This is a genomic window from Aeromonas sp. FDAARGOS 1407 (genome assembly GCF_019048725.1).
Lineage (GTDB): Bacteria > Pseudomonadota > Gammaproteobacteria > Enterobacterales > Aeromonadaceae > Aeromonas > Aeromonas enteropelogenes.
Genome location: NZ_CP077399.1, coordinates 678,523 through 735,857, shown reverse-complemented (window position 1 = coordinate 735,857; position 57,335 = coordinate 678,523). Strand labels below are relative to the sequence as shown.

The following is a 57,335-nucleotide window of genomic DNA, read 5'->3' as shown; positions in this document are numbered from 1 at the left end:
CTTCATTCAAGGGTGATTCATATCTTGTTGTTTTATAACGATATAGTTCATTCCCTTGATTTTCATATCAACATCCATGCCATTCGGATGGACTAGTTCATCCTTTCTCCGCCACATCTGATCTCGCTCACAAAACAGACTCTTCTGTGTGATCGGGTTAAAACTTTACCGATCTCAAACTGATATTTAGTAAATGTTTATCTAAAGTTTACCCAGTCTATGTTGTCTTGTTCCGGGAGGACATGTGAATAACTGGGAAAACGTTCACTTCGTTGGTGAAAACAGGCTGGCCCCGCGCGCCTACTTCTTCTCTTATGCCGACCGCTCTCTTGCGGCGACCATGCAGCGCGAGCTGAGCCGCCGCTTCCTCTCCTTGAGCGGCCAGTGGCAGTTCCACTATTTCGACCATCCCCTGCAGGTGCCGGAGGCCTTCTATCACAGCCCCATGAGCGATTGGGGCCAGATCACCGTGCCCAACATGTGGCAGATGGAAGGGCATGGCCAGCTGCAGTACACCGACGAAGGTTTTCCCTTCCCCATCGATGTGCCCTTCGTGCCGACCAACAACCCCACCGGCGCCTATCAGCGCAGCTTCGTGCTGAGCCCGGCCTGGGACGGCGAGCAGGTGATCATCAAGTTTGACGGGGTGGAGACCTACTTCGAGGTCTATGTAAACGGCCACTACGTTGGCTTCAGCAAGGGGAGCCGCCTCACCGCCGAATTCGACATCAGCGCCTATGCCAAAACCGGCGAGAACCTGCTCTCGGTGCGGGTGATGCAGTGGGCCGACTCCACCTACATCGAAGATCAGGACATGTGGTGGATGGCGGGGATCTTCCGCGACGTCTACCTGGTGGGCAAACCGGCGGTCCATGTGCAGGACTTCTTCATTCAGACCGCGCTGGCTGACGACAACCAGAGCGCCACCCTGAGCTGTGATATCCAGCTCGAAAACCTGGGCGAGTCGGCCAAGGATCACCGTCTGGTCTGGTCCCTGCTGGATCAGGGTCGCGAGATCGCCAGCGGCTCGCTCGACCATCTCGTCATCGACGGCAAGTGTGATTGCCGTTTCACGCTGGATCTGGCCAATCCCCATCTGTGGAGCGCCGAAGATCCCTATCTCTATCGGCTGATGCTCTCCCTCTACAACGCTCAGGGCGAGCTGCTGGAGGTGATCCCGCAGCGGGTCGGGGTGCGCGAGATCAAGGTCAAGGACGGCCTCTTCCATGTCAACGGTCGCTATCTCAAGCTGCACGGGGTGAACCGTCACGACAACGACCACCTCAAGAGCCGCGCGGTCGGCATGGACCGGGTGGAGCGCGATATCGTGCTGATGAAGCAGCACAACCTCAACTCGGTGCGCACCGCCCACTACCCGAACGACCCGCGCTTCTACGAGCTGTGCGACCAGTACGGTCTGTTCGTGATGGCGGAGACTGACGTGGAGACTCACGGCTTTGCCAACGTCGGCGATCTCAGCCGCATCACCGACGATCCTTTCTGGGAGCCGGTGTTCGTGGATCGCATCGAACGCCACGTTCACGCCCAGAAGAACCACCCCTCCATCATCATCTGGTCGCTCGGCAACGAGTCCGGCTACGGCTGCAACATCAGGGCCATGTACCAGCGCTGCAAGGCGATCGACCCGACCCGTCTGGTTCACTACGAAGAGGATCGCGACGCCGAGGTGGTGGACGTGGTGAGCACCATGTACTCCCGCGTCTCCCAGATGAACTGCTTCGGCGAGTTCCCTATGACCAAGCCACGCATCCTCTGCGAATACGCCCACGCCATGGGCAATGGCCCGGGTGGCCTGAGCGAATACCAGCAGGTGTTCGACCGCCATCCCCATATCCAGGGGCACTACATCTGGGAGTGGTGCGATCACGGCATTCTGGATCAGGACGAGCAGGGCCGTTCCGTCTACAAGTACGGCGGCGACTACGGCGACTATCCCAACAACTACAACTTCTGCATGGATGGCCTCATCTATCCGGATCAGACTCCGGGGCCGGGCCTGCGCGAATACAAGCAGGTGCTCTGTCCGGTCAAGGTGCGGGCGCTGGATCTGGCGAGCGGCAAGCTTGAGCTGGAAAACCGCTACTGGTTCTCCAACCTGGACGACATCCGCCTGCTGGTCGAGGTGAAGGCGGAAGGCGAACTGCTGGCGAGCCAGCAACTGCGGGTGGAGGGTATTGCCCCCGGCGCCACCACAGAGTTGCAACTGGCGCTGCCGACCCTCGACGAGCGGGAGACGTTCGTCCAGCTGCGGGTCATCAAGGCCAGCGCGACCCGCTACAGTGCGGCGGAGCACGAGCTGGGCCAGTACCAGTTCCAGCTGAAAGAGTCGACTCGCCAACTGCAGCCTTTTGCCAACCCCAACGCCACCCCGTTGCACATTGCCGACGAGCGGCTCGCGCTGACCCTGAGCGGCAGCGGCTTTGCCCTGCGCTTCTCGCGCCTCGACGGCAAGCTGGTGAGCTGGCAGCAGGATGGCATCGAGCTCATCGAGCGGGCGCCGCGCCTCACCTTCTTCAAGCCGATGATCGACAACCACAAGCAGGAGTACGAGAGCCTGTGGCATCCGAACCACCTGCAGATCATGCAGGAGCACTTCCGTGGCTTGAGCTGGCGTCAGCTGGGTGACGCGGTCGAGGTGACGGTAGAGAGCCTGATCGCCCCGCCGGTGTTCGACTTCGGTATGCGTTGCCGCTACGTCTACACCCTTAGCCAGAACGGTCAGCTGCACGTGGCCCTTTCCGGTCAGCCCTACGGCAGCTATGACGACATCATTCCCAAGATCGGTTTCGAGCTGGGTATTCGCCAGGATCTCGATCGGGTGCACTACTACGGTATGGGCCCGGGCGAGAACTATCAGGACAGCCGCCAGAGCAACTGGATCGACTGCTTCCAGAGCACTGTGGGCGAGATGTGGGAGCACTACCCCTTCCCGCAGGACAACGGCAACCGTCAGCAGGTGCGCTGGGCAACCCTGACCAACCGTCACGGTGTCGGTCTCTACGTGCGGCCCGATGCCCCCATCAACCTGAGCGTCTGGCCCTACAGCTGGGAGCACATCCACGCGGCGCAGCACATCAACGAGCTGGAACCGAGTGGCTATCTCACCCTCAATCTGGATCACAAGGTGCTGGGGCTGGGTTCCAATTCCTGGGGCTCCGAGGTGCTGGACTCCTGGCGGGTACGCTTCGAGCCGTTCAGCTTCGGCCTGACCCTGCTGCCCATCGCCCGTGGCAACCTCCATCCGGCTGCGCTGGCCGGGCTCGATCTCACCATCAACGGCGGGAGGAACCTCGCATGATCACCCTGGACAACCTGACCCTGTTCAAAAACATCTATCGGGAGGGCAAGAAGTGGGGCCGCTGCGTGGAGGCCATCAACAACGTTGGCAACCTCAAGCCGGGGATCTGCCACTCCATCGGTGACTCCCTCACCTACCGCTTGCAGGAGGGGGCCAGCCCGGCCACCTCATTGTTCGAGGGGCAACGTCGTTACTTCGACGTCCACTACTACCTGGAAGGGGAGGAAACGGTGGAGTGGGCTGCCAAGAATGAGCTGCGGGTCGAACAGGCTTACGACGACACCACAGACCGCGAGTGGCTGGCCGGCGAGGTGCGCGAGCGCCAGAAGGTGGGCAACGGCCAGGTGGTGATCTTCGAGAACGATGAGGCCTATCGCTTCGCAGGCGACGCGCCGGTGCGCAAGGTGATCATCAAGGTCACCGTCGAAGGCGGCTACTTCAAAAACAAATAACAAGCCGCTGATTTTGTACTGATAAAAAGCCGGAAGGCGCGGGGCTCACCCTACAGCTCAGGCCCCGCCCTTTCGCAGACAACTACTACAGGTCTGGAGATGCACCATGTCTGATTCCAAACGGAATACGATAGGCAAGTTCGGTTTGCTGTCGCTCACCTTTGCGGCGGTATTCAGTTTCAACAACGTCATCAACAACAACATCGAGATCGGTCTGGCGTCAGCCCCGATGTTCTTTCTGGCCACCATTTTTTACTTCATTCCGTTTTGCCTGATCATTGCGGAATTTGTGTCATTGAATAAGAACTCCGAAGCGGGGGTTTATGCCTGGGTGAAGAGCTCCCTTGGCGGTCGCTGGGCCTTCATCTCCGCCTACACCTACTGGTTCGTGAACCTCTTCTTCTTCACATCCTTGCTGCCGCGGGTCATCGCCTACGCCTCCTATGCCTTCCTGGGTTACGAGTACATCCTCACCCCGCTGGCCACCACTTTCTTAAGCATGATCCTGTTCGCCTTTGCCACCTACGTCTCCACCAACGGCGCCAAGATGCTGGGCCCCATCACCTCGGTGACCTCGTCTCTGATGCTGCTGCTGACTCTCTCTTACATTTTGCTGGCGGGCGCAGCCCTGATCGGCGGCGTGCAGCCGGCCGACCCCATCACGGTGGAAGCCATGGTTCCCGATTTCAGCTGGGCCTTCTTGGGGATTACTACCTGGATCTTTATGGCGGCCGGTGGCGCCGAGTCGGTGGCGGTCTACGTCAACGACGTCAAGGGCGGCTCCAAATCCTTTGTGAAGGTGATCATCGTCGCCGGCATCTTCATCGGCGTGCTCTACTCCATCGCCTCCCTGCTGATCAACGTGTTTGTCCCGAGCGATACCCTGAAATACACCGGCGGCTCGGTGCAGGTGTTCGAGGGGCTGGCCTCCTACTTCGGTCTGCCTGAAATCCTGGTGAACCGTTTCGTGGGTCTGGTCTCCTTCACCGCCATGTTCGGCTCCCTGCTGATGTGGACCGCTACGCCGGTGAAGATCTTCTTCTCCGAGATCCCGGCCGGCATCTTCGGCAAGAAGACGGTCGAGCTGAACGAGAACGGCGTGCCGGCTCGTGCGGCCTGGATCCAGTACCTCATCGTGCTGCCGTTGATGGTGGTGCCGACCCTGGGCTCCAACACCGCGCAAGATCTGATGAATACCGTGATCAACATGACCGCCGCCGCCTCCATGCTGCCGCCGCTGTTCATCATGCTGGCCTACCTGAATCTGCGCCTGAAGCTGGATCACCTGCCGCGGGACTTCAAGATGGGCTCACGCAATACCGGGATCGCCGTGGTCTCCGTGCTGATCGCCATCTTTGCGGTGGGTTTCCTGGCCTCCACCTTCCCGACCGGCGCCGACATCATGACCATCATCTTCTACAACGTGGGCGGGATTGTGATTTTCCTGGGCTTCGCCTGGTGGAAATACAACAAATACGAAGCCTCCCTGAGCGATGAAGCGCGAGCCAAAGAGGCCCAGCCGGCCGCGCAGGTGTCGCTCCAGGCGTCATGAGCCGCATCCCTGAACACACGGCCCGAGTGGCCAACACAAGCAAAACGGGTGGCCGATGGCCACCCGTACCCCGTTAAACCCAACCAGAAAAGGAAGAACACAATGAGCGAGGTGATCGAGTTTGCCGAATTCAAGCGAGTCGAGATGAAGGTGGGCAAGGTGCTGGAGGTGGTGCGCCACCCGGGTGCCGACAAGCTCTATATCGTCCAGATCGATGTGGGTGGCGAGCGTTCCCTGCAGACCGTCACCAGCCTGGTGCCCTACTACAGCGAGGCGGAACTGCTGGGCAGCCAGGTGGTGGTGCTGACCAATCTCAAACCTACCAAGATGCGCGGAGAGCGTTCCGAATGCATGTTGCTCTGCGCCGAGACGCCGGACGAGAGCCAGAGCGTGCTGCTGCAGCCTCGGGTGCCGATGGCGCCGGGTACCCCGATTGTGTGAGTGATTGACGGCGCCAGCGCGACCACTGCGCGCTGGCTTGCCGCAAGGCCGCCACAGACGGCCAGTTTGACCATAACAAGAGAGTAAAGGGCGGGGCCGACAGACCCTTACCGAACACATTCAGAGTCATCAGCGCCTCAGAGAGGAGGCGCGATTTCATTGGAGGACATCATGTCTGAATCCGTACGCGGCACCATAGGCAAGTTTGCCCTGTTGTCGATGACCTTTGCCGCTGTGTTCAACGTGCGCAACATCGTCAACAACAACATCGAGCTGGGGCTGAGCTCCGCCCCCATCTTCCTGCTGGCGACCATCGTCTACTTCATCCCGTTCGTCTTCATCATCGCCGAGTTCGTCTCGGCCAACAAAAACTCCGAGTCGGGGATGTATGACTGGTTGAAAAAGCCGCTCGGCACCCGGATGGCCTATCTGGGCTCGTTTCTCTACTGGTTCGTGAACCTGTTCTGGTTCGTCTCCCTGTTGCCCAACGTCATCGCCTACGCCTCCTACGCCATGCTGGGGTATGAGTACAGCTTCTCCCCCATGGTCACTTCGATCATCTCCATCGCCCTGTTCGCAGCGGCGACCCATATCTCCACCAAGGGGGCGAGCTGGCTTGGCAAGATTGCCGAGCTGGTGGCCTACGGCGTGTTCGCCCTGTTCGCCATCTATGTGCTGGGGGCGCTGATGGCGCTCGGCGGTGACCATGTGCCGGCCCAGCCCATCACCCTGGAGGCGATGACCCCCACCGTCAATTGGGCGACCCTCGGTATCATGTGCTGGATCTTCCAGGCGGCCGGTGGCGCCGAGACGGCGGCGGCCTACCTCAATGACGTGAAAGGGGGGCAGAAGTCTTTCATCAAGGTGATCATCAGTGCGGGTATCGTTATCGGTGCCATGTATGCCCTCGGTTCCCTTTTGGTGAACGTGTTCGTGCCGCGCGAGAGCCTCACTTATGCCGGCGGCATGGTGGAGATCTTCACCGGCATGGCCCAGTACTTCCAGATCTCCGAGACCCTGGTGGGGCGCTTCGTCGGCGTGGTGCTGTTCATCGCCATGTTCGGTTCCATGATGATGTGGACCTCGGCCCCGGTGAAGATCCACTTCTCCGAGATCCCCAAGGGGGTCTATGGCGAGAAGACCACCGAGCTCAACCAGCACGGGGTGCCGGTGCGCGCCGCCTGGTGGCAGTTCGTCTTCGTGTTCGCGATGCTGGTGGTCAACGGCTTTGGCTCCGAATCGGTGCAGCAGATGATGAACACCGCCATCAATCTCACTGCAGGGACTGCCATGTTGCCGCCGATTTTCATCATGGTGGCCTACTTCGTGTTCCGCTGGAAACATGACGACACTCCCCGCGAGTTCCGCATGGGATCGCGCAAGTTCGGCATGGGCGTGGTGTCGGTGCTGATCGCCATCTTCGTGGTGAGCATGAGTGCCTCGGCCTTCCCGACCGGGGTGGATCTGGTGCGCGCTTTCTTCATCAACGTCTTCATGACGGCTGTCTTCTCGGCGCTGGCCTACTGGTGGATCTCCCGCTTCGAGAAGCGCCAGGCGAGCAAACTGGCGGCCGGCAAGTCGGCTGACGGCGTCAATCTGGCCCGCCAGCCTTGAACCATGCCCGTGCGAGGGGATAACCCCTGACAAGGCCGGTCACGGTGCGGCTTTGCGCCGGCAGGTGATCGGGGTAAGCTGGGGACTCGTTGCAGCAGGAGGTGTCAAACACCTCCTGCTGTGTTTTTTGCCACCCTGGCGCCCGCTCACCCCATGATGACGGTTTGCCTCTTTGCCGGAGACGGTTCGTGCGTCTGGATCCCTTTACCTCTGTGTTGATCCTGGTGGTCGCCCTGGCCTCCTTCTTCCCCTGCGAGGGGCCGGTGGCCGTCTGGTTTGGCTGGCTGACCAAGCTGGCGGTGGCGTTGCTCTTCTTCATGCATGGCGCCAAGCTGTCGCGCCAGAATCTGCTGGCGGGGCTGGGCCACTGGCGGCTGCACCTGGTAGTGATGCTCAGCACCTTCCTGCTGTTCCCGCTGCTGGGGCTGCTGCTCACCCCGCTGGTACCCCAATGGCTGAGTCCGGCCATCTACCTCGGTTTCCTCTACCTTTGCGCCCTGCCCGCGACTGTGCAGTCGGCCATCGCCTTCACCTCCATGGCGGGGGGCAATGTGGCAGCGGCGGTGTGCAGCGCCTCGGCCTCCAGCATCCTTGGCATCTTCCTCTCCCCCGTGCTGGTGGGGCTGATGATCCAGGTACAGGGGGAGGGGATCGACACCTGGCACTCGATCCAGGCCATCATGGTGCAGTTGATGCTGCCGTTCGTGGTGGGCCACCTGTCGCGCCCGCTCATCGGTCGCTGGGTCGACAGCCACCGGCCGCTCATCGGCAAGCTGGATCAGAGCTCCATCCTGCTGGTAGTTTATGTGGCCTTCAGCGAGGCGGTGGTGCAGGGGATTTGGCATCAAGTAGGTTGGTACGATCTCGCCAGTATCGTGCTGCTGAGCTGTGTGCTGCTGGCGTTGGTGCTGGGCTGGAACGTCTGGATCAGCCGCCGCCTCGGCTTCAACAGGGCGGACGAGATCACCATCGTCTTCTGCGGTTCCAAGAAGAGCCTGGCTAACGGGGTGCCGATGGCCAACGTCATGTTCCCGGCTGCCAGCGTCGGGATCATGGTGCTGCCGCTGATGATTTTCCACCAGATCCAGCTGATGGTCTGTGCCGTGCTGGCCCGTCGCTACCACGAGCAGGGCGCCGAGTCCCGGGTCTCACATCAGGTGGGATAAGCCGTCCGGACAGCACAAAAGAGAGGGAGGCCAGTTGGCCTCCCTTTTCGTTTGCTGCCGCGTCAGCGTTTGCGCCACACGGTGAGCTGGGCCACCGTGTGCTGATGCTTGCGAGCGGTCTCGCGGATGACGAAGGGCACCTCCCGCGGCGGAATATGCTCCTCGAACTCCGCCGCCAGCAGCCGCTGCAGCGCCTGATAGGTGGTGAGCGCCTCGCCGTTTTCGCGGATGCCGCCGAGCCAGTTGGCCTTGGGGGTGTACTCCGTCAACCAGGTGTAGGGGCTGGTGAGCACCAGCAGGCCGCCACTGCGCAGGCGCGGGGCAATGTCCCGCAGGAAGCGGGCGGGTTCCCGCAGTCGGTCGATGAGGTTGGAGGCGAGCACCAGATCGTAGTGGTCATATTTGGGCTTGAGGTTGCAGGCATCCCCCTGGCTGAAGTGGATGCGTTCTACCTGCTCGCGGCCCAGATCGTGGCTGGAGAGCCGCGCCTCGCAATACTCCACCAGATCCCCCTCCAGCGGCATGGCGTAGCGGAAGCTGTCCTGGCTCGCCAGCGCCAGTGCCACGTCGATGAAGCGGGCCGAGTAGTCCACCCCGTCTACATGCTGGAAGTGGCGGGCCAGCTCGAAGCTGGCGCGGCCGGTGGCGCAGCCGATATCCAGTGCCCGCTGGTGGTTGTTGCATAGGTCACTGGCCAGATCGGCCAGAGTCTTGGCGTAGTTGGCCACCCCGAAGCGGGTCGGCCCGTACTGGAAGTCGAGGTATTGCGCGACGAGGGTGTCGGTTTCGTAAGGGTTCACAATGACGGGTTCCTGATAACGGGAGACCAGATAGCGGAAGCCCGCATGCTGGAAGAAGTGGCGACGAAAGGCGTAGCGGGATGACTTGAGTGCCTCGTTGCCGGTGCTAATCCAGCTGCCGCCCTTGATCAGGGTGTGCTTGCCATCGAAGGTGGGGGTGGAGAAGTCGTCGTAGAGTGGGTGCACCTTGAACCCCTCGAATCCATCGATGGCGGTGCCGGTCCACTGCCAGACGTTGCCCACCAGATCGAAGAAGTTGCCCTGGGGGCAGGCATCCACCGGGCAGGAGGAGGCGAAGCGGGCGAGATTGATATTGCCGGGGGCCTCCACCCAGTCCGGCTGATCCCCAGGCACCCGCTCACGCAGCAGCATCCACTCCGCCTCGCTCGGCAGCTGGATGGGCAGCCCGGTCTGAGCCGCTTTCCAGCGGCAGAAGGCGGCGGCCTCCAGCTGGTTGACCTCCACTGGCCAGTCCCAGGGCATGGCGACCTGTTCCGCCATCAGCCGCAGCTGCAGTTGGCCGGGGTTGGCCGGGTCGCCGACCCAGAAGGTGGGCATCCGGGCCCTGGCATACTGGCGCCAGCCCCAACCCTCTTCATCCCACCAGGTTTGCGTGTCATAGCCCCCCGCCTGCACGAAGTCGAAATATTCGGCGTTGCTCACCAGCATGCGGCTGGCCTGGAAGGGGGCCAGCTCGATGTGGCGCTCGCCATATTCGTTGTCCCAGCCGTAGGTGGCGTCCTGTTTGCCGAGTTTCACCCGGCCGCCGGCCACCGGCAGCAGGCTGTTGGCGGGCACTTCGTTACGGCGATGGCGCGCCTCGGCGCAGACCGGCCACTGGGGCTGGCTGCGCACCCTGGCTAGCGGCAGCTGGCGGATCAGTACGCTGGAGGTCTCGAGGTGGATGCGCTCGTGCTCTATCCCCATCAGGATGACCCAGGCCGGGCTCTGCCAGTCGATGGGCAGTTCGAGCGGCATCTTCTCGATAAAGTCGATCACCAGGGCCCGCACGCGGGCGCGATAGGTGCGCAGCTCGCCGATAGCAGGCCAGTCGTAGTGGGTCTCGTCGAGATCGTCCCAGCTCATCTCGTCCACCCCGATGGCGACCATGGCCTCGATGCGGGGGTCGAGCCGGCTCTCGATGAGGCGGGCCGCCAGCAGCTTGTTGATGAAGAAGGCGGCGGTGTGGCCGTAGTAGAAGATGAGCGGGTGGCGCAGGGGGATCGCCTTGTTGAACCAGGCGCGTTCGTCGGCCAGGCAGTCGAACAGGGAGTCGTAGAGATCGAAGGTCTGGCAGAAGTAGGCGAGCAGCTCGCGGCGCTTGTGCTCGGGATCGCTGCCGGTCAGCAGCGGGGTACGGGTTGGCGCGGGCAGACCGACATCGGTGGAAAACAGGGGGCTGGCTTGGGTCACGCTTTGACTCCTTGTTGGCAGTGAAGACTGACAAGGCGGTGGTAAATCCATTACCGCGCTGGCGAGCTCTGTGGGCACAAAGTATCACTATTGGCTCAACAGACCGGCGCAGCAACCAAAAACTTGCACGGGTCGTCAGCCTCGTGGGTTCCGGCGCCGTGAGTCGGCAGGGCAGTTGCCCGGCGTGATGACAGATGACAAAAGGCCCCGCAGGGGCCTTTTGTCATGTCGGGCTGTCGGGGTCTGCAGCCTCAGGCGAGCGGGATCGCGAGACGCAGATCCGCATTCAGCCGCATCAACAGCCACTGCATGCCGGCGAGATGCTGGAGGTCGTGGCTGACGAGCAGGCGAACCAGACCATCCAGGGTTATCTCGCCATAGCCGCCATAGCGGGCGCGCCGCTGCCAGGCCGAGGCGGGCTGCGCCTTCAGCCAGTCGACCGTCTCGCTGCGGGCGGCGCGAAAGCGTGCCAGTTGCACGGCGGGATCCTGCTGCCGGTACTGGTTGTCCTGCGCCAGTTGATAACCATCCAGGGAAGCCAGCTCGGGCAGGCTCTCCTCCAAAGTGCGGCGAAAGCGCACCTGATAGCCCAGGGTTTCGATGTCCAGCAGGTGGCAGAGGTGCCCCCGGGCGCTGAAGCGCTCGGAGGGGATGCCGGCCCAGTTGGCCGGCTCCCAGTCCAGATGGTCGGCTGGAACTTGTGCCAGCAGTTGCTCAAATTGATCCGGCATGGCTAGCAGGGTAGTGAAGAGAGGCATCCTTGTTTCTCGTTCCTTGTATATCAGGGCCGCCGAATCACGGCGGCCACCGGGTATGTGTCTAATGGCGAGTCGTCACTCCTGGGCCGGCTCACCCAGATGGCGGGCATGGAAGCGCAGGTGCGCCTCGATAAAGCTCGCCACGAAGTAGTAGCTGTGGTCGTAGCCGGGGTGGCGGTTGAGCTCCAGCGGCCACCCCTTGCCGGCGGCGGCATCGGCCAGGGCATCGACATGCAGCTGCTCGGCCAGGAAGGGATCGTCCAGCCCGACATCGACCCGGGTCGGCAGTGGCTTGACCGGCTCATTGCGCAGCAGCAGGCAGGTATCCCACTCCTGCCACAGCAGGGGGTTGTTGCCGAGGTAGGCGCCGAGTGCCTTCTGGCCCCAGGGGCAGCGGCTCGGATGACTGATGGGGCTGAAGGCCGATACAGAGCGGTAGCGGCCAGGCTCGCGCAGGGCGGCGATAAGCGCCCCGTGGCCCCCCATGGAGTGACCGCTGATGGCGCGTTTCGTCGAGACCGGGAAGTGGGTCTCGATGAGCTCGGGCAGCTCGCGGGTGACGTAGTCGTACATCTGGTAGTGATCGCGCCAGGGGGTCTGGCTGGCGTTGACGTAGAAACCGGCACCCATGCCAAGGTCATAACCGGGATCGTCCGCTACCCCTTCGCCGCGAGGACTGGTGTCCGGCGCCACCAGGGCGATGCCGAGCTCGGCGGCGATGCGCTGGGCGCCCGCCTTCTGCATGAAGTTTTCATCGGTGCAGGTGAGGCCGGAGAGCCAGTAGAGCACGGGCACCTTCTGGCCGGTGAGGGCCTGGGGTGGCAGGTAGATGGCAAACTGCATGTCGCAGCCGAGCACGGTGGAGCTGTGGCGGTAGCGCTTGTGCCAGCCATCGAAGCTCTTGTTGCTGCTGATAATGTCCAGATTCATCAAGGAACTCCTGCACCCCGCCCGCAGTGGCGGGCGGGGTGATCATGCTCAGTAGTGGATGACGGTGCGGATGCTCTTGCCTTCGTGCATCAGATCGAACGCCTCGTTGATCTGCTCAAGCCCCATGGTGTGGGTGATGAAGTCGTCCAGCTTGAATTCACCCTGCATGTAGCGCTGCACGTAGCTCGGCAGCTCGCTGCGACCGCGCACGCCGCCGAAGGCGCTGCCGCGCCAGACCCGGCCGGTGACCAGCTGGAACGGGCGGGTGCTGATCTCCTGGCCCGCGCCGGCCACCCCGATGATGACAGACTCGCCCCAGCCCTTGTGGCAGCACTCCAGCGCCGCGCGCATCACCTTGACGTTGCCGATGCACTCGAAGGAGAAGTCGACGCCGCCGTCGGTCATCTCGACGATCACTTCCTGAATCGGCTTGTCGAAGTCATTCGGGTTGATGCAGTCGGTGGCCCCCAGCTTGCGGGCCAGCTCGAACTTGCTCTCGTTGATGTCGATGGCGATGATGCGGCCGGCCTTGGCCAGGCGGGCGCCGATCACGGCGGAGAGGCCGATGCCGCCCAGCCCGAAGATGGCGACGCTCTCACCTTCCTTGACCTTGGCGGTGTTCATCACGGCGCCGATGCCGGTGGTGACGCCGCAGCCGAGCAGGCAGACCTCTTCCAGCGGGGCGGCCGGGTCCACCTTGGCGATGGAGATCTCGGGCAGCACAGTGTACTCGCTGAAGGTGGAGGTGCCCATGTAGTGATAGATGGGTTGGCCATCCTTGGAGAAGCGGGTGGTGCCGTCCGGCATCAGCCCCTTGCCCTGGGTGGCGCGGATCTTCTGGCACAGGTTGGTCTTGCCGGATTTGCAGAACTTGCACTCGCCGCACTCCGGGGTGTAAAGCGGGATCACGTGATCCCCCACCTTGACGCTGGTGACGCCCTCGCCGACCGACTCGACGATACCGCCCCCCTCGTGACCGAGAATGCAGGGGAAGACCCCTTCCGGATCCTCACCGGAAAGGGTGAAGGCGTCGGTGTGGCAGACGCCGGTGGCGACAATGCGCACCCGTACCTCGCCAGCCTGGGGCGGCATGACCTCGACTTCTTCGATGGAGAGGGGCTGGCCCGGGCCCCAGGCGATGGCGGCCTTACACTTGATGCTTTGAACCTGTGCCATGAATGATGTCCTTATGGTTGAGCAGGGTGAACGGAATTGGGTTCGGACATCCAGTGTAGTTTCCCGTCGATTTAGTGATAATAAGGCGAAATCTCAAATCACTTTTACACATAGGTAATAATGTTCGGCTGGGAAGGGATCTGTGAATTTGTCAGCGTGGCGGAGCAGGGGGGCTTTACCCCGGCGGCGCGCAAGCTGGGGGTGTCGGTGGCTCAGGTCAGCCGTCAGGTGGCGCAGCTGGAGGATCGGCTGCAGGCCAAGCTGCTGCTGCGCACCACCCGTCAGGTGCGGCTCACCGAGCTCGGCGAGATCTATTACCGCCACTGTCGCCAGCTGCTGGACAACCTCTACGAGGCGGAGCTGGCGGTGGGGCGCCATCAGGCGGTGCCGCAGGGCACCCTGCGCATCACGGCCCCCGTCTCCTACGGCGAGAGCCGGGTCGCGCCCCTGGTGAACGACTTCATGGTGCGCTACCCCCAGCTGGAGGTGACCCTCAACCTCACCAACCAGCTGCTGGATCTGGTGCACGAGGGTTACGATCTGGCACTGCGGCTCGGCCACCTCAAGGACTCCAGCCTGGTGGCGCGCAAGCTGGCGCAGCGGGTGCCCTATGTCTGTGCCTCGCCGGCCTACACCGCCCGCCACGGCATGCCCAACAGTCTCTCGGAGCTTGCCCGTCACACCTGTCTGGTGGGCAACAGCGACGAGTGGTACTTCACTCTGGATGGCCGCTCCCACAGTGTGCGGGTGCACGGCCTGCTGCAGTGCAACAGCGGGCACGCCCTGCTCGATGCCGCGCTCAAGGGGATCGGCATCATTCAGCTGCCGGACTACTACGTCAGCGACCATCTGGCCAGCGGCGAGCTTATCGAGCTGCTGCCCGAGCTGCGGGCGCCGGCGGAGGGGATCTGGGCCCTCTATCCCCACAACCGCCACCTCTCGCCCAAGGTGCGGCTGCTGGTGGACTATCTGGCCGAGCGGCTCGGCGCCCCCCAGCAACCGGCCCTGACCCGGCCGATAGGCTAGAGGAGTGCTCCAGGAGCTTGTTCCTGGGCTGCGCTGGCCGGACAAATAAAAAGCCCTTGAAATTCAAGGGCTCTTTCAATCGGTTACTGCGGCGACAGGCTCGCCTTGCGAGGCATCACTCGATGTTCTGGATCTGCTCGCGCATCTGCTCGATGAGGACCTTCAGCTCGACGGCGGACTGGGTCACTTCGGCGTTGATGGACTTGGAGCCGAGGGTGTTCGATTCGCGGTTGAACTCCTGCATCATGAAGTCGAGACGACGGCCACAGGCGCCACCCTTCTTCATGATCTTGTTGGTCTCGCTGATGTGCATCTCCAGACGATCCAGCTCTTCGGCCACGTCGATCTTCTGGGCCAGCAGCACGATCTCCTGCTCGATGCGGGTCGGATCCAGCTCGACTTTGGCTTCGGCCAGACGGTCGGTGAGCTTCTGGCGCTGCCACTCGATGATCTGCGGCAGGTGGGCGCGCACCTTGGTCACTTCCACCTGGATGCCAGCCAGACGCTGCTCGATCAGCGCCTTGAGGTTGGCCCCTTCACTGGCGCGGGAGGCGAGGAAGTCGTCCAGGGTCAGGTCGAAACCGCCCATCAGTTCGGTGGCGACCGCATCCATGTCCTGCTCGGCGGCGGCCATCACGCCCGGCCAGCGCAGTACGTCGACCGGGTTGAGCTGGCCCTGGCCTGCTTCTTTCATTACCCAGCTGGCGCTGTCGATGATGAGCCTGGCCAGCTCTTCATTGATATGAAGCTGGCTGGCGGCGGCCTGAGCGGCCTCGAAACGCAGGTTGCACTCCACCTTGCCACGCTGCAGTTTGGCGCGGAAACGCTCACGCAGTACCGGCTCCAGGCTGCGCAGTTGTTCCGGCAGGCGAATGTAGGTTTCCAGATAGCGCTGGTTGACCGAACGAATTTCCCAAACGGCTGTGCCCCAGTCGCCCTTGAATTCCTTGCGGGCGTAGGCGGTCATGCTGTGAATCATTGATTGTTCCGGGCTTGATGAAGTGTGGGGGCAGTATACCCAGCCAGGCTGGTGCCGTCAGCCGCTGCCTTGGTTTTAGCGGCTGATATTTGGGGCAGGATCACTTATACTCCTGCGCCAATTCAGCCAGCCCAGAGGTCCGTCCCATGCCACGTCCCAGCGATCGCACCGCCGCGCAAGTTCGCCCGGTTACCATCACCCGTCATTTCACCAAGCATGCGGAAGGCTCGGTGCTGGTGGAGTTCGGTAATACCCGCGTGCTTTGCACCGCCAGCGTCGACACCAGCGTGCCGCGCTTCCTGAAGGGCAAGGGCCAGGGCTGGGTGACCGCCGAGTACGGTATGCTGCCGCGCTCCACCCATTCCCGGATGAACCGCGAGGCAGCCTCCGGCAAGCAGAGTGGCCGCACCCTGGAGATCTCCCGTCTGATCGCCCGCTCCCTGCGCGCCGCCGTGGATCTGACCGCGCTCGGTGAGCACACCATCACCGTGGACTGCGACGTGCTGCAGGCCGATGGCGGCACCCGTACCGCGGCCATCACAGGGGCCTGCGTCGCCCTGGTGGATGCCCTGAACTGGATGCTGGAGAAGGGTCTGATCAAACAGAGCCCGCTCAAGCAGATGATCGCCGCCGTCTCCGTCGGCATGTTCCAGGGCGAAGCCATCTGCGATCTGGAGTACGTGGAAGACTCCGCCGCCGAGACCGACATGAACGTGGTGATGACCGAAGACGGTCGCATCATCGAGGTGCAGGGCACCGCGGAGGCCGAGCCATTCACCCATGAGGAGTTGCTGGCCATGCTGGCGCTCGCCAAGGGCTGCATCGAAGAGATTATCGCGCTGCAGAAGCAGTCGCTCTCCTGATTTCTGTTTTGAAAAACGCGGCATTGGCCGCGTTTTTTATACCCGAGACTTACCCCCACATACGCAAGCCAAGCAAGGAGCCAGAATGAAAGCCTACCAGCGTCAATTTATCGAGTTCGCCCTGGAGAAGCAGGTCCTCAAATTCGGTGAATTTACCCTGAAATCCGGTCGCAAGAGCCCCTACTTCTTCAACGCAGGCCTGTTCAACAGTGGCCGCGATCTGGCCCGCCTCGGCCGCTTCTACGCCGCCGCCCTGATGGATGCGGGCATCGAGTTCGATGTACTGTTTGGCCCGGCCTACAAGGGGATCCCCATCGCCTCCGCCACTGCGGTGCAACTGGTGGAGCAGCACGACGTGGACGTGCCCTGGTGCTTCAACCGCAAGGAGGCCAAGGATCACGGCGAGGGCGGCAACCTGGTGGGCAGCCCGCTCAAGGGGCGCATCATGCTGGTGGATGACGTCATCACCGCCGGTACCGCCATTCGCGAATCCATGGACCTGATCCAGGCCAACGGCGCTTCCCTGGCTGGCGTGCTGATCGCGCTGGACCGCCAGGAGAAGGGCAAGGGCGAGCTCTCCGCCATTCAGGAGGTGGAGCGTGACTACGGTGCCCACATCATCGCCATCATCCAGATGAGCGATCTCATCGCCTATCTGGAAGAGAAGCAGGCAGAGCAGCCGGAACTGGCTACGCAACTGACTGCCATGAAAGCCTATCGCGCCCAGTACGGCATCTGAGCTGTCGTTCATCCCGCGCAATAGCTGAATGTGGCGCCCGTTTGCTCCTGGGTAGCAAACGGGCGCCGTTTTTTCATCTGCAAAAAGTGGATCATGTGGCTTGAGTTTACCCTTACAGTAAAGGTTAGGGTTTGGTCATCGGCGCTATTTTGGCCGATTGGTTCCGGGGAGGAACAAGATGACCACTCATATTCAATTACCCATCCATCTGCAGCTGCCAATCACAGGCATGAGTTGTGCCAATTGCGCCAGCCGCATCTCCGCCGCCCTTAATCAGCTTGAAGGGGTGACGGCTTCCATCAACTTTGCGCTGGAACAGGCCGCCATCGAGCTGGACGATCCGGGCCGGCTGCCTGCGGTGCTGGAGAGCATCAAGGGGCAGGGCTACGACTACGGCAGCGAATCCTTTACCTTCCAGATCAGCGGCATGACCTGCGCAGGCTGCTCGGCCCGCCTCGAACGGATGCTGACAGCCCTGCCCGGCGTGCTCTCGGCCGAGGTCAATTTCTCCATCGAACAGGCCCGCATCACCCAGGTGCCCGGTATCCTGACCCCCGCCTCCCTGCGCGAGCAGATCGAGGCGCTCGGGTTTGGTGCCCAGCTGGCGCAAGGATCGGCCAGCGCCCGCCGCCAGCAGTTGCTGGAGCGAGAGGCGCAGGAGTCTGCCGCCGCCCACCAGGCTCTGATCCAGGTTATCGTCTCGGCGCTGCTGACTCTGCCGCTGCTGGTGGGCATGCTCGCCATGGCTGGCCTGCTGCCCTGGCATCTGCCCGCCTGGCTGGAGCTGGTGCTCGCCACGCCGGTGCAGTTCTGGGTAGGCAGACGCTTCTATCGTGGCGCCTGGCTCGCCATCAAGAATCGCTCCGCCAATATGGACGTGCTGGTGGCGACCGGTACCAGCGCCGCCTATTTCTACAGCCTCTATCTGTTGCTGACGCTGGGGATGGCCGCCAGTGGCAAGCTCTATTTCGAGGCAAGCGCCATCATCATCACCCTGATCTCCCTCGGCAAATTGCTGGAAGCCAGGGCCAAGCGCAGCACCCGCTCCGCCATTCGCGAGCTGATGGCGCTGCGCCCGGATACTGCCACCGTCTGGCGCGGCGAGAGCTGGCAGAGCGTGGCCATCGATGATGTGCTGCGCGGCGATCGGCTGCGGGTGCTGGTGGGCGAGCGGGTACCGGTGGACGGCAGGATCCTGCGCGGCGAGAGCGAGCTGGATGAGTCGATCCTCACCGGTGAGAGCCTGCCGGTGCCGCGGGGACTGGGGGAGAGCGTGCTGGGCGGGGCCATCAACCGCTCAGGGGTGCTGGAGATCGAAGCCACGACCGTGGGGGAGGACTCCAGCCTCAGCAAGATCATTGCCCTGGTGGAAAATGCCCAGATGGGCAAGGCGCCGCTGCAACAACTGGTGGACAAGGTTTCCGCCGTGTTCGTGCCAGTGGTGATGGCCATTGCCCTGTTCACCCTGCTGGCCTGGTATGCCTATAGCGGTGACTTCGGTCAGGCGCTGCTGGCCGCGGTGGCCGTGCTGGTGATTGCCTGCCCCTGCGCCCTGGGCCTGGCCACGCCGGCGGCCATAGTGACCGGCACCGGGGTGGCAGCGCGCCACGGTATTCTGATAAAAGATGTGGACACCCTGCAGAAGGCTCACGCCATCAAGGCGCTTATCTTCGACAAGACCGGTACGCTTACTCAGGGTCGGCCTGTGTTGGCGAGCTGGAGCGGCAGCGATGAGCAGCTGCGCCTGGCCGCGGCCCTGCAGCAGGCGAGCGAGCACCCGCTGGCGCAAGCCATGCGCGAGGCGGTCGGTCAGGACGCCGTATTGCCCCAACCGGAAGCGGTGGAGGTGCGGGTTGGCGCTGGCATCATGGGTCAGGTGGCGGGCCATACGGTCGCCATTGGCAACACCAGCCTGTTGACCCAGCTTGGCATTGCACAGCCGCAGCAGGATGAACAGCCCGCTGACGGGGCAACCCGGGTCTGGGTCGCCATCGATGGAGTGGCGGTGGGCATAGCGGCCCTGGCCGATACCCTGCGACCGGAGAGCCCGGCCGCCATCGCCACCTTGCGCCAGCGCGGCATCGCCAGCTGGTTGGTGAGCGGCGATGCGCCGGCGCCGGTGGCCCATATCGCCGCCAAGCTGGGGCTGGACGGGGCGTTTGACTCAGTGCTGCCGGCCGGCAAGGTGGAGAAAGTCGAGGCGCTGCGGGCGCGTACCCAGGGGTTGGTAGCCATGGTGGGGGACGGGGTGAACGATGCCCCAGCGCTGGCCGCGGCGGACGTGGGGATCGCCATGGGCTCCGGCTCCGACGTGGCGATGGAGACTGCCTCCATCACGCTTATGCGAGCTGATCCGCGGCTGGTGGCCGATGCCATCGATATCTCGGCGGCCACCTGGCGCACCATACAGCAAAATCTGTTCTGGGCTTTCGTATTCAACATCATCGGTATTCCGCTGGCGGCGCTGGGCTACCTCAGCCCCGAGCTGGCGGGGGCGGCCATGGCCCTGAGCAGCATCACGGTATTGAGCAATTCCCTGTTATTGAAACGCTGGCAGCCCAAGGCGGGCAACCATGCTGGCACCCGAACAGACATGTAAGGAGTCATCCATGAACATCAGCAAGGTAGCCAAAGCCACTGGGCTGACCGCCAAGACCATCCGTTACTACGAGAGCATCGGCCTGATTTCGGCGCCGATCCGCAGCGACAACGGCTATCGCAGCTATACCGAGGGATCGCTGCGGGAGCTGCGTTTCGTCAAGCGGGCACGGGAGACCGGGTTCAATCTGGAGGAGTGTCAGGAGCTGCTGGCGCTCTATCGGGATGAGCACAGATCCAGTGCCCAGGTGAAGAAGCTGGCCCAGGAGAAGATCGTCGATCTGCGTGCCCGCATTGCCGGTCTGCAGGCCATGCTCAGCTCCCTCGAGGGGCTGGTCGGTTGCTGTCACGGGGATGAAAATCCTGAATGCCCGATCCTCGACGAGCTGGAAAAAGGCTGAAATCCGGCCCGGCAGACGCCGGCGTCATGATGGAAAAAAGAGGGAGGCAGGTCGTTTGTGAACGGCTTGCCTCCCTCTTTTTGGTCGGCATCCGGCTGCGGCAAAGTTGACTAACTTCTTAATAAAAGGCGCTTTATTGTTGCTCACTGGGGGGGATGGTAGACTGTTCGGCTCTTGTACAGGAGTACTCAGTTGACCCAGAGTGTGACACACCAGGTGAAGCAGGCCATCATGGTTCAGCTTTATACTCACGCCTTGTTCAGTCTTCCCTGTCTGGGCCTGCTGGCGTTTGGCTGGAGTCTGCTGTTTCATGACTATCTGCCCGTCAGCGAGGCGCTGGGCTGGTTGGCCGCTGTGTTCCTGTTGCTGCTGTTCCGCTATTGGCATCTGCGCTGGCGCCAGCCCGCGTTGCAGCGAACAGCTGTGCCTGTCCTGGAGCGGGAGATGTTCATCGGGGTGACCGTCACCTCCATCATCTGGGCCCTTGGCGTGCTGCTCTACATGGACAAGCTGCCGGATACCTATCGTGCCGCCATGATGATGCTGACCAGCCTGATCCTCACCGGCAGCGCCATCATGCTGTTTGGCTCTCGCCGCATCGTCTATGGCGCCGTGCTGCCGCTGGGGCTTGCCATGCTGTTCGAGCTCGGAGTGGGCAACGAGCAGGAGCGGATCGTTTCCACCATGCTGGCTGGCTACCTGTTCGTCTTTTTGCCGACCCTGCTGCGCCGCCTGCGCCGGGATCAGGTTGCCTCCCTCTATCACCGTTTCTCCAACGCCGATCTGGTGGCCGAATTGAAGGCGGTGTCGGAGCATCTGCGCCTCACCTCCCGTCTAGACGGGCTGACCGGTATTGCCAATCGTGCCCATCTCGATGACTGTCTCGAGCGGGCGTGGCGCCGCTGTCATCGTGCCAGGGCGCCGCTCTCTCTGGTCCTGCTGGATGTGGATTATTTCAAACAGTTCAATGACTTCTATGGTCACCAGCTGGGCGATGACTGCCTGCAACAGGTAGGCAGACTGCTGGCCGGGGTCGAGCGGCGGGAAGATGATCTGGCGGCCCGTTATGGGGGCGAAGAGTTTGCCTTGCTGCTGCCCTGTACCGGCATGCAGGGGGCGCTGCAGGTGGCGGACAGGATACGCACCGCACTCAAGGAATTAGGCATTCCCCACCAGAAATCCCTGGTCTCGAGCCGGGTCACCTGCAGCTTTGGCGTGGCTACCCTGATCCCGGACAGCAGCATGAAAATCGCCGATTTGATCCAAAAAGCGGATGCGGCCCTCTATCAGGCCAAGCATAATGGGCGGGATCGAATCGAAGTGGCCTTGATGGGTAAGGTTGCCTGAGTTTAACGTGACAGATTGAAGAGGTTGTCTATGCAATGTCATCGTATCGAAGAGCTGCTGGAGTTGTTGCAGCCTGCCTGGATCAAGGAACAGGATCTCAGCCTGGTGCAGTTTGTAGCCAAACTGGCCAAAGAAGCGGGATTTGAAGGTCCCCTGTCCGAGCTGACCGACGACATGCTGATCTATCACCTCAAGATGCGGGAATCCGACAAGCAGGCGATGATCCCCGGTCTGGCCAAGGATCATGTGCCGGATTTCAAGGAAGCCCTGCTCAAGGCGCGCGGCATCAAGTGACCCCGGGCGGTGTGCTGGACACCTGGCCTGGTTTCAGTGGAATCTCTTTGAAGGCGTTTCGTCAATGGGCGAAACGCCTTTTTTGTTACCGAAATTTGCGATCGATCGCCAATATTAGATACATCTAATCCACACAATTAGCAGGTTGTTTAAGATATAATCCGCTCCATAACAAATAAGGGAGCGATGTCTTGCAATGGCCGATCATGAAAAAATCGATATCAAGGATGTCACCGACAAGAGCGTAACCGGGACTTTCAACCCCAACACGTTCAAAGCCAGCGACGACAGATTCAACCCCGGCAACCGCATCTATGTCCGGGCCCAGACCGGTTACTGGCAGCGGGTACGCAAGGGAATGGGGTGGTTCTTCGTCGCCCTGTTCGTGCTGCTGCCCTGGCTGCGCTACGAAGGGCGCCAGGCGATACTGTTCGACCTCGCTCACCAGCAGTTCCACATCTTCGGTGCCACCATCTGGCCGCAGGACCTGACTCTGCTCGCCTGGATCTTCATGATCGCCGCCTTCGCGCTCTTCTTCGTGACTACCTTCCTTGGCCGGGTCTGGTGTGGCTATCTCTGCCCGCAGACGGTCTGGACCTTCATGTTCATCTGGTTTGAAGAGAAGCTGGAGGGGCCTGCCAACAAGCGGCGCAAGCTGGATGCGGCGCCCTGGAGCGGCGAGAAGCTGGCCCGCAAGGGGGCCAAGCACCTGGCTTGGTTGCTGATCTCGCTGGCGACCGGCCTTACCTTCGTCGCCTACTTCCAGGATGTGACCAAGCTGGTGCCCGACGTTCTGACCCTGCAGGCGGGGGGCTGGGTGATGTTCTGGGTGATCTTCTTCACCATCTGTACCTACGGCAACGCCGGCTGGATGCGCGCCATCATGTGTATCCACATGTGCCCCTATGCCCGCTTCCAGTCCGCCATGTTCGACAAGGACACCTTCATCGTCGGCTATGACACCAAGCGCGGCGAGACCCGCGGTGCCCGTGCCCGCAAGGCGGACCACAAGGCGCTGGGGCTGGGGGACTGCATCGACTGCGATCTGTGCGTGCAGGTTTGCCCGACCGGCATCGACATTCGCGACGGCCTGCAGTACGAGTGCATCAACTGTGGCGCCTGTGTCGACGCCTGCGACCAGACCATGGAGCGGATGGGCTATCCGAAGGGGCTCATCAGCTACACCACCGAGCACAAGCTGGCCAACGACTCCACCCATGTGGCGCGGCCCAAGCTGATTGGTTACGGCCTGGTGATGGCCATCATGCTGGGGGTGTTCGTCTATAACGCCATGTCCATCATGCCGATGGGGCTCGATATCCTGCGGGATCGCAACCAGCTGTTCCGCGAGAACAGCGAAGGGCTCATCGAGAACACCTACACCCTCAAGATCCTCAACAAGACCCTGCAATCCCAGACCTATCAGCTGGGCGTGGAGGGGCTGCCGGAGCACGAGTGGTTCGGCCCGCGCGAGGTGACCCTGAAGGCGGGAGAAATTTATACCCTGCCGGTGAGTCTGGCGGTCGACCCCTACAACCTGAAGCGGCCGGCCCTGGACATCCAGTTCGTGCTCAAACGCGAAGGCGCTGCTGACGATGACAGCAAGGGCGCCCTGCGCCAGGCCAGCAAGTTTATCAGCCGGCTATAACGGCAGGGGGGACAGTCAGACTCATCAAAGTGGTTGCCCGGTTCAGGCATCCATCTCAACGAGTGGTGATAGAATGGGGCGCTACGGCGCCCCTTTCTCATGGTGGATGACATGCGTTTCAACTATTCCGATCTCACACCCGACCTCATCATGGATGCGCTGGATCTCAGCGGTCTGCGGCTCGACTCCGGCCTTATCGAACTCAACAGCTACGAGAACCGGGTCTACCAGTTTCAGGACGAGGACCGTCGTCGCTATGTGGTGAAGTTCTACCGCCCCGGCCGCTGGAGCCGGGCCCAGATCCTGGAGGAGCACGAGTTTGCCGCCCGTCTGGCCGAGGCGGAGATCCCGGTCGCCGCGCCTCTCTCCTTCGCGGGGGAGACCCTGCTGGAGCATCAGGGCTATCCGTTCGCCATCTGGCAGAGCGTCGGTGGCCGCCAGTTCGAGGTGGACAACCTGGATCAGCTGGAGTGGGTGGGGCGCTACCTTGGCCGCATCCACCAGATTGGTGCCAGCAAGCCGTTTCACCATCGCGTCCGGCTGGATGTGGAGAGCATGCTGCACGAGCCGCGTCAGCTGCTGGCGGCCGGCGAGTGGCTGCCGTGCGGGCTGGCCAAACAGTTCTTCGGCGTGCTCGACGAGCTGATCAAGCATGTGGGCGATGCCATGAGCCTGGATGTCTCCCACATCTCCCTGCACGGCGACTGCCACCCGGGTAACATCCTGTGGCGCGATGGTCCCCTGTTCGTCGACCTCGATGATTGCCGCACCGGCCCCGCCATCCAGGATCTCTGGATGATGCTGAGTGGCGAGCGCCACGAGCAGCTGGTCCAGCTCGATACCCTGCTGGCGGGTTACGAGGAGTTCATGGAGTTCGATCCGCGCGAGCTGGCGCTCATCGAGCCGCTGCGGGCCATGCGCATCGTCCACTACATGGCCTGGCTGGCGCGGCGCTGGGAAGATCCCGCCTTCCCACGTCACTTCCCCTGGTTCAATACCGAGCACTACTGGCGTCAGCAGATCGCAACCCTGCACGACCAGCTGGAGGCGCTCAAGGCGCCGCCCCTGACTCTGACGCCGGGTTGGTGATCGGGGCGCAACCCGGCTGGTGACGAGCGCGGGAGGAGGGACCCCTGGTCACTTCTTTGCCATTGACGGCGAAGGGGGGACGCAATAGGCTTGGCACTGCTTCGGTTCGCCGGGCGTGCCTCACAGTGATCCCTTAACAGGAAACATCATGAAAAAAATCCTATTTTTCCTCGCTGCCATGCTGATGATGCCCATGGTTCACGCCGCCCCCGAATTCAAGGAAGGCGTTAACTATGACGTGGTCAAGCAGACTGGCACCGCCCAGCCGGAAGTGTTGGAGTTCTTCTCCTACTACTGCCCGCACTGCTCGACCTTCGAACCGATCGTGGAACAGCTGAAGCAGGATCTGCCGCAGGGCGTTCCTCTCAAGAAGAACCCGGTTGCCTTCCTGGGCCGTGAAATGGGCCCGGAGATGCAGCGTGCCTACGCGCTGGCGACCCTGCTGAACGTTGAAGGCAAGCTGACTCCGGCCATCTTCAACAAGATCCATACCCAGCGCAAACCGCCGATGAGCCGCGATGACGTGAAGCAGATCTTCGTGGACAACGGCGTGCCGGCCGAAGAGTTTGATGGTGCCGTCGACAGCTTCGCCGTCTCCGGCATGGTTTCCCAGTTTGACCGCAACACCGAGAGCTACAACATTCGCGGTGTACCGGCCTTCCTGGTCAACGGCAAGTACATGGTGAAAATCGAATCCATTACTTCCCAGGAACAGTTCAACCAGCTGGTGAAATTCCTGCTGGCCAAGAAAGACTGATCCAGAGTGACCCGATGAAAAAAGCCCGCCGGTGCAAACCGGCGGGCTTTTTGTTTATCAGGAGCCTGCGTCAGATCTGGCAATCCCGCTGGGTGGGGGTCGGGCGCGGCAAGCGGGTGCGGCGGCTGATGGCCTCCGCCAGCCAGACCAGCAACAGAATGGCCAGCAGCAGGGTGGCAGTCTGATCGTAACGGAACAGGCTCAGGGAGACATAGAGCTGCTGCCCCAGGCCGCCGGCACCGACCACGCCGAGTATGGTGGCGGCCCTCAGGTTCATCTCGCCGCGATAGAGGCTGTAGGCCAGCCACTGGCGCGTCACCAGCGGAAACAGCCCGTACCAGAAGCAGGCCGTAGGGCCAGCCCCGCTTAACTGCAGGGCGAGGCGAGGGGCGGGATCCGCGTTCTCCAGGGTCTCCACGAAGAGGCGCGCCAGCACGCCCGTGGTGTGCAGGGTCAGCGCCAGTATGCCTGCCACCGGACCCAGTCCGACCGCGATCACCAGCAGGCTGGCGAAGATGAGCTCGGGTACCGAGCGCAGCAGGTTGAACAGTAGGCGCAGCGGCCAGCAGTGACGGGCGAGACAGGCGAGCGGCAGGGCCAGCAGGGCGCTGAAGAGGGTACTCAGAAGCGCCATCTGCACCGTATCGAGCAGGCCGCTGGCCACCGTCTTGAGGAAGGGCCATGACCAGTCCGGTCGCAAAAACTCCCCCACGAAGGAACCCAGCCCGCTCAGGGAGAAGCTCAGCATGCGCCAGTCGAGCTGGTACAGGGCGAGGGCAGCGGCCAGCCCCAGGCAGATCAGCAACAGCAGGCCGGGGGAGCGGCTATGGCGCAGCCAGGCGCTGAGGCCATCCGCCAGGGTCACCAGCAGGATAAAGGCCAGCAACAGGGTCACCACCTCGCCATCGGCAAACATGCGCAGGGAGAGTTCGAGCTGCTGACCGAGCCCGCCGGCGCCGACGAAGCCCATGATGACGGAGGCGCGCAGGGCGCACTCCCAGCGGTAAACGGTGTAGGAGAGCAGCTCCTGGCGCACCGCAGGCAGCACGCCGTACCAGAGTGCCTGCAACCGGCCGCTGCCGCCCAGCAGCAGGGCGCGGGCCGGTTGCAGGGCACCGCTCTCCATGATCTCGTTGTAGACCTTGGCGAGCATGCCGCCGTAGCTGACGGCGATGGCCAGGATGGCGGCCAGCGGCCCGAGCCCGGACAGGCGCACGAACAGCAGCGCCCAGATGAGCTCGGGCAGGCTGCGCAGCACGATGGCGACAAGGCGCGAGAGGGCCCGCAAGGCGCCGCGCAGCGGACTGGGAACCGGGCCCAGTTCGGCCAGCGACAGGGCGCGCGAACCGAGCAGGGCAAACGGCACGCCGAGCAGCAGGGCGCCCGCCAGCCCCAAGGTGGCGACCGCCAGGCTCTCCAGAGTCGCGGTCAGGGTCAGGGCGAGAAAGTCCCGATCAAAACGGGGTGGCCAGCTGGTGGCGAGGAAGTTACCCATCTGCCGCCAGCTCTGGCCGTCGAACAGGCCGAGCCAGCCGTCGGCCTGCTGCCACAGGCTGTAGCCGATCAGCAGCAACAGCCAGGGCAGGGGATGGCACCAGCGGTGGGTCAGTTCAAACACGCAGCCGCCTCGTCATCACCGGCGTAGAGCTCGGCCAGCATGGCCGGCGTGACGGCCGTCGCCGGACAGTCGAACTGCACCCGTCCCTCGCGCAAGCCGATGATGCGGGGGAAACGGCCGAGCGCCAGCTCGACCGCATGCAGGTTGGCGACAAGGGTGCTGCCGCGGGCGCGGGCCTGGGCCAGCAGGGCATCCAGGCTGCTCTGGGCGAGCACGGGATCGAGGGCGGAGACGGGCTCGTCCGCCAGGATCAGATCCGGCTGTTGATAGAGCACCCGGGCGATGCCGACCCGCTGCAACTGGCCACCGGAGAGCTTGCCGCAGCGTTGCTGCCACTTGTCGGCAAGGCCAAGGCGGGCCAGCTCGGCCTGCGCGCCTTCGGGGTCGTAAGGACGTAGCAGGGAGAGTAAGGAACGGCCGAGAGACCACTGGCCGAGCCGACCGGCCAGCACGGCGGTCACTACCTTCTGGGAGGCGGGCAGTGGAGGCTGCTGCCAGACCATGCCGATCCTCCTGCGCAGCCGCTGGCGGTCCCGGGTAGAGAGGGACCAGGGATCCTGCTCCCAGAGGGCGAGCCTGCCTTCGCCGCGCAGCTCGGTGCCGATCAGCCGCAGCAGGCTGGTCTTGCCCGCGCCGCTTGGCCCTATGACGGCTACGCACTCACCCGCCGCAATTTGCAGGCGAAACGGCTGCAGGATGCGGCTCTGGCCGAGCCGCAATCCTTCCCCGTCCAGCGCGACGGCGATCACTTCAGCAGGCCGGCCTGGGTTGCGGCGGCTTCGATGCCCAGGTAGTTCTCGGGCTTGGTCTCGATGAAGCGGCTGGCGCGTTGCAGCTTGAGGATCTCGGCCTGGGCGGGTACCACCGGATCCAGGCTGAGGAAGGCCTGCTTGATCTTCTCTTGCAGGGCCGGATCCATATCGCCGCGCACGGTCCAGTTGTAGTCAAAGTAGGTGGGGGTGGTCCAGATCACCTTGACCTTGGCGGTGTCGACCTTGCCCTCTTCCACCAGTTTCTCCCACACGGAAGCGTTGAGCGCACCGGCCGGCACCTTGCCGGAGGCGACCCAGGCGACGGTGGCGTCGTGGGCGCCGGAGAAGGCGACGTGGGCGAAGTCACGCTCCGGGTTGATGCCCTGCTCGGCCAGGAAGTGGCGTGGCATCAGGTGACCGGAGGTGGAGGAAGGGGAGCCGAATGCGAAGTCCTTGCCCTTGGTATCGGCCAGGGTCTTGATGCCGCTGTCGGCATTGGCGATGAACTTGGAGGTGAACTGGGCATCTTCCTGGCGCTGTACCAGGGGTACCACCTTGTCGGCACGGCGGTGTGCCTGCACATAGGTGAAGCCCCCGAGCCAGGCCATGTCCAGCTTGCCGGCGGCCAGCGCCTCGACCACGGCGGCGTAGTCGTTGACCGGCACGAACACCACCTCGCGGCCTGTTTTCTCGGCCAGGTAGTCACCCAGGGGGGCAAACTTGCGCTGCAGCTCGGTGGGGGCTTCGTCCGGGATGGCGGAGACCCGCAGCGGCTCGGCGGCGACGGCGCTCAGGCTGGCGAACAAGGTGGTGAGGGCGAGGATCCATTTACGGGTCATGGTGCATTCCTTTGTGGTCTGTCGTTCGGGTAATAGAAAGGCCCGACACGAGTCGGACCTTATCAGGGGGGTCATGGTAGGGGGCCACCGGCCCCGGGCGCAAGATGCTCCCCGCAAAAATGGGGGCTACACCCCGACGTGGAAGGCCTGCTTGAGGTTGCGGATGAAGTCCGCATCCCGGCACAGGGTCTTGCCCGGACTGTCGGAGATCTTGGCGACCGGGCCACCGTTGCACTCCATCATCTTGAAGACGATGTTCATCGGGGTGACCCCGGGCAGATCGCAGGTGAGCTTGGTGCCGATGCCGAAGCTGGTGTTGATGCGACCGCGGAAGTGGCGCATCAGCTGCACCGCCTTGTCGAGGTTGAGACCGTCGGAGAAGACCAGCGTCTTCTCGGTGGGGTCGATGCCGAGCCGCTGGTAGTGGCTGATGGCCTTCTCGCCCCACACCACGGGGTCGCCGGAGTCGTGGCGCAGCCCCTGATAGCGGCTGGCCAGCTCGAAGTCGAAGTCGCGCAGGAAGGCATCCATGGTGATGCAGTCGGTCAGGGCTATCCCCAGATGGTCGGTGAACTCGTCCAGCCAGCTGGTGAGGGCGGCGCGCTGGCTGTGCTCGAGCGGGAAGCCGAGCTGCTGGTGGGCCTGGAACCACTCGTGGGCCTGGGTGCCCACCGCCGGCAGCCGGTATTTCTGGGCCAGCTGGTAGTTGCTGGTGCCGCGAAACGCCGGCAGGCGCTCCTTGAGGCGGCCCACCACGGCATCCTGTACCGCGTGGGAGAAGCGGCGACGGGTGCCGAAGTCGATGAGGTTGAACTCCTTCATCTCTTCCGGGCTGAGATCCCGCTCCAGCTTGTCGATCTTCTGGTCGAGCCGCTCCAGCGCCTGAGTGACGCCAAACTGGGGATAGCGGAAGCGGTTGCGCATCTCGCTGATGATGGCGAGCACCGGGATCTCCCACAGGATCACGTCCTGCCAGGTGCCTTCGACCCGCACATTGATGCGGCCATCCTGCTCAAACACCTTGAGCAGGGAGGCGTCCAGCGGCTTGCGGCGCAGGTGATCGAGATAATCGGTGGTGAAGAAGGGGCGCTCGGCAAGGAAGTCGAGCTCGGGTCTGGTCAGCCGCAGGGAGCCGGCCAGGCGCAGCTGCTCCTCGATCTGGCCCATCATGGGCAACAGGTCTTCTTCGTTGCGGCTGTGGAATTCGGCCACCACCTCGGCATCCGGATAGCGATGGAACACCGCCTGCTGCATATGCAGCTTGTAGGCATCGGTGTCGAGCAGGCTGTTGAGTATGGGCAGCATATCAGTATCCCCGCAGGCCGGTGAGCCAGATGGCCCACCCCTGCTGCATAGGTAGTTTGCAGACGCCGCTGTCGGGCAGACCCATGAGGGTCGGGGACATATCAGGCGTCCAGCAGGCGTTGTACATCGGTCAAGGTCTGGGCCAGTTCGGCGCCAGCCTCGATCATCTGGGTGCAGGCGCTGGCAACCGTCCCGGCGGCGATGCCACGGCAGGCATCGAGGTGGACGATCACCCGGAAACCGGCGCGGCGCAGTTGCAGCACGCTGGTCTTGACGCAGTAGTCGGTGGCCAGGCCGCCGACCAGCAGGGTATCGACCCCGCGGGCTTGCAGAAACTCGATGAGCCCTGTGCTGCGCCGCTCCGCCAAATCGTGGAAACAGGTGCCATAGGGATGCAGATCCGGCTCGACCCCCTTCCAGACGAAGAAGTCATAATCGACCGGGGCCGGCAGGCCGTCGAGCAGCTCGAAGCCGCGGGTGCCCGGTACGCAGTGCACCGGCCAGGTGAGGTCGGCGTTGGGCAAATCCAGCGGCAGCAGCATGCCGGCGGGATCGGAGACCGCCCAGTCTGCATTGGCGGGGTGGGCGTCCTTGCTGCCGATGCGCAGCGAGGCGAGAGCGGCCTGGGCGTTGAGCGCAGCCACAATATCATCCCCCCTTGCGACGGGCAGTTCATTCGGGCAGAGGGGAGTGAATCCCTTCTGCGCATCAATATCCAGGCTGGCGATGATTCCCATGAGTGGCTCCTGCACATATTATTCGTGTGATATTATCTACCAAACATTAATGGAAGGCGAGCAGGGCGATCGACATGTTGAGAATGAGTCTGGATATGGTGGTGTTGCGACTGCGTGACGAGCGGCTGGAACTGCTGCTGGAGACCCGCGATCGCCCCCCCTTCGCCCACTGCTGGCAACTGCCTGCCCTGCGCATCGACGAGACGCGGGACCGGGATCTGGACGCCGCCCTGCGCCGTCTGCTGGCTGAATGGGGGCTGGGCCACTGCTACAGCGAGCAGGTCTGCACCCTTGGCAATCTGGAGCGGGATCCCCGTGGCTGGTCCACCACGCTCGTTTATCTCTGTCTGGCCGAGCCCGATGTTGAAGTGACGCGCGGCTGCTGGCATCCGCTCTCGGCCCTGCCCGGTCTCAGCCTCGCCTTCGACCATCCCCAACTCATCGCCAGAGGGCTGGAGCGGCTGCGGATCAAGAGCCGCTACAGCACCCTGCCGCTGCAACTGCTGGGGACGGAATTCACCCTCTCCGAGGTGCAGCGCGCCTTCGAGATCATCCTGCAGACCCCCATGAATACGGCGGCGTTTCGCAAGCGGATCCATCGCGCCGAGATACTGACGGACACCGGCCGCAAGCGCACCGGCAAGCAGCGTCCCGCCATCCTCTACCGGCTGGAGAGCCCCTGTTGCGTCATGTTCGATCAGGTGATGAATGGAGCGGAAGCATGAGTGATACGAGGGCGCACAAGGTGCTGGTGAGTGCCTGCCTGTTGGGACAGCCAGTGCGTTACGATGGCCAGAGCAAGGGGATTGTCAGCGACTGGTTGGCAGAGTTGGGAGCCGAGGGGCAGGTGCTGGCCTTCTGTCCCGAGGTGGCGGGCGGCCTGCCGACGCCACGCCCACCTGCCGAGCGGCAGGGGGAGCTTGTGGTGACCGAAAGCGGGCTGGATGTGACGGCGGAGTTTGCGCGCGGCGCCGTGCTGGCGCTGGAGACTTGTCAGCAGCAGGGGATTCGCTTTGCCCTGCTGAAAGAGGGGAGCCCCTCCTGCGGTAGCGGCCGCATCTACAACGGCCGCTTCGAAGGGGTTTCGGTGGCGGGCGAGGGCATGACCACTGCCCTGTTGCGTCGCCACGGCATCGCCGTGTTCAGCGAGGATCAGCTGCCCGAGCTGGCCTCGGCACTCGCCTTGTCGGCAACCTGACGGGACCCGGTTGTCATATCATCCTTCTGCCACTGGGCCAGCACTGCGTCCTTCTCCTGCCAGCGCTGGTTCAGCCACTCCTGGAAGCCGCGCTTGAACTGCTTGTCGTTGAAGTAATCCCCTACCAGTTGCTCGTCCACCGGCAGCTCCTCGATCCGCACCTGGATGCGTTTCATCCGCCCCATCAGGAAGTCCTTGAAGGGGGTCTCGGTGTTGTCCGGGTAGCTGATGGTGACGTTGATCAGGCTGTCGAACTGATCGCCCATGGCCGCCAGGGTAAAGGCGAGCCCGGCCGCCTTGGGCGGCATCAGGTGGCGAAAGCGGGAGCGGGAGGCGTCGCGTTTCTCCTCGGTGAAGCGGGTCCCCTCCACGAAGTTGATGACGGTGGTAGGGATGTGGCGAAACTTCTCGCAGGCGTTGCGGGTGGTCTCGATATCCTTGCCCCGCAGATGCGGATTGTGCAGCAAAAACTCCCGTGAGTAGCGGCGCATAAAGGGCATATCCAGCCCCCAGCAAGCGAGCCCCAGCAGCGGGATGTAGATGAGCTCGTGCTTCATGAAGAACTTGGGCACCGGCAACCGATCGCGAAACAGGTGGCCGAGCACCACGATGTCGGTCCAGCTCATGTGGTTGCTGATGATGAGATACCAGCCATCCTTGCGCAGCCGGGTGTCGTCCTCGACCTGCCAGTCGATGCGGGTGGTGAGGCGGATCACCAGGGCGTTGCAGCCGAGCCACAGGCGCATGAAGCGGTTGTTGAGCCGGCTGCAGGCGCGGCCAAAGGCCGGCACGGGCAGCAGCAGTTTGGCCAGCGAAACCAGCAGGATCAGGCTGGCGCACAAGGCAGTGAAGAGAATGGTCAGGCCGGCGCTGATGAGCAGCACCAACGGGCCGGGAAGCAGGGATAACATGGGTGTTTACTGTGCCTTGGTTGCCAGCAGCTGGGTCAGGGTCTGGTCTTTCTCGCGCCAGATCCCGTTCAGCCACTGTTGAAACTCTTGTTGGAAGTCGGGGTCATTGAAGTAGTCCCCCACCAGCTTGCGGTCGATCGGCAAATAGCGGATCTGGACCTTGATCTCCCCGACCCGACCGCACATGAAATCCCAGTAGCTGGGAATGCCGTCCGGATAGGCGATGGTCACATCCACCAGTTGATGCAACTGATCACCCATGGCTGCCAGGGTAAAGGCGATGCCACCCGCCCTTGGATGGAGCAGGTGCCGGTAGGGTGACCCCTGCTTCTGATGCTTGGTCGGGGTGAAACGGGTGCCTTCGACAAAATTCATCACACTCACCGGCATGTGGCGGTACTTGGCACAGGCCTTGCGCGTGGTCTCTATGTCTTTTCCCTTCAGATGGGGCTTCTTTTCCAGCAGTTTGCGGGAATATCGCTGCATGAAAGGGAAGTCCAGGGCCCACCAGGCCAGCCCGAGAAAAGGTACCCAAATCAGTTCTTTCTTGAGGAAAAACTTCAGGAAGGGGATTTTTTGATTAAAAACCCGCTGCAGTACCAGTATGTCGACCCAGGATTGATGGTTGGCAATCACCATATACCACTCATTCCGGCGCCCTTTGTCCACTCCGACCACATCGAAAGGGGTTTTGATGATGGTTTTCTGGATCAGGTTGTTGAAACCGATCCAGCAGCCGGCACAGCCATCCAGCAACCAGTTGCAGAAGGTTCGCCAGCCCCTGACGGGCAGCAACAGCTTGAGCAGACCCAGGGAGAGCACGGGGATAAACCAGAACAGGGTATTGAAAAAGTAGAGCAGGGTGGAGAGGCTGCCGCGCAGTCGCTCTATCAGCTTGTTGGGCATGATTCGGGTCCGTCTTGCAGTCTGTAGCGACGCATCAAGTGGTCAGATCTGTGGCCATAATATCAGCCGATGCTTCCCAAGACCACGGACAGGCCCTTGGTGAGACGCTTTCTCAGCTCAGCCGCTGCGCAGCCTGGAGAGCAGGCGGTCCATGGCGCGATAGCCGAGCGCCTCGATCAGGTGCTCCTTGCCGATGGCAGGCTGCCCCGCCAGATCGGCGATGGTGCGCGACACCCGCAGGATGCGGTGCCAGGCCCGGATGCTGAGCCCGAGCTTCTGGATGGCGTTCTCCAGAAATTCGGCATCCTGTGGCGATAATCGGCAAATGTCTTCGATTTCACGACTATCAAGCAGGTTGTTGAGCTTGCCATTGCGACTCAGCATGCGCTCGCGCGCCGCCAGCACCCGCTCGCGGATCTGTTGGCTCGACTCCCCTCGCTCCGCCTTGCCGGTCAGGCTCCCCTTGGGCAAGATCGGCACTTCCACCGTCAGGTCGAAGCGGTCGAGGAAGGGGCCGGAGAGCTTGCCGAGGTAGCGCAGGATCTGATCCGGGCTGGAGCGGGTCTGACCGTCGCCATAGTGGCCGCAGGGGCTGGGGTTCATGGCGCCGACCAGCTGGAAACGAGCGGGAAAGTCCACCTGACGGGCAGCCCGGCTGATGGTGATATGGCCCGTCTCCAGCGGCTCACGCAGGGAATCGAGCACCTTGCGCTCGAACTCCGGCAGTTCATCCAGAAACAGCACCCCGTTGTGGGCCAGGGATATTTCACCGGGCCGCGGGTGGCTGCCACCGCCCACCAGCGCCACGGCCGAGGCGCTGTGGTGCGGCGTGCGATAGGGTCTGTGGTGCCAGTGACCGGCGCGAGGGGTGAGGCCGCCGATGGAGTGGATGGCGGCGGTCTGCTGCGCCTCCTGTTCGCTCAGCGGTGGCAAGATGCCGGGCAGACGGCTCGCCAGCATGCTCTTGCCGGTACCGGGCGGGCCGATGAACAGCAGGTTGTGGCTGCCGGCGGCGGCGATCTCCAGCGCCCGTTTGGCCTGGGATTGGCCGATCACGTCCTGCAGGTCCGGCACGTCGGGCAGGCTCTCCGCGCTCTGGGGATCCGGCAGCGGCAACTCGTATTGACCCGCCAGCCAGGCGGTGACGGCCAGCAGCTGGTGGGCGGTGCGTACTTCGGCGTCCTGGATCAGCGAGGCCTCGGGGCCGTTCTCCCGCGGAACCAGCAGGGTGCGTCCGGCGTCGCGGCAGGCGAGCACGGCGGGCAGCACCCCGAGCACGGGGCGGATCTCGCCGGTCAGGGCCAGCTCCCCTAAAAATTCGTGATCGAGCAGGTATTTTGCCGGTATCTGTTTGGAAGCGGCGAGAATACCGATGGCGATGGCTAGATCGAAACGGCCCCCCTCCTTGGGCAGATCGGCGGGAGCCAGATTGACTGTGATGTGCTTGGACGGAAACTCGAAATTGCCGTTAAGCAGGGCGCTGCGCACCCGATCCCGCGACTCTTTCACCGAGGTTTCCGGCAGACCGACCATGTTGAAGGCGGGCAGGCCGTTGGAGAGGTGAACTTCCACCGTGACTTGCGGTGCCGCGACACCTAAGCTGGCACGGCTATAAACCACAGCTAATGACATAAATCTCGTCCTTGAGTTGGTATATGTTCTGGTTAACTGCTCTTTGATGGTTTTTTATCCCAATCTGTCGGCTGCTAAATAGCCAAAATTAGAGGGTTGTCATCTAAAAAAACGCTTGCCCAATAAAAATCACCGTGCTAGTTCTAATAGCCATTCGCGGCATAAACCGCCCCAATTTCACAGGATTTCCGGTTGTAACTATGAACATGGCCTCCCGTTTCGTCAGCATTATTGTGGTCCTAGTGGTGATTATTATCTCACCGCTCGGGGCTCGTTTAGCTGCACGGAACAAGGGATAGACCCACCACCGGACAGAACGAAACAAGCGACCCCCGAGCCTCACGGCCCGGGGGTTTTTTTTCGACCAAAGGACAGGATTTTCCAGATGAACGGCGCGCAGTTTTTGGTACAGGCTCTCAAGAAACAGGGTGTGACCCAGGTGTTTGGTTACCCGGGCGGGGCCATCATGCCGGTCTACGATGCCCTGTATGATGGCGGTCTGGCGCACCAGCTCTGCCGCCACGAGCAGGGTGCCGCCATGGCGGCGGTGGGTTATGCCCGCGCCTCCGGTCAGGTGGGGGTCTGCATCGCCACCTCGGGCCCCGGCGCCACCAACCTGGTGACCGGTCTGGCGGAGGCGTTGCTCGACTCGGTGCCGCTCGTGGCCATCAGCGGCCAGGTGCCCTGCGCCGCTGTAGGCACAGATGCGTTCCAGGAAGTGGACGTGCTCGGCATGTCCCTCTCCTGCACCAAGCACTCCTTTATGGTGACGGACGTGGCGGATTTGCCGCAGGTGATCGCCGAGGCCTTTGCCATCGCCAGCGAAGGGCGCCCCGGCCCCGTGCTGATCGATCTGCCCAAGGATGTGCAGCTGTCCACTGTTCCAGTGCAGAGTCCGCTGTTTGCGGTGGCGGAGCCCGAACATCTCAATCCGGCCGAACTGACGGCCGCCCGCACCCTGCTGGCCGCCGCCGAGCGCCCCGTGCTCTACGTTGGCGGCGGGGTGGGCATGGCCAATGCCGAGCAGCAGCTGCGCGACTTTGCCGCCGCCACCGGCATGCCTGCGGTCACCACCCTCAAGGGGATAGGTGCGCTCGACCCCGACAGCCCCGTTTATCTGGGCATGCTCGGCATGCACGGCACCAAGGCCGCCAACTATGCGGTGCAGCAGTGCGACCTGCTGCTGGTGGTGGGCGCCCGTTTCGATGACAGGGTGACCGGCAAGCTGGAGGAGTTCGCCCCCGAGGCCAAGGTGATCCACCTGGATGTGGACGCCGCCGAGTTCGGCAAGCGCCGCGCCGCCGAGGTGGGCATCACTCAGGATCTGAAGCAGGTGCTGCCACGCCTCGCCATGTCCCTCTCCATCGAGCCCTGGCGTGAGCACTGCGCGAACATGGCCCGCGAGTACGCCTTTCGTTACGACCATCCCGGCCAGCCCATCTATGCTCCGGCGCTGCTCAAGCAGCTCTCTGCCAGGTTGCCGGAGAGCAGCGTGGTCGCCTGCGACGTGGGTCAGCACCAGATGTGGGTGGCCCAGCACATGCGCTTTACCAGCCCGCGCAACCACCTCTCCAGTGCCGGTCTCGGCACCATGGGCTTCGGTCTGCCCGCCGCCATCGGCGCCAAGATGTCGCGCCCGGAAGATGAGGTGGTGCTGGTGAGCGGCGACGGCTCTTTCATGATGAACGTGCAGGAGCTCGGCACCATCCGCCGGGCCCAGCTCAAGGTGAAGATGGTGCTGCTGGACAACCAGCGCCTCGGCATGGTGCGCCAGTGGCAGGAGCTGTTCTTCGACGGCCGCTACAGCGAGACCATCCTCTCCGACAACCCCGATTTCGTCGCCCTGGCCGCCGCCTTCGGCATTCCGGGCGAGACCATCACATGCAAGGAGGAGATAGCCCCGGCCCTCGACCGCCTGCTGGCGCACGACGGCGCCTATCTGCTGCATGTGGCCATTTCAGAGGAAGAAAACGTCTGGCCCCTGGTTCCGCCAGGAGTCGCCAACCACCAGATGATGGAGCAACGCCCATGAGTCAGTTCAATACCTTGCAAATCCATGCCCAGCCCAGACCCGAAGTGATGGAGCGGGTGCTGCGGGTGGTGCGTCACCGCGGCTTCAATCTCTGTGCCCTCACTATGGAAACGAGAGCGGAGCAGGATTGCCAACAACTGCGGATCACGGTTACTGTCGAGTCGGTGCGTCCCATCCAGCAGTTGTGGAGCCAGCTGGTCAAGCTGGTGGACGTCTCCCGGGTCGATGCACTGGAACAGCAACCCCGGATCAGAGCTTAAGGAGCCAAGCCAATGTCACAGCCTTCCCAATCCGCCACTCACCCGCAATATATCTGGTTCAACGGCAAACTGGTGCCCTGGCAGGATGCCCAGGTGCACGTGATGAGCCACGCCCTGCACTACGGCTCCTCGGTCTTCGAAGGGGTGCGTGCCTATGACACCCCCAAGGGGACCTGCATCTTCCGCCTGCAGGAGCACACCCGCCGCCTGTTCGACTCCGCCAAGATCTACTGGATGGAGGTCCCCTACAACGAGGCCGAGATCAATGAGGCCTGCCGCACCGTGGTGCGCGAAAATGGCCTGAAAAGCGGCTACCTGCGCCCGCTGGCTTTCATCGGTAACGTGGGCCTTGGCCTGCATCCTCCCAAGGATGCCAAGGCCGACGTGATCGTTGCGGCCATTCCCTGGGGTGCCTATCTGGGCGAAGAAGGGCTGAAGAACGGGGTGGATGTGTGCGTCACCTCCTGGAACCGGCTCGCCCCCAACACCATTCCCACCGGTGCCAAGGCGGGTGGCAACTATTTGTCCTCCCAGCTGATCAGTCGCGAGGCCAAGCGCAACGGCTTCGCCGAGGGGCTGGCGCTGGATGTGAACGGCTACCTGAGCGAAGGGGCGGGAGAGAACCTGTTCCTGGTGAAGAACGGCGTGCTGTTTACCCCGCCCGCTACCGCGGCCATCCTGCCCGGCATCACCCGTGACACCATCATGACCCTCGCACGTGACTTGGGATACGAGGTGCGCGAGCAGGCGTTGCCCCGTGAGGCCCTGTATGTCGCAGACGAGATCTTCATGACCGGCACAGCGGCCGAGGTGACCCCGGTGCGCTCCGTCGATCGCATGCAGGTGGGCGCCGGTTGCCGCGGTCCGGTGACCGAGCAGCTGCAGAACGCCTTCTTCGGCCTGTTCAACGGCCAGACCGAAGACAAGTGGGGCTGGCTGACGCCGGTGGCGGACTGACAAACGAGGGGAGGCGATGTGCCTCCCCGAGTCGCTTCCGGTGAGGGTACTGCGCGGTGCCCTCACCAGGATCGATTCCCGATCCGAGAGTCACTTTTTCATTTCCAAAGATAATGAGCCCGCTGGGCATTCAGGGAGTAGAGACAATGCCGAAGTTGAGATCCGCCACCACCACCCACGGACGTAACATGGCCGGGGCCCGCGCCCTCTGGCGTGCCACCGGCATGACCGATCAGGATTTCGGCAAGCCCATCATCGCCGTGGTCAACTCCTTCACCCAGTTCGTGCCGGGCCACGTCCACCTCAAGGATCTGGGCCAGCTGGTGGCGCGGGAGATCGAGGCCGCCGGCGGGGTGGCCAAGGAGTTCAACACCATCGCCGTGGATGACGGCATCGCCATGGGCCACGGCGGCATGCTCTACTCCCTGCCGTCGCGCGAGCTGATTGCCGACTCGGTGGAGTACATGGTCAACGCCCACTGTGCCGATGCCATGGTCTGCATCTCCAACTGCGACAAGATCACCCCGGGGATGCTGATGGCCGCCCTGCGCATCAACATCCCGGTGATCTTCGTCTCCGGCGGCCCGATGGAAGCGGGCAAGACCAAACTCTCCGATCAGATCATCAAGCTGGACCTGGTGGACGCCATGATCCAGGGTGCCGACCCCAAGGTCTCCGATGCCCAGAGCGAACAGGTGGAGCGCAGCGCCTGCCCCACCTGCGGCTCCTGCTCCGGTATGTTTACCGCCAACTCCATGAACTGCCTGACCGAGGCGCTGGGCCTCTCCCAGCCGGGCAACGGTTCCCTGCTGGCGACCCACGCAGACCGTGAGCAGCTGTTCAAGCTGGCGGGCCAGCGCATCGTGACCCTGGCCAAGCGCTGGTATGAACAAGATGATGCGAGTGCCCTGCCGCGCAACATCGCCACCAAGGCGGCGTTCGAGAATGCCATGGCGCTCGACATCGCCATGGGCGGCTCCACCAATACCGTGTTGCACCTGCTGGCGGCAGCCCAGGAGGCGGGTGTCGACTTCACCATGGCCGACATCGACCGCATGTCACGCAAGGTGCCCCAGCTGTGCAAGGTGGCACCCTCCACCCAGAAATACCACATGGAAGACGTGCACCGCGCCGGCGGCGTCATCGCCATCCTGGGTCAGCTGGAGAAAGCGGGTCTGGTGCACGGCGACGCCCGCAACGTGCTGGGTACCTCGCTGGTGGAGCTGCTGGCCGAGTATGACGTCAGCCGTCAGCCGAGCCAGGAGGTGGTGGACTTCTACCGCGCCGGCCCGGCCGGCATCCGCACCACCAAGGCGTTCAGCCAGGATTGCCGCTGGCCGGAGCTGGATCTGGACCGCACCGAGGGCTGTATCCGTTCGCTGGACAACGCCTACAGCCTGGAGGGCGGCCTGGCCGTGCTGGCCGGCAACCTGGCGCTGAATGGTGCCATCGTCAAGACCGCCGGGGTGGACGAGGAGAACCTCACCTTCCGCGGCCCGGCCCGGGTATTCGAGAGCCAGGACACGGCGGTTGCCGGCATTCTGGATGGCACCGTGAAAGCGGGTGAAGTGGTGGTGATCCGCTACGAGGGCCCGAAAGGGGGTCCGGGCATGCAGGAGATGCTCTACCCCACCACCTATCTGAAGTCCATGGGACTCGGCAAGGTGTGCGCCCTGATCACCGACGGCCGCTTCTCCGGCGGCACCTCGGGTCTCTCCATCGGCCACGTGTCGCCGGAGGCGGCCTCTGGCGGCACTATCGGTCTGGTGGAGGATGGCGACATCATCAACATCGACATCCCGGCCCGCAGCATGGTGCTGGAGGTGGCCGACAGCGTGCTGGCTGCCCGCCGCGTCGCCGTCGAGGCCCGTGGCTGGAAGCCGCTCGATCGCCAGCGTCAGGTCTCCTTTGCCCTGCGCGCCTACGCCATGTTCGCCACCAGTGCCGACAAGGGTGCGGTGCGCGATCGCTCGATGCTGGGGGAATAAGTCATGGTCTCTGCGGCGGATTATCTACGCAAGGTGTTGCTCTCCCCCGTCTACGAGGCGGCGCGGGTCACCCCTTTGCAAACCCTGAAAAAACTCTCCGAGCGGCTCGGCAATCACGTCAGCCTGAAGCGGGAGGATCTGCAACCGGTCCACTCCTTCAAACTGCGCGGTGCCTACCACAAGATTGCCACCCTGACCCAGGAGCAGAAGGAGCGCGGTGTCATCGCCGCCTCTGCCGGCAACCATGCCCAGGGGGTCGCCCTGTCGGCCGCCAGGCTCGGTATCAAGGCGATCATCGTGATGCCCAAGACCACCCCGGACATCAAGATCGATGCGGTGCGCCGCCAGGGCGGCAACGTGCTGCTGTTCGGCAACAGTTTCGACGAGGCCTACGGCGAGAGCCGCCGCCTCGCCGAGCTGGAGGGCTACACCCTGATCCCGCCGTTCGACGACGTCGAGGTGATCGCGGGCCAGGGCACCATCGGCAAGGAGCTGCTGGAGCAGGACACCCACCTCACCCACGTCTTCGTGCCGGTGGGGGGTGGCGGGTTGGCCGCCGGGGTGGCGGTCTATATCAAGCAGCTGCTGCCGGATGTGAAGGTGATCGGGGTGGAGGCGGAGGGATCCGCCTGCCTCAAGGCGGCCATGGAGGCCGGCACGCCGGTCAACCTGGAGCGGGTCTCCCTGTTTGCGGACGGGGTGGCGGTCAAGCGCATCGGCGAGGAGACCTTCCGCCTGTGCAACCAGTATCTGGACGAGGTGGTGACCGTCTCCAACGACCAGATCTGCGCCGCGCTGAAAGACATCTTCGACGACTGCCGCGCCATCGCCGAACCCTCCGGCGCCCTGTCCTTGGCGGGTCTCAAGGCCTACAGCGAGCGGGAACAGGTAAAGGGCGGGCGCATGGCGGCCATCCTCTCCGGCGCCAACGTCAACTTCCACAGCCTGCGCTACGTGTCGGAGCGCTGCGAGATCGGCGAGAAGCGCGAGGGCATGCTGGCGGTGACCATCCCCGAGCGCAAGGGGGCCTTCCTCGACTTCTGCCGCCAGCTCGGACCCCGCATGGTGACCGAGTTCAACTACCGTTACGCCGATGCCGAGCAGGCGTCGCTGTTCGTCTCGGTGCGCCTCAGCGGCGGTGACGAGGAGCTGGGCCAGATCCAGCACCAGCTGGAGGGCAACGGTTATCCGGTGGTCAACATGACCGAGAGCGAGCTGGCCAAGAACCACGTGCGTTACATGATTGGCGGCCGCCCGGCCCGGCCCCTCGGCGAGCGCCTCTACAGCTTCAAGTTTCCGGAGCAGCCGGGCGCCCTGATGCGCTTTCTCGAGACCCTCGGCTGCCGCTGGAACATCAGCCTGTTCCACTACCGCAACCACGGCGCCGACTATGGCCGGGTGCTCTGTGCCTTCGAGCTGCCGGACGAGGACGTGGCGTCTTTCCACGACTACCTGCACGAGATTGGCTACGGCTGGAAAGAGGTGAGCGACGACCCCGCCTACCGGCTGTTTCTGGCCAGCTGACGGCAGAGCAAAACAGAGGGAGGCGTCAGCCTCCCTTTTTCATTCAGGACATTTGCGGGCGAGGCCGCCTGAGCCACTGAAAACCGTAGGCCAGCGCCATCAGCAGCAGGGTGCCGGGTAACACAGTCTGCCACAGGAAGGGCAGGTCCAGTCCCGTCATCAGGATCAGCAGGGGATTGGCGCCTGCCGGAGGGTGGATGATATCCAGCTGCTGCATCAGGGCGATGGCCAGCCCCACCCCCAGTGCCATCTGCAGCTCCACCGGCAACGGCAGCCAGGAGACGGCCAGACCGACACAAGCCGCCAGCAGGTGGCCGCCCAACACGTTCTTCGGGCGAGCGAGAGGGCTGTGGGGCAGTGAAAACAGTAGCACGCAGCTTGCCCCGAAAGGCGCCATCACCAGCGCCGCATGCCAGCTGAGGTTCATCCAGCCCAACAGGCCGATCGCCAACGCCGCCCCGCTTCCCGCCCATAGTGAGCCATACCATCTTGTCATTGCAGTTCCCTCTTGGTTTGTCAGTCGTGATTAGGCACATTAGGTAGACAGATCGGTGTACTTCAAGAGGCAATCATGAGTGAAAAGCGTCAGCAACTGGTGGAGACGGCCTATCGCCTGTTCAACCGCCATGGCTTTCATGCCACCGGTGTGGATCGCATCTGGGCCGAAGCAGGCAGCACCAAGCGCACCCTCTATCGCCACTTTCCCACCAAGGACGCGCTGATCGAGGAGGTGCTGATCTCCCGTGACCGGGAGTTCTTCGCCCTGCTCGACCAGAGGCTGGCCGGGCTAACGGGGCGCGAGGCTCGCCTGCAGGCGCTGTTCGACGGCTTCGGGGAGTGGTTCGGCCGCAGCGATTTCTATGGTTGCAACTTCATCAACGCCAGCGCCGAGTTTGCCGACCCGCGCCATCCGGTGCGCAAGCTGGTGGTGGCCCACAAGCAGGCGCTGCTGAACTGGGTGATGCACCGGCTCGACTGCAATCTGACGCAGGCCACCGGGCTTTGTCTGCTGCTGGAGGGGGCCATCGTAATGGCACACAGCTATCAGCAGCCGCCGGCGCTGGAGCAGGCTCGTGCGCTGGCACAGGCCATTTTGGTCGACGATGCGGCGATAATGCAGCCAAGTTCACACTCCTGACCTGCTGGTCATTTGAGGCTTCTTCGGGATGGGATACCCTGAGTGACGGCGAGGCCGCCTGACGGCTTCACACAGGGAGAGTGCGCACTCAGGCGCCCATAACGACTTATTGCAGAGGCTAAAAATGAAGAAATCTATGCTTGCCGTTCTGGTCAGTGGTTTGCTGGCAACGGGGGCGGTACAGGCCGCCGCCCAGGACAACACCTGGTATGTCGGCGGCAAGGCCGGTTGGTCCAATTTCTATGGCGTTGACTACGACCAGCAGGTCAAGGATGTACTGGATGCGGTGGATGCCAACGAGAAGGGGAACGAACTTGGCCTTGGCGCCTTTGCCGGCTATCAGCTGAACCAGAATGTGGCGTTCGAATTTGGCTACGACTGGCTTGGCAAGTACAAGGTGGATCAGCACTACTCTGGCAATGGCATCAATGCCGGACTGGAAGGTGAAGCCAAGGCCCAGATGCTGCAGGCCACCATGAAAATTGGCTTCCCGGCCACCTCGGCGCTGGATATCTATGGCCGTCTGGGGGGCGCCTATGCCTGGACCGAGAGTTCACTCGATGCCTGGATCAGCGATGGGACCAATTCAGTTTCCGGTTCGAGCAAGGGCAACAAGTATCACGGTGCGGCCTTTGTCGGGGCGCTGGGTATCGAATACGCCATCGACAAGGATTGGGCCGCTCGCCTCGAGTACCAGTACACCACGCCGCTCGGCAAGACCTCGCTGGATGAGTCCGGCATCGAGCTGGACAACGGCCTGCTCTCCGTCGGCATGCTCTATCGCTTCGGTCAGGTCGGCGATACGGTAGCCGCGCCGGCACCGGCCCCCGTGGTTGCCGAACCCGCACCCGTGGTGGCGCCCAAGACCTTCAGCCTGAGCTCTGACGTATTGTTCGAGTTCAACAAGGCAACCCTGAAGCCGGAAGCCAACCAGGCACTGGACAACCTGTTCAGCCAGATAGTGGCGGCCAATCCGAAAGACGGGGAGGCCACCGTGGTGGGCTATACGGATCGCATCGGTTCCGACACCTACAACCTCTCCCTCTCCGAACAGCGTGCAAGAAGCGTGGCCAACTATCTGGTCAGCAAGGGTCTGTATGCCGACAAGGTGCGGGTCGAGGGGCGTGGCAAGGCCAATCCGGTGACCGGTGACAGCTGTGCCAGCCAGTCCCGGCAGCAGCTGATCGCCTGTCTGGCGCCGGATCGTCGGGTAGAAATCCATCTGGAAGGCGTCTCCCAGCCGGCGCAGTAACCGCCGCAGAGACGACAACGGGAGGCCTGGCCTCCCGTTTTTTATGGTGTTTCGTGTGGCAGATCAGAGCCCGAACAGCGGTCGCAAACGGATGCCGATCAGGCTGCCGACGAGGGCCATCAGCATCCAGACCCAGCCGTGCAGGCTGCCCGACGCCGTGCCATCGAAGAAGCCGCCCAGGTTGCAGGCGCTGTACATGGCCCCCATGCCCATCAGCAGGCCGCCGAGAATGGCCGCCATGCTGTTGCCGAGGCGGATCGGGGCGAAGTTGCCGCCACCGCTGATGCAGCGCGCCAGCATGGCCCCCAGGATGCCGAGCCAGAACATGCCGACCATGGGGTTGATGAACAGCGGCTGGGCCAGTTTCGGGTTCCCCTCGAACAGGCCGAACAGGGAGGCGCCGCGCAGCGCCATGTCATAGACGGCGCCGGTGATGGTCCAGGCCGAGCCGTGCAGGGCGACCACGCTGGAGTTGAGCAGGGCGATGAGGATACCGCCGGTCAGTACGGTGAAACGGCCGTCACGCCAGAACAGGTTGCCGCCGCTGAAGATGGGCTTGATCTCGCCGGTGTGCTTCTGCTCGCTCTTGCGAAACAGCAGGAATAGCACGGCGACCAGCGCCAGGTTGAGCAGCATGCCGCTCCAGAGGTTGCCGGTCAGATCCTTGGCCAACACGACCTGACTGGAGAAGGTGGCCTCCAGCTCGGGGCGGAACTGGTTGCTGATGAGGGTGCCGATGCCGTAGCAGATCAGCACCAGCCAGAAGCGGGGTTGCCCCTCGCCACAGCAGTAGAGAGTGCCGGTGGCGCAGACGCCTGCCAGCTGCATGCCGATACCGAACAGGAAGGCGCCGACGATGAAGGGAATGCCGATAGCCATCACGTTGCCCACCATGGCATCACCAAACAGGGCGTGACTGAAGGAGAGAAAAGTGGTGAACAGCAGGATCTCGATGGCGATGGTGAGCAGGTGTACCCGCACATAGTAGCTGTTGCGTTTGGTCAACATTTCACGCCAACCGAAGACGATGCCGAAGCGGCTGAAGGAGAGGGTGAAGCCGAAACCGAATCCAATCAGGGCCATCAGAGCCCATTTCATACCAAAGGTGTTGCCTAGCCAGAGTAACGCTCCCCCCGCGATTGCCACGATGGGGAGCGACCATTTTCGATTCATGATGTTGTTTCCTGTGTGTCATGGAAGATAGCCGAGCATCCTATTCCTCCACGACAAACGGGACCAGCTCTGATTGGCTCTTCGCGCCGAAAGTGAAATGAAAACCCCATCCAGATCAATTTACTGTGCGGCTTGCTCACAGGGTGAACAGCAGAGTGGGGCTAGTCTGCCGACATGGTGCACAACAGGGGCCAGCACGACAGGGGGCGACGCTTCACTGATCAGGAGAAGGCGCGGGAGAGTTCGCCCAGCATGCCACCCAGGATGGAGAGGCTGACGGCGCCAAACAGCAGGCCGGTCACCAGGTTGAGGGGGCGCTGAACCCGGCCGAGCAGGCGCTGGGCCCGCACGGTGGAGAGGCTCCAGGCCAGGGCTCCGAACCAGAAGAGCGACAGCAGGAACAGCTCCAGCACCAGCAGTCCCCGGGTCAGGCCATCCACCTGGGGCGTCACCATGGCCGCCAGTAGCCCCATGAAGAACAACAGCGCCTTGGGATTGAGCAAGTTGGTGGCCAGGCCGCTCTGCACCCCCTTGCGCCAGCCGGCGCGCTCGCCACCGGCCTTGAAAGCCTGCTCACCCGACCCTTGCCAGGCGGCCATCAGCGCCCCCCAGCCGAGCCAACCCAGATAGAGGGCGCCGACCATCTTCACCACCATGAACAACCAGTGATGTTCGGCGATCAGCAAGCTGATGCCGGTCAGGCTCAGGGTGGCGTGCAGCAAGATGGCGAGCGCGATGCCCAGCGCCGCGCCAAGGGCAGTGGGCCTGTGCAGGCTGGTGCGCAGGATCAGCGCGAAGTCGGGGCCCGGGCTTGCCAGGGCAACGAGATGGATGAGGCCTATGGTCAGAAACAGGCTGGTAAACATGGGCATAACCTCAACGACATGATGAGGTCACAGGATGAAGGAGGCGGGGCCGGTTTGATTGTAAAAGATTGCACCGATCGCCGCGGATTCGTCCGTGCCAGTGGCCGTTATCAGTCCGGTACGTCCGAGACGGGGCGCATCTGCTGGCGATATTCGGCGGGAGTAAGGCCGAAGGCCTGCCGGAACCCGTGGTGAAAGTGGCTCTGATCGAAGAAGCCGACCGCGAGCGCTACCTCGCTCACCGGCAGGCCGCTGCCGAGTAGCCGTTTGCTTCGTTCCAGCCGCAGCCGCTTGAGCCAGGCGTAGGGGGTCATGCCGGTCTTCTTCTTGAACTGGCGCAAGAAGGCGAAGCGATCCAGCCCGAACAGGGCGGCCAGATCCTCCAGGCTGTGACGCTCGTCGAGCCGGGCCATCAGATAGTCGCGCAGGTACCTGAGCTGGGGGTCGGCCAGGGCGTGTCGCTCCGGCGCTATGTGCAGCAGCTCGCCGAGCAGGGCCAGCAGCTGGCTCTCCGCCAGCAGGCCGTCAGGTTCGGGAGCCTCGCCCAGATACATGTGCAGGCGGGCGAAACCCAGATAGAGGTCGGGGCGGCTCTGCAGTCCCTTGTCGAAGAAGGGTTCAGGGCTGTCCGGCAGCCAGATGGCCAGTTGTTCGGGGGCGATGGCGAACACCCGCACCTCGTACCCTTCCGGCAGCAGGCTCAGGCCGTCGTGCATCTCGTCCGGATTGACGGTGGAGAGCTCGCCGCGCACCAGGTTGTGGCTGCTGCCCTTGTGGATGAATTTCTGGCCGCCCTGCTGCACCAGACCGATGTGATAGTCGAGGTGAACATGGCGGCCATAGCTGAACTCCCTGTGGTGGGAGTGGGAGAGTTCAACCCCCGGCAGCAGCCGGGATTGCCAGTAGTGGATGCGGGAGTGGGGTGTGCTCATCGTCTATTGATAACCTGAAAGCCGGCTCAAGGCTTGTAGATTATTGCAGCGCGACGAGCCACACCGTCAATCCTGCTGTGTCACCGGCCGGCGGCTGCCGCTGCGCAGCCCGTCCAGACTGAACAGCACCAGGGCGCTCCAGATGAAGGCGAAGGTGACCATCTTGTCCAGCGCCAGTGCCTCGCCGTACAGGGTGACCGCCAGGATGAACATCAGGCTGGGCCCTATGTACTGGAAGAAGCCCAGGGTGGAGAGCTTGAGCCGGGTCGCGGCGGCGGTGAAGCAGAGCAGGGGGGCCGTGGTGACCACGCCGGCGGCGATCAGCAGTAGATTCAGGTGCCAGCTGTTTTCGGTCATATGGCTGGTGGGGCTGTCGGCAATACCCCACAGATAGAAGGCGGCCGGGGGCAGCATGATCAGGGTCTCGATCAAGAGGCCGGTGAGGGCGTCGAGGGCCAGTTTCTTGCGAATGAGGCCGTAGATGGCGAAGCTCGCCGCCAGCACCAGGGCGATCCAGGGCAGGGAGCCGAACGCGATGATCTGGATGGCGACGCCGATCGCCGCCAGCCCGACCGCCCACCACTGCAGGCGACGCAGCCTCTCGCTCAGGAACAGCATGCCGAGCAGCACGTTGAACAAGGGGTTGATGTAGTAGCCGAGGCTGGCATCCAGCATGTGGCCGTTGTTGATGGCCCAGATGAACAGCAGCCAGTTGCCGCCAACGGTCACCGAGGTGAAGGCCAGGGTGAGCAACACTTTGGGCTGGCGCAGCACTGCCTGTACCTTGTGCCACTGGCGGCCGAGCAGGGTCAGCACCAGCAGCAGGGCGCAGGACCAGATCATGCGGTGGGTCAGGATCTCGGCGGCCGGTACGGCCGAAATCGTCTTGAAGTAGATGGGGGCCAGGCCCCAAAGGGTGTAGGCGCACAAGGCGTAGATGACGCCCTGGCGCTGAATTTGTTGCTGCATGCGGATAACCTTCACTGGAGAGTCGGATGCGAGAACGCATCGCAAAAAACCAGTGTAGCGATCCTTTAGGAGGGACAGAAGCGAATAAATGGGGAAAGATGGATGGTGACGATATGTTTTACCGTCTAGCGGCCACCACGCCGGATCTTGTCGACGTCCCGCAGCAGCCACAGCATCAGGGCGATGGCCGAGATCCAGGGGCCCCAGGTCACGTAGGCTTCACCATGCCCCAGTGCGAAAAACAGCAGGGGTAGGCCGATCACCAGAAACAGTACACTTCCCAGAAAAAATAACATTTTTATCTTAATATTTAACGACTTGCCTGTTTGATAATTATATCGATTGAGACGTGCGATGAAAGGGGAAAAATGAAAAAGGGGGTTTTAACCCCCTTTTGCGAAGATGGAAGCTGTTTCTGCGATTATTCCAGCTGGATCCAGGTACTTTTCAGCTCGGTATATTTCTCCAGCGCATGCAATGACTTGTCGCGCCCGTTGCCGGACTGCTTGAAGCCGCCAAACGGCATTGTCATATCGCCGCCATCCCAGTTGTTGACGAACACTGTGCCTGCGCGCAGGGCGCGGGAGCCCTTGACCGCCTTGTTGAGATCCGCCGTCCAGATCGCCGCGGCCAGGCCGTAGTCGGTGTCGTTGCCAAGGGCGATCGCCTCCTCCAGGGTATCGAAGCCGGTCACCGCCAGCACGGGGCCGAAGATCTCCTCGCGGAAGATGCGCATCTCTGGGGTCACCTCGTCGAAGATGGTGGGCTCGATGTAGAAGCCGCCGCTCTCCTCGTTGGTGCGCTTGCCTCCCAGCAGCAGCTTGGCCCCCTCTTGCTGGCCGATATCGATATAGCGCAGTACCTGCGCCATCTGGATGTCGTCCACCATGGCACCGATGCGGGTGGTGGGGTCGAGGGGGTTGGCGGAGATCCACTCCCGGGCGTGGGCCAGCAGTCGCTCCATGAATTGCGGCTTGATGCTGTTTTGCACCAGCAGGCGGGAGGCGGCGGTGCACACCTCGCCCTGGTTGTAGAAGATGGCGCCGGCGGCGCTTCGGGCGGCGGCGTCCAGATCCGGCGCGTCCGCCAGTATGATGTTGGGGCTCTTGCCGCCGCACTCCATAAAGGCGCGCTTGAGGTTGGACTTGCCGGAGCACTCCACCAGATGCTTGCCGATTTTGGTGGAGCCGGTGAAGGTGATGCAGTCCACGTCCATGTGCATGGCCAGCGCCTCGCCTACAGTGTGACCGAAGCCGGGCAGTACGTTGAAGACCCCGTCCGGAATGCCCGCCTCTTTGGCAATGCCCGCGATGCGCAGGGCGGTGAGGGGGGATTTCTCGGAGGGTTTCAGGATCACCGAGTTGCCGGTGGCCAGCGCCGGACCCAGCTTCCAGCAGGCCATCACCAGCGGGAAGTTCCAGGGCACGATGGCGGCCACGACGCCGAGGGCCTCGCGGGTCACCAGCGCCAGCGCGGACTCCTCCACCGGGGCGACCTGATCGTAGATCTTGTCGATGGCCTCGGCGTTCCAGGCGATGCAGTTGGCGGCGGCGGGAGCGTCATAGCCCATGGCATCACCGATGGGCTTGCCCATATCCAGCGATTCCAGCAGGGCCAGTTCCACCAGATTGAGGCGCATCAGCTCGGCGAAACGCTGCAGGATCTGCTTGCGCTGTTTCGGCGACAGGCCGCTCCAGCGCTTGTCATTGAAGGCGGTGCGGGCAGCCTGCACCGCCAGTTCGGCGTCGGCGTCGTCGCAGGCGGCAACCTTGGTCAGCAGCTGGCCGTTGGCCGGATTGATGCAATCGAAGGTGGCGCCATTGATGGCGTCCCGGTAGCTGCCGTCGATGAAGGCTTGCGAGGGCAGGGTCAGGTGGGCGGCCTTGTGTTGCCACTGGGCCAGGGTCAGGTCACTCATGTTCACTCCTTGAACCGGTCATAAGTCAGTTCCCGCGTATCAATATGCTAAACAACCCGCCACTTGTAAATCAATCCTGTAACAATTTCTTAAACACTGCTCCCTGCCGAGGGGGAGCAGTCGTTTAGAAGCTGGCGGGGGTGTTGGCCGAGATCAGCACGCACTCCTGCTCGCCCACGTTGCGAAACCGGTGCGGGGTGCGGCTGTCAAAGTAGTAGCCATCCCCGGCCGCCAGCAGGTAGATCTGCTCGCCCACCGTGACCTCGACTTCACCGCGGATGATGATGCCGCACTCTTCCCCTTCGTGACTCAGCATGTCGTCACCGGTATCGGCGCCCGGCGGCAGAATCTCCTGCAGCATGCCGATGGCGCGGTTGGCACGGCTGTGGCCCACCAGGCGGTAGCTGATGGGATGAGTGCCGAGATCCGGCATCTCATCGGCGCGGAAGACCACCTCGGAGTCCATCTCGGTCTCGTCGGTGAAGAAGCTGGCCAGGGACATGGGAATGCCTTCCAGCACCTTGCGCAGGGAGGCGACGGAGGGACTTACCTGATTCTTCTCGATCTGGGAGATGAAGCCGTTGGTCACGCCCGAACGTTTGGCCAGCTCCCGCTGGGAGAGGGCGGCCTTGGTGCGAACCGCCTTGAGACGGTGACCGATATCCATCGATAGACACTCCTTGCTGTTTACTATTATTAAATTTGTGTTAAATATCTTATACCACCCTGCTCATGCCATCTAGCCGGGGTGACACCGGACAGGGCAATAATGAGCCCTTTTTTAGGAATTCAGGTGTTTAATTTAATAGGCGATAGCCGATAGTTGCTAAACACCTTAAGGATGAGGTGACCATGAAACCGATCAGCGACATCAATACCCCCTCCGACATGTCCGCCTTCTGGATGCCGTTCACCGCCAACCAGCAGTTCAAGGCGGCGCCGCGCATCCTGAAGTCGGCAGAGGGGATGTATTATCACTCAGAGGATGGCCGCAAGATACTGGATGGCACGGCCGGGCTCTGGTGTTGCAACGCGGGTCATGGTCGCCGCGAGATTGCCGAAGCGGTCTCCCAGCAGATTTCTCACCTCGATTTTGCTCCCACGTTCCAGATGGGCCACCCCCTGCCGTTCGAGCTGGCCAACCGGCTGGTGGAGATAGCCCCCAAGGGATTCGGCCACGTCTTCTATACCAATTCCGGGTCTGAATCCGTCGATACGGCGCTGAAAATCGCGCTGGCCTGGCAGCGGGCCCGGGGTCAGGGGACCCGTACCCGGCTCATCGGTCGCGAACGCGGCTACCATGGTGTCGGTTTTGGCGGCATCTCGGTGGGCGGCATTCCCGGCAATCGCAAATGGTTCGGCTCCCTGCTGACCGGGGTGGATCATCTGCCCCACACCCTCAACATCGCCAAAAACGCCTTCACCAAGGGACTGCCTGACGAGGATGTCACCTTGGCCGACGAGTTGGAGAAGATCGTCTTTTTGCATGACGCCAGCAATATAGCGGCGGTGATCGTCGAGCCCATCGCCGGCAGTACAGGGGTCATCATGCCGCCCAAGGGCTACCTCAAGCGGCTGCGGGAGATCTGCACCAAACACGGCATCCTGCTCATCTTCGACGAGGTGATCACCGGCTTCGGTCGCCTCGGCTCCCCGTTTGCCGCCCAGGAGTTCGATGTCATCCCCGACATGATCACCTGTGCCAAGGGGCTCACCAACGGCGCTATCCCCATGGGGGCCGTGCTGGTTCAGAACCATATCTATGACGACATGATGGCGGCGGGCAAGGGGGCCATCGAGCTGTTCCACGGCTATACCTATTCGGGTCATCCGGTGGCGGCGGCCGCGGGCCTGGCGACCCTCGAGATCTACCGCAACGAGAACCTGCTCAGCCGCGCCGCCGATCTGGCGGGCTATTGGGAGGAGGCGGCTCATTCGCTCAAGGGCTGCAAGCATGTGAAAGATGTGCGCAACTATGGTCTGGTGGCGGGTATCGAGCTCGAATCCATGCCCGATGCGCCGGGCAAGCGTGCCTACGAGGTGTTTGTGCGCTGCTTCGAGAAGGGGGCCCTGATCCGGGTCACCGGCGACATCATCGCCCTGTCGCCGCCCCTCATCATAGAGCGCAGCCAGATCGACGATCTCTTTACCCTGCTGCAGGATGCCCTGCAGGCCCAGCCCTGATCCCGCCAATGGCCCCGCTTCGGCGGGGCCTTGAGCAGGTCGGGCGTACTCAACCATTACCCATCACGGAGGATACATGACATACAGGGTCAGCAATTTTATCAACGGCGTACGTCAGGAGAGTCGCAGCGAACGCCAGGGGGCCATCTTCAATCCGGCCTGTGGCAAGCAGCAGGGAAGCGTGGGGCTGTCGAGCGCGGCGGAGTGCCAGGAGGCCATCGCTGTGGCCCAGCAGGCCTTTTCTGACTGGTCGCAGACCCCGCCGCTGGTGCGAGCGCGGGTGCTGTTTCGCTTCAAGGAGCTGATGGAGCAACACAGGGACGAGCTGGCGGAGCTCATCAGCCGCGAGCACGGCAAGGTCTTCTCCGACGCCCAGGGCGAGCTGACCCGCGGTCTGGAGGTAGTGGAGTTCGCCTGTGGCATTCCCCATCTGCTCAAGGGGGAGCACTCCCTCAACGTGGGGCGCGGGGTGGACAGCTACTCCATGATGCAACCGGTCGGGGTGTGCGCCGGCATCACGCCGTTCAACTTCCCGGCCATGGTGCCGCTGTGGATGTTCCCGGTGGCCATTGCCTGCGGCAATACCTTTATCCTCAAACCGTCCGAGAAGGATCCGTCCCTCTCCCTGCGCATGGCCGAGTTGCTCAAGGAGGCCGGCCTGCCGGACGGCGTGGTCAACGTGGTGAACGGCGACAAGGAGGTGGTGGACGTGCTGCTGACCGATCCGAGAGTCGGTGCCGTATCGTTTGTCGGCTCCACCCCCATCGCCGAGTACATCTACTCGACCGCTTCGGCCCACGGCAAGCGGGTGCAGGCGCTGGGCGGCGCCAAGAACCACATGGTGGTGATGCCGGATGCAGACCTCGAGCAGGCAGTTTCCGCCCTGATGGGGGCAGCCTACGGGGCGGCCGGGGAGCGCTGTATGGCCATCTCGGTAGCCGTGGTGGTAGGGGATGAAACCGCCGATGCGCTGGTGGCACGCCTCGCGCCGCTGGTGGAGAAACTGCGGGTCGGCCCGGGGCTGGGGCAGGCACAAGAGAACGAAATGGGCCCCCTCATCAGCCGCGAGCATTTGGCCAAGGTGCGCGGTTATGTGGATCAGGGGGTGGCCGAAGGGGCTCAACTGCGGGTCGATGGTCGTGGCTTGCAACATGAAGAGGGCTACTTCATCGGTGGCTGCCTGTTCGATCGGGTGAGCCCGGAGATGCGCATCTATCGGGAGGAGATTTTCGGCCCCGTGCTCTCCATCGTGCGGGTTCCCGATTACGAGACGGCGCTCAAGCTCATCAACGAGCACGAGTACGGCAATGGCACCGCCATCTTCACTTGTGACGGCGATACGGCGCGGGACTTCACGGCGCGGGTGCAGGTCGGTATGGTAGGGGTGAACGTTCCCATCCCCGTGCCCATGGCATTTCACAGCTTTGGCGGCTGGAAGCGGTCCATCTTCGGACCGCTCAACATGCACGGACCGGATGGGGTGCGCTTCTATACCCGGATGAAGACGGTGACGGCACGCTGGCCCCAGAGTCTGCGCAGCGGCGCCGAATTCTCCATGCCGACCATGAAGTGACGTTCTGCCCCACTGCCATGGACTAACTCTTTGCCCCCGCAGGTCATGGATCTGCGGGGGCAACTTTGTAAAGGAATAACAGATGCGATTGGGTATTCTTGATTGTGACCGGCTGGATCCCGATCTGGTGGATCGTTTTGGCCCCGTTTACTCCGAGATGTTTATCAAGGGATTCCAGCCGCTGGCGCCTGAACTGGAATTTCGGGTCTGGTCGGCCCTCGACGGCGAATTGCCGGAGGATCTGCGCGAGTGCGATGCCTGGCTCATCACGGGATCCCGCCACGATGCCTACAGCGATGTTCCCTGGATCCAGGCACTACGCGACTGGATCCGTCGTGCTCACGACGCCGACGTCAAATTGGCCGGCGTTTGTTTCGGCCATCAGGTGATCGCCCAGGCGTTGGGGGGGGAGGTGGTGAAGTCTACCAAGGGGTGGGGGCTGGGGGTCTCGGTCCATCCCATGCTGGCCGATGCGCCCTGGATGGCGCCGGCGCGGGAGCAGATCCGCATCCTGGCGAGTCACCAGGATCAGGTCGCGCTGCTGCCCCCCGGAGCCACCCGGCTGGCGGGCAACGACTTTTGTCCCAATTTCATGTTTTTGCAGGGTGATCATATCGTCGCCATCCAGGGGCATCCGGAATTTTCGGTGGAGTACAACCGGGCGCTGATCGAGCGCCGGCGCGGTTTGCTGCCCGATGAACGCTATCAACGCAGCCTCTCCTCGCTGGAGGGGGAAGTGGATTCCGCTACCATGATGCAGTGGTTGTTGCAGTTTCTGGGGATCTTGCCGGTGCAGCCTGGCGAAGCCTGAGGTCGGTTTGTCAGCCACCCCCTTGGAGTGCTAGATTTTGTAGCAAAATGAAGGATCAAGCGCTGCGATGTCGGCCATGAATGATACACTGGCCGCCCTTTGTGGCGGCCAGTTTGTCTGGCTTGAACGCCGCGCCAGCCTGAGAGGGTGAAGCCTTGAAACTACAGCAACTGAAGTACTTGATCGCGATCCGGGACCATAACCTCAATGTCTCGGTGGCGTCGGATGCGCTCTATACCAGCCAGCCCGGTGTCAGCAAGCAGATCGGCCTGCTGGAGAGCGAGCTGGGCGTGCGGATCTTCGAGCGCCGTGGCAAGCACCTGCACCGCATCACCCCGGTCGGGGAGGAGATCATCAAGTGTGCCGAGGCGATGCTCAACATAGAGAGCAAGATCAAGGCGATCTCCCGCGAGTATCTGGATCCGACCGTGGGCACCCTCAATATTCACACCACCCACACCATCGCCCGCTATCTGCTGCCAAAATCGGTCACCTATTTCACCAAGAAGTACCCCAAGATCTCGTTCCACCTCCATCCCGTGATGTCGGCCAGCAAGGAGCAGATCAGCAAGGGGTATTCGGATTTTTCCATCGTGGCTCACGAGATTGGCTTCGACAAGGAGCTCATCGCCCTGCCGGCCTACCTCTGGACCCTCTCTCTGGTGGTGCCGCAGGATCATCCGCTGGCCAGGGTGAAGAAGCCGACCTTGGAGCAGCTCTGCCAGTATCCCGTCCTCAGCTACGAGAGTGGCGCAACCGGTCGTCAGGTGCAGGACGACGCGTTTCAGGCCGCGGGCCTCTCGCCGAGCTACTACATGACGGTGATGGATGCGGGGGTGATCAAGCGCTACGTGGAGCTGGGCTTTGGCATCGGCATCATCTCGTCGCTGGTAGCCAACGATACCGACAGTCCCGGGCTGGTCTCCATCAATCTGGAGCACCTGTTCAAACCCTGCCCGGCGCAGATCTGCTTCAGCAAGAGCATCCTCTTGCAGAACTATATGTATGACTTCATCAGCTCCTTCTCGCCCCACCTCACCAAGGAGGTGATCCAGAATGTGATGCAGCAGCCGACCCAGGCGCGCATCGATGAGCTGATGGCCGGGGTGGAGCTCCCCATCTATTGATCCGGATCGGATCCTGCCCCTCTGCCGGTTGCACCTCTGGGCTGGCTGAGCTCTACTCTGGGCTCTGCCTGTGCCGTTTTCAGACTCGTCGTTAGAGGTCGCTATGTCCCGGATTCTGCTGCTTGCCAATCTCAACTGTGATCATGTGCTCTCTCTCTCCGAACCCCTGGTGGCCGGTGCCCGTCTGCAATATGTGGATCAGGGGCGCAGGCTGGGTGGTGGCGCCGCCAACACCGGCATCGGGCTGGTCTGGGCCGGTCATGAGGTGACTATCGCCTCTCGCATCGGGTTGGACGAGACGGGGGACTGGCTGCTGGAACAGGCGGCCGGTTACGGGCTGGATTGCAGCCACGTGGAGCGCTTCGGGGGTGAGACCGGTGAACTGCTGATCCTGGTGGATGCCACCGGCGAGCGCACCATCCTCAGGCGCCCCCGGCGCCCGGATCTGCCCGGCGACATGCCGCTGGAGGGAGTGGACTGCCTCTATGTGAACTATCCGGGCACCGCCATGGTGGGTTACATGCGTCAGATGCTCGGCAAGAGCTTCGTGGTAGCCCAGTACCCCAAGGGCGGGCAGGTGCGCCGCCCCTGCCACGTGCTGATCGCTTCCCGCTCCGATCTCGGGGAGGTGGGCGATCCTTGGCAACATGCCCGCCAGCTGGCCGGTGAGCAGCTGGAGTGGCTGGTACTGACGGAAGGCAAGGCCGGCGCCGTGGCCATTCATGACGAGGAGCAGATCCGGGTGGCGGCGCGGCCCGTCTCCGTGGTCGATACCACGGGGGCTGGAGATGCCTTCGCCGGCGGCCTGATCCACGGGTTGGCGCGGGGCATGGCAATCGAGGAGGCCCTGCAGTGCGCGGTGGATTGGGGCGCCTTTGCGGTCGCCTCCGAGAGCTCCATCCCTTCCCTTGCCCTCAAGAAATGGCTGAAACAGCCCCACTGAAGTTCCCCTGACAAGGGGCGAACGCGAGAGCTGGCAGTGTGCCAAGTTCTGGAAATTTCCCCGCCATAATGCCACCAAACGCCGGGATAACCCGGCAAGTTTGCGATCAATCAAAGAAAGTGTCGATTTATGTGCATCTTCATCGACACCCGGTTGTGCTGCTCTTAACCTGTCATTCCGCAACTCAGATTAAGAGACAGGCCCGCACAGGCGACGCGGTTGTCTCCTGCCTCTTAGCTCAATGTTGTCGTCCTGATTTCTGGCTTGTAGTAAGAGGCAAGTGCGACCATGCAACTGACACGATTTACCGACTATGCCCTGCGTACCCTGACCTTCCTGGCCGTCCAGCCGAGCGATCGCCTGTCGACCATCACCGAAGTGGCCGACACCTTCGGTATCTCCCGCAACCACGTGGTCAAGATAGTGCA

The 57,335-nt window shown here is 62.8% G+C and carries 52 protein-coding genes (1 of these 52 running past the window's edge); 31 read left to right on the top strand and 21 right to left on the bottom strand.

Going from position 1 to position 57,335, the window contains the following annotated elements; translation table 11 throughout:
* Positions 1-244 precede the first annotated feature (244 nt).
* The 6 genes from ebgA (at position 245) to I6L37_RS03495 (ending at position 8,544) form a co-directional block, all read left to right on the top strand.
* Entirely contained in the window at positions 245-3,319 is a 3,075-nt protein-coding gene (gene ebgA / locus I6L37_RS03520) for a beta-galactosidase subunit alpha (RefSeq protein ID WP_216993288.1), read from the top strand.
* Positions 3,316-3,771, top strand: coding sequence for a beta-galactosidase subunit beta (locus I6L37_RS03515; RefSeq protein ID WP_042027176.1), 456 nt, complete (start codon positions 3,316-3,318; stop codon positions 3,769-3,771). Before ebgA ends, I6L37_RS03515 begins: the two co-directional genes overlap by 4 nt.
* Before the next feature lie 106 nt (positions 3,772-3,877).
* Positions 3,878-5,323, top strand: coding sequence for an amino acid permease (locus I6L37_RS03510; protein ID WP_216993287.1), 1,446 nt, complete (start codon positions 3,878-3,880; stop codon positions 5,321-5,323).
* Positions 5,324-5,425: 102 nt separating this feature from the next.
* Positions 5,426-5,764 carry a tRNA-binding protein gene (locus I6L37_RS03505; protein ID WP_216993286.1) on the top strand — a complete coding sequence of 113 codons (339 nt, stop codon included), beginning with the start codon at positions 5,426-5,428 and terminating at the stop codon, positions 5,762-5,764.
* 171 nt (positions 5,765-5,935) lie between these two features.
* Complete coding sequence (locus I6L37_RS03500; protein WP_216993285.1) at positions 5,936-7,378, top strand: amino acid permease; 1,443 nt, start codon at positions 5,936-5,938, stop codon at positions 7,376-7,378.
* A 188-nt stretch (positions 7,379-7,566) separates the two neighbouring features.
* Positions 7,567-8,544 (top strand): bile acid:sodium symporter family protein, encoded by a 978-nt coding sequence (locus I6L37_RS03495; protein WP_216993284.1) that lies wholly within the window; start codon positions 7,567-7,569, stop codon positions 8,542-8,544.
* Positions 8,545-8,606: 62 nt separating this feature from the next.
* On the opposite strand, the gene ovoA is transcribed toward I6L37_RS03495, so the two are convergent.
* The 4 genes from ovoA to I6L37_RS03475 all read right to left on the bottom strand — a co-directional run bounded on the left by ovoA (position 8,607) and on the right by I6L37_RS03475 (position 13,621).
* The gene (gene ovoA, locus I6L37_RS03490; protein ID WP_216993283.1) at positions 8,607-10,757 is read right to left on the bottom strand and encodes a 5-histidylcysteine sulfoxide synthase; all 2,151 of its coding nucleotides are present in this window, start codon (positions 10,755-10,757) and stop codon (positions 8,607-8,609) included.
* A 251-nt stretch (positions 10,758-11,008) separates the two neighbouring features.
* Positions 11,009-11,515, bottom strand: coding sequence for a DinB family protein (locus I6L37_RS03485; RefSeq protein WP_216993282.1), 507 nt, complete (start codon positions 11,513-11,515; stop codon positions 11,009-11,011).
* Positions 11,516-11,590: 75 nt separating this feature from the next.
* On the bottom strand, positions 11,591-12,445 hold the full coding sequence (fghA, locus tag I6L37_RS03480) for an S-formylglutathione hydrolase (protein ID WP_216993281.1): 855 nt from the start codon (positions 12,443-12,445) through the stop codon (positions 11,591-11,593).
* 48 nt (positions 12,446-12,493) lie between these two features.
* A complete protein-coding gene (locus I6L37_RS03475; RefSeq protein WP_216993280.1) occupies positions 12,494-13,621 on the bottom strand; it encodes an S-(hydroxymethyl)glutathione dehydrogenase/class III alcohol dehydrogenase in 1,128 nt (375 codons plus the stop codon).
* 120 nt (positions 13,622-13,741) lie between these two features.
* On the opposite strand from I6L37_RS03475, the gene I6L37_RS03470 reads away from it, so the two are divergent.
* Complete coding sequence (locus I6L37_RS03470; RefSeq protein ID WP_216993279.1) at positions 13,742-14,647, top strand: LysR substrate-binding domain-containing protein; 906 nt, start codon at positions 13,742-13,744, stop codon at positions 14,645-14,647.
* A gap of 115 nt (positions 14,648-14,762) precedes the next feature.
* On the opposite strand, the gene I6L37_RS03465 is transcribed toward I6L37_RS03470, so the two are convergent.
* Entirely contained in the window at positions 14,763-15,626 is an 864-nt protein-coding gene (locus tag I6L37_RS03465; RefSeq protein ID WP_042072599.1) for a YicC/YloC family endoribonuclease, read from the bottom strand.
* Between the two features lie 146 nt (positions 15,627-15,772).
* Here I6L37_RS03465 and rph point away from each other — a divergent pair, with 146 nt between their 5' ends.
* The 9 genes from rph (at position 15,773) to I6L37_RS03420 (ending at position 25,362) form a co-directional block, all read left to right on the top strand.
* The gene (gene rph, locus I6L37_RS03460; RefSeq protein WP_216993278.1) at positions 15,773-16,489 is read left to right on the top strand and encodes a ribonuclease PH; all 717 of its coding nucleotides are present in this window, start codon (positions 15,773-15,775) and stop codon (positions 16,487-16,489) included.
* Positions 16,490-16,574: 85 nt separating this feature from the next.
* Complete coding sequence (gene pyrE / locus I6L37_RS03455) at positions 16,575-17,228, top strand: orotate phosphoribosyltransferase (protein ID WP_042072597.1); 654 nt, start codon at positions 16,575-16,577, stop codon at positions 17,226-17,228.
* A 178-nt stretch (positions 17,229-17,406) separates the two neighbouring features.
* Positions 17,407-19,827, top strand: a complete 2,421-nt coding sequence (locus tag I6L37_RS03450) for a heavy metal translocating P-type ATPase (RefSeq protein WP_216993277.1) — start codon at positions 17,407-17,409, stop codon at positions 19,825-19,827.
* Between the two features lie 10 nt (positions 19,828-19,837).
* Entirely contained in the window at positions 19,838-20,227 is a 390-nt protein-coding gene (gene cueR, locus I6L37_RS03445; protein ID WP_026457258.1) for a Cu(I)-responsive transcriptional regulator, read from the top strand.
* Positions 20,228-20,419: 192 nt separating this feature from the next.
* A complete protein-coding gene (locus I6L37_RS03440; RefSeq protein WP_216993276.1) occupies positions 20,420-21,574 on the top strand; it encodes a GGDEF domain-containing protein in 1,155 nt (384 codons plus the stop codon).
* A gap of 30 nt (positions 21,575-21,604) precedes the next feature.
* The gene (locus tag I6L37_RS03435; RefSeq protein WP_026457260.1) at positions 21,605-21,868 is read left to right on the top strand and encodes a YihD family protein; all 264 of its coding nucleotides are present in this window, start codon (positions 21,605-21,607) and stop codon (positions 21,866-21,868) included.
* Between the two features lie 196 nt (positions 21,869-22,064).
* Positions 22,065-23,516 carry a cytochrome c oxidase accessory protein CcoG gene (gene ccoG, locus I6L37_RS03430; protein ID WP_216993275.1) on the top strand — a complete coding sequence of 484 codons (1,452 nt, stop codon included), beginning with the start codon at positions 22,065-22,067 and terminating at the stop codon, positions 23,514-23,516.
* Between the two features lie 99 nt (positions 23,517-23,615).
* Positions 23,616-24,605 (top strand): serine/threonine protein kinase, encoded by a 990-nt coding sequence (locus I6L37_RS03425; protein WP_216993274.1) that lies wholly within the window; start codon positions 23,616-23,618, stop codon positions 24,603-24,605.
* 148 nt (positions 24,606-24,753) lie between these two features.
* Entirely contained in the window at positions 24,754-25,362 is a 609-nt protein-coding gene (locus tag I6L37_RS03420) for a thiol:disulfide interchange protein DsbA/DsbL (protein ID WP_042027154.1), read from the top strand.
* Between the two features lie 70 nt (positions 25,363-25,432).
* Here I6L37_RS03420 and phnE read toward each other — a convergent pair whose 3' ends face one another.
* The 5 genes from phnE to I6L37_RS03395 form a co-directional block, all read right to left on the bottom strand.
* Positions 25,433-26,980: a phosphonate ABC transporter, permease protein PhnE gene (gene phnE / locus I6L37_RS03415; RefSeq protein WP_216993273.1), complete on the bottom strand. Its 1,548-nt coding sequence runs from the start codon at positions 26,978-26,980 to the stop codon at positions 25,433-25,435.
* Complete coding sequence (locus I6L37_RS03410) at positions 26,968-27,729, bottom strand: phosphonate ABC transporter ATP-binding protein (RefSeq protein WP_216993272.1); 762 nt, start codon at positions 27,727-27,729, stop codon at positions 26,968-26,970. The genes phnE and I6L37_RS03410 overlap by 13 nt, the downstream gene beginning before the upstream one ends.
* A complete protein-coding gene (locus I6L37_RS03405) occupies positions 27,726-28,571 on the bottom strand; it encodes a putative selenate ABC transporter substrate-binding protein (protein ID WP_042027152.1) in 846 nt (281 codons plus the stop codon). The genes I6L37_RS03410 and I6L37_RS03405 overlap by 4 nt, the downstream gene beginning before the upstream one ends.
* A gap of 126 nt (positions 28,572-28,697) precedes the next feature.
* Complete coding sequence (gene pncB / locus I6L37_RS03400; RefSeq protein ID WP_026457333.1) at positions 28,698-29,876, bottom strand: nicotinate phosphoribosyltransferase; 1,179 nt, start codon at positions 29,874-29,876, stop codon at positions 28,698-28,700.
* Positions 29,877-29,977: 101 nt separating this feature from the next.
* Positions 29,978-30,613, bottom strand: coding sequence for a nicotinamidase (locus tag I6L37_RS03395; RefSeq protein WP_216993271.1), 636 nt, complete (start codon positions 30,611-30,613; stop codon positions 29,978-29,980).
* A 74-nt stretch (positions 30,614-30,687) separates the two neighbouring features.
* Here I6L37_RS03395 and I6L37_RS03390 point away from each other — a divergent pair, with 74 nt between their 5' ends.
* Together I6L37_RS03390 and I6L37_RS03385 are read left to right on the top strand one after the other, a co-directional pair.
* Complete coding sequence (locus I6L37_RS03390) at positions 30,688-31,338, top strand: DNA mismatch repair protein MutT (protein ID WP_042072586.1); 651 nt, start codon at positions 30,688-30,690, stop codon at positions 31,336-31,338.
* Positions 31,335-31,811 carry a DUF523 domain-containing protein gene (locus tag I6L37_RS03385; protein ID WP_216993270.1) on the top strand — a complete coding sequence of 159 codons (477 nt, stop codon included), beginning with the start codon at positions 31,335-31,337 and terminating at the stop codon, positions 31,809-31,811. Before I6L37_RS03390 ends, I6L37_RS03385 begins: the two co-directional genes overlap by 4 nt.
* Here I6L37_RS03385 and I6L37_RS03380 read toward each other — a convergent pair.
* The 3 genes from I6L37_RS03380 to I6L37_RS03370 form a co-directional block, all read right to left on the bottom strand.
* Positions 31,766-32,722, bottom strand: a complete 957-nt coding sequence (locus I6L37_RS03380; RefSeq protein ID WP_216993269.1) for an acyltransferase — start codon at positions 32,720-32,722, stop codon at positions 31,766-31,768. The two genes, I6L37_RS03385 and I6L37_RS03380, sit on opposite strands and share 46 nt — an antisense overlap.
* Positions 32,723-32,728: 6 nt before the next feature.
* The gene (locus I6L37_RS03375) at positions 32,729-33,628 is read right to left on the bottom strand and encodes an acyltransferase (RefSeq protein WP_216993268.1); all 900 of its coding nucleotides are present in this window, start codon (positions 33,626-33,628) and stop codon (positions 32,729-32,731) included.
* A gap of 117 nt (positions 33,629-33,745) precedes the next feature.
* Positions 33,746-35,260 (bottom strand): YifB family Mg chelatase-like AAA ATPase, encoded by a 1,515-nt coding sequence (locus I6L37_RS03370; protein ID WP_216993267.1) that lies wholly within the window; start codon positions 35,258-35,260, stop codon positions 33,746-33,748.
* Positions 35,261-35,645: 385 nt separating this feature from the next.
* Between I6L37_RS03370 and ilvG the strand changes: the two genes are divergently transcribed.
* From ilvG to ilvA, 5 genes are all read left to right on the top strand, one after another.
* The gene (gene ilvG / locus I6L37_RS03365) at positions 35,646-37,292 is read left to right on the top strand and encodes an acetolactate synthase 2 catalytic subunit (RefSeq protein ID WP_216993266.1); all 1,647 of its coding nucleotides are present in this window, start codon (positions 35,646-35,648) and stop codon (positions 37,290-37,292) included.
* Positions 37,289-37,552 carry an acetolactate synthase 2 small subunit gene (gene ilvM / locus I6L37_RS03360; RefSeq protein WP_017787029.1) on the top strand — a complete coding sequence of 88 codons (264 nt, stop codon included), beginning with the start codon at positions 37,289-37,291 and terminating at the stop codon, positions 37,550-37,552. The genes ilvG and ilvM overlap by 4 nt, the downstream gene beginning before the upstream one ends.
* Before the next feature lie 12 nt (positions 37,553-37,564).
* The gene (locus I6L37_RS03355; RefSeq protein ID WP_010635712.1) at positions 37,565-38,509 is read left to right on the top strand and encodes a branched-chain amino acid transaminase; all 945 of its coding nucleotides are present in this window, start codon (positions 37,565-37,567) and stop codon (positions 38,507-38,509) included.
* Between the two features lie 146 nt (positions 38,510-38,655).
* Positions 38,656-40,497, top strand: coding sequence for a dihydroxy-acid dehydratase (gene ilvD / locus I6L37_RS03350; protein WP_216993265.1), 1,842 nt, complete (start codon positions 38,656-38,658; stop codon positions 40,495-40,497).
* Between the two features lie 3 nt (positions 40,498-40,500).
* The gene (ilvA, locus tag I6L37_RS03345) at positions 40,501-42,021 is read left to right on the top strand and encodes a threonine ammonia-lyase, biosynthetic (RefSeq protein ID WP_216993264.1); all 1,521 of its coding nucleotides are present in this window, start codon (positions 40,501-40,503) and stop codon (positions 42,019-42,021) included.
* A gap of 43 nt (positions 42,022-42,064) precedes the next feature.
* Here the strand turns inward: ilvA and I6L37_RS03340 are convergent, their stop codons facing one another.
* On the bottom strand, positions 42,065-42,517 hold the full coding sequence (locus tag I6L37_RS03340; protein ID WP_042072574.1) for an HPP family protein: 453 nt from the start codon (positions 42,515-42,517) through the stop codon (positions 42,065-42,067).
* 75 nt (positions 42,518-42,592) lie between these two features.
* Between I6L37_RS03340 and I6L37_RS03335 the strand changes: the two genes are divergently transcribed.
* Positions 42,593-43,159, top strand: coding sequence for a TetR/AcrR family transcriptional regulator (locus I6L37_RS03335; RefSeq protein WP_216993263.1), 567 nt, complete (start codon positions 42,593-42,595; stop codon positions 43,157-43,159).
* A gap of 124 nt (positions 43,160-43,283) precedes the next feature.
* Positions 43,284-44,411 (top strand): porin OmpA, encoded by a 1,128-nt coding sequence (gene ompA / locus I6L37_RS03330; protein ID WP_216993262.1) that lies wholly within the window; start codon positions 43,284-43,286, stop codon positions 44,409-44,411.
* 63 nt (positions 44,412-44,474) lie between these two features.
* Here ompA and I6L37_RS03325 read toward each other — a convergent pair whose 3' ends face one another.
* From I6L37_RS03325 to I6L37_RS03295, 7 genes are all read right to left on the bottom strand, one after another.
* A complete protein-coding gene (locus I6L37_RS03325; RefSeq protein ID WP_254203538.1) occupies positions 44,475-45,584 on the bottom strand; it encodes a YeeE/YedE thiosulfate transporter family protein in 1,110 nt (369 codons plus the stop codon).
* A 221-nt stretch (positions 45,585-45,805) separates the two neighbouring features.
* Positions 45,806-46,450 carry a LysE family translocator gene (locus I6L37_RS03320; RefSeq protein ID WP_216993261.1) on the bottom strand — a complete coding sequence of 215 codons (645 nt, stop codon included), beginning with the start codon at positions 46,448-46,450 and terminating at the stop codon, positions 45,806-45,808.
* A gap of 110 nt (positions 46,451-46,560) precedes the next feature.
* Positions 46,561-47,382, bottom strand: coding sequence for an AraC family transcriptional regulator (locus tag I6L37_RS03315; protein WP_216993260.1), 822 nt, complete (start codon positions 47,380-47,382; stop codon positions 46,561-46,563).
* A 66-nt stretch (positions 47,383-47,448) separates the two neighbouring features.
* Entirely contained in the window at positions 47,449-48,351 is a 903-nt protein-coding gene (rarD, locus tag I6L37_RS03310; protein ID WP_042027126.1) for an EamA family transporter RarD, read from the bottom strand.
* Positions 48,352-48,476: 125 nt separating this feature from the next.
* Entirely contained in the window at positions 48,477-48,647 is a 171-nt protein-coding gene (locus I6L37_RS03305) for a hypothetical protein (protein ID WP_167335337.1), read from the bottom strand.
* Positions 48,648-48,772: 125 nt separating this feature from the next.
* Positions 48,773-50,269, bottom strand: coding sequence for an aldehyde dehydrogenase (locus tag I6L37_RS03300; protein ID WP_216993259.1), 1,497 nt, complete (start codon positions 50,267-50,269; stop codon positions 48,773-48,775).
* A gap of 124 nt (positions 50,270-50,393) precedes the next feature.
* Positions 50,394-50,936, bottom strand: coding sequence for a cupin domain-containing protein (locus I6L37_RS03295; protein ID WP_026456339.1), 543 nt, complete (start codon positions 50,934-50,936; stop codon positions 50,394-50,396).
* 185 nt (positions 50,937-51,121) lie between these two features.
* Here I6L37_RS03295 and I6L37_RS03290 point away from each other — a divergent pair, with 185 nt between their 5' ends.
* From I6L37_RS03290 to I6L37_RS03265, 6 genes are all read left to right on the top strand, one after another.
* Positions 51,122-52,453 (top strand): aspartate aminotransferase family protein, encoded by a 1,332-nt coding sequence (locus tag I6L37_RS03290; protein WP_201981856.1) that lies wholly within the window; start codon positions 51,122-51,124, stop codon positions 52,451-52,453.
* 76 nt (positions 52,454-52,529) lie between these two features.
* The gene (locus tag I6L37_RS03285; protein WP_042072561.1) at positions 52,530-54,026 is read left to right on the top strand and encodes a CoA-acylating methylmalonate-semialdehyde dehydrogenase; all 1,497 of its coding nucleotides are present in this window, start codon (positions 52,530-52,532) and stop codon (positions 54,024-54,026) included.
* Between the two features lie 82 nt (positions 54,027-54,108).
* A complete protein-coding gene (locus tag I6L37_RS03280; RefSeq protein ID WP_042072560.1) occupies positions 54,109-54,837 on the top strand; it encodes a glutamine amidotransferase in 729 nt (242 codons plus the stop codon).
* Positions 54,838-54,992: 155 nt separating this feature from the next.
* Positions 54,993-55,964 carry a LysR substrate-binding domain-containing protein gene (locus I6L37_RS03275; protein WP_026456340.1) on the top strand — a complete coding sequence of 324 codons (972 nt, stop codon included), beginning with the start codon at positions 54,993-54,995 and terminating at the stop codon, positions 55,962-55,964.
* 103 nt (positions 55,965-56,067) lie between these two features.
* Positions 56,068-56,907 (top strand): PfkB family carbohydrate kinase, encoded by an 840-nt coding sequence (locus tag I6L37_RS03270; protein ID WP_042025299.1) that lies wholly within the window; start codon positions 56,068-56,070, stop codon positions 56,905-56,907.
* 288 nt (positions 56,908-57,195) lie between these two features.
* Positions 57,196-57,335, top strand: partial view of an Rrf2 family transcriptional regulator gene (locus I6L37_RS03265; protein ID WP_026456341.1) — the start only. Its footprint extends 313 nt past the window's final position; the window shows 140 of its 453 coding nt (coding positions 1-140); it begins with the start codon at positions 57,196-57,198; its stop codon lies beyond the right edge, outside the window.

Coding starts and splice junctions, on each gene's coding strand:
- I6L37_RS03515 (WP_042027176.1), top strand. CDS start 3,316: ATGATCACCCTGGACAACCTGACCCTGTTCAAAAACATCTATCGGGAG.
- I6L37_RS03510 (WP_216993287.1), top strand. CDS start 3,878: ATGTCTGATTCCAAACGGAATACGATAGGCAAGTTCGGTTTGCTGTCG.
- I6L37_RS03505 (WP_216993286.1), top strand. CDS start 5,426: ATGAGCGAGGTGATCGAGTTTGCCGAATTCAAGCGAGTCGAGATGAAG.
- I6L37_RS03500 (WP_216993285.1), top strand. CDS start 5,936: ATGTCTGAATCCGTACGCGGCACCATAGGCAAGTTTGCCCTGTTGTCG.
- I6L37_RS03485 (WP_216993282.1), bottom strand. CDS start 11,515: ATGCCTCTCTTCACTACCCTGCTAGCCATGCCGGATCAATTTGAGCAA.
- fghA (WP_216993281.1), bottom strand. CDS start 12,445: ATGAATCTGGACATTATCAGCAGCAACAAGAGCTTCGATGGCTGGCAC.
- I6L37_RS03475 (WP_216993280.1), bottom strand. CDS start 13,621: ATGGCACAGGTTCAAAGCATCAAGTGTAAGGCCGCCATCGCCTGGGGC.
- I6L37_RS03470 (WP_216993279.1), top strand. CDS start 13,742: ATGTTCGGCTGGGAAGGGATCTGTGAATTTGTCAGCGTGGCGGAGCAG.
- I6L37_RS03465 (WP_042072599.1), bottom strand. CDS start 15,626: ATGATTCACAGCATGACCGCCTACGCCCGCAAGGAATTCAAGGGCGAC.
- rph (WP_216993278.1), top strand. CDS start 15,773: ATGCCACGTCCCAGCGATCGCACCGCCGCGCAAGTTCGCCCGGTTACC.
- pyrE (WP_042072597.1), top strand. CDS start 16,575: ATGAAAGCCTACCAGCGTCAATTTATCGAGTTCGCCCTGGAGAAGCAG.
- I6L37_RS03450 (WP_216993277.1), top strand. CDS start 17,407: ATGACCACTCATATTCAATTACCCATCCATCTGCAGCTGCCAATCACA.
- cueR (WP_026457258.1), top strand. CDS start 19,838: ATGAACATCAGCAAGGTAGCCAAAGCCACTGGGCTGACCGCCAAGACC.
- I6L37_RS03435 (WP_026457260.1), top strand. CDS start 21,605: ATGCAATGTCATCGTATCGAAGAGCTGCTGGAGTTGTTGCAGCCTGCC.
- ccoG (WP_216993275.1), top strand. CDS start 22,065: ATGGCCGATCATGAAAAAATCGATATCAAGGATGTCACCGACAAGAGC.
- I6L37_RS03425 (WP_216993274.1), top strand. CDS start 23,616: ATGGTGGATGACATGCGTTTCAACTATTCCGATCTCACACCCGACCTC.
- I6L37_RS03420 (WP_042027154.1), top strand. CDS start 24,754: ATGAAAAAAATCCTATTTTTCCTCGCTGCCATGCTGATGATGCCCATG.
- I6L37_RS03405 (WP_042027152.1), bottom strand. CDS start 28,571: ATGACCCGTAAATGGATCCTCGCCCTCACCACCTTGTTCGCCAGCCTG.
- pncB (WP_026457333.1), bottom strand. CDS start 29,876: ATGCTGCCCATACTCAACAGCCTGCTCGACACCGATGCCTACAAGCTG.
- I6L37_RS03395 (WP_216993271.1), bottom strand. CDS start 30,613: ATGGGAATCATCGCCAGCCTGGATATTGATGCGCAGAAGGGATTCACT.
- I6L37_RS03390 (WP_042072586.1), top strand. CDS start 30,688: ATGTTGAGAATGAGTCTGGATATGGTGGTGTTGCGACTGCGTGACGAG.
- I6L37_RS03385 (WP_216993270.1), top strand. CDS start 31,335: ATGAGTGATACGAGGGCGCACAAGGTGCTGGTGAGTGCCTGCCTGTTG.
- I6L37_RS03380 (WP_216993269.1), bottom strand. CDS start 32,722: ATGTTATCCCTGCTTCCCGGCCCGTTGGTGCTGCTCATCAGCGCCGGC.
- I6L37_RS03375 (WP_216993268.1), bottom strand. CDS start 33,628: ATGCCCAACAAGCTGATAGAGCGACTGCGCGGCAGCCTCTCCACCCTG.
- I6L37_RS03370 (WP_216993267.1), bottom strand. CDS start 35,260: ATGTCATTAGCTGTGGTTTATAGCCGTGCCAGCTTAGGTGTCGCGGCA.
- ilvG (WP_216993266.1), top strand. CDS start 35,646: ATGAACGGCGCGCAGTTTTTGGTACAGGCTCTCAAGAAACAGGGTGTG.
- ilvM (WP_017787029.1), top strand. CDS start 37,289: ATGAGTCAGTTCAATACCTTGCAAATCCATGCCCAGCCCAGACCCGAA.
- I6L37_RS03355 (WP_010635712.1), top strand. CDS start 37,565: ATGTCACAGCCTTCCCAATCCGCCACTCACCCGCAATATATCTGGTTC.
- ilvD (WP_216993265.1), top strand. CDS start 38,656: ATGCCGAAGTTGAGATCCGCCACCACCACCCACGGACGTAACATGGCC.
- ilvA (WP_216993264.1), top strand. CDS start 40,501: ATGGTCTCTGCGGCGGATTATCTACGCAAGGTGTTGCTCTCCCCCGTC.
- I6L37_RS03340 (WP_042072574.1), bottom strand. CDS start 42,517: ATGACAAGATGGTATGGCTCACTATGGGCGGGAAGCGGGGCGGCGTTG.
- I6L37_RS03335 (WP_216993263.1), top strand. CDS start 42,593: ATGAGTGAAAAGCGTCAGCAACTGGTGGAGACGGCCTATCGCCTGTTC.
- ompA (WP_216993262.1), top strand. CDS start 43,284: ATGAAGAAATCTATGCTTGCCGTTCTGGTCAGTGGTTTGCTGGCAACG.
- I6L37_RS03325 (WP_254203538.1), bottom strand. CDS start 45,584: ATGAATCGAAAATGGTCGCTCCCCATCGTGGCAATCGCGGGGGGAGCG.
- I6L37_RS03320 (WP_216993261.1), bottom strand. CDS start 46,450: ATGTTTACCAGCCTGTTTCTGACCATAGGCCTCATCCATCTCGTTGCC.
- I6L37_RS03315 (WP_216993260.1), bottom strand. CDS start 47,382: ATGAGCACACCCCACTCCCGCATCCACTACTGGCAATCCCGGCTGCTG.
- rarD (WP_042027126.1), bottom strand. CDS start 48,351: ATGCAGCAACAAATTCAGCGCCAGGGCGTCATCTACGCCTTGTGCGCC.
- I6L37_RS03305 (WP_167335337.1), bottom strand. CDS start 48,647: ATGTTATTTTTTCTGGGAAGTGTACTGTTTCTGGTGATCGGCCTACCC.
- I6L37_RS03300 (WP_216993259.1), bottom strand. CDS start 50,269: ATGAGTGACCTGACCCTGGCCCAGTGGCAACACAAGGCCGCCCACCTG.
- I6L37_RS03295 (WP_026456339.1), bottom strand. CDS start 50,936: ATGGATATCGGTCACCGTCTCAAGGCGGTTCGCACCAAGGCCGCCCTC.
- I6L37_RS03290 (WP_201981856.1), top strand. CDS start 51,122: ATGAAACCGATCAGCGACATCAATACCCCCTCCGACATGTCCGCCTTC.
- I6L37_RS03285 (WP_042072561.1), top strand. CDS start 52,530: ATGACATACAGGGTCAGCAATTTTATCAACGGCGTACGTCAGGAGAGT.
- I6L37_RS03280 (WP_042072560.1), top strand. CDS start 54,109: ATGCGATTGGGTATTCTTGATTGTGACCGGCTGGATCCCGATCTGGTG.
- I6L37_RS03270 (WP_042025299.1), top strand. CDS start 56,068: ATGTCCCGGATTCTGCTGCTTGCCAATCTCAACTGTGATCATGTGCTC.